52 protein-coding genes, 2 tRNA genes and 3 rRNA genes (2 of these 57 running past the window's edge) are annotated in these 56,208 nt (G+C 62.2%); 28 read left to right on the top strand and 29 right to left on the bottom strand.

Translation table 11 applies throughout. The features are described from left to right. The 7 genes from QZ656_RS06500 to QZ656_RS06470 form a co-directional block, all read right to left on the bottom strand. A protein-coding gene (locus QZ656_RS06500; RefSeq protein ID WP_291992609.1) for a PAS domain S-box protein crosses the window boundary here: on the bottom strand, positions 1 to 963 show its 5' portion. Its footprint begins 3,150 nt before the window's first position; 963 of the gene's 4,113 nt are visible here — the first part of the coding sequence; it begins with the start codon at positions 961 to 963; its stop codon lies beyond the left edge, outside the window. A 91-nt stretch (positions 964 to 1,054) separates the two neighbouring features. Further along, a complete protein-coding gene (locus QZ656_RS06495) occupies positions 1,055 to 2,242 on the bottom strand; it encodes an MFS transporter (protein ID WP_291992608.1) in 1,188 nt (395 codons plus the stop codon). A 32-nt stretch (positions 2,243 to 2,274) separates the two neighbouring features. Continuing rightward, a complete protein-coding gene (locus QZ656_RS06490; protein WP_291992607.1) occupies positions 2,275 to 2,919 on the bottom strand; it encodes an LON peptidase substrate-binding domain-containing protein in 645 nt (214 codons plus the stop codon). After that, the gene (locus tag QZ656_RS06485; RefSeq protein WP_291992606.1) at positions 2,919 to 3,536 is read right to left on the bottom strand and encodes a flavin prenyltransferase UbiX; all 618 of its coding nucleotides are present in this window, start codon (positions 3,534 to 3,536) and stop codon (positions 2,919 to 2,921) included. The genes QZ656_RS06490 and QZ656_RS06485 overlap by 1 nt, the downstream gene beginning before the upstream one ends. Further along, a complete protein-coding gene (locus QZ656_RS06480) occupies positions 3,529 to 4,077 on the bottom strand; it encodes a Gx transporter family protein (protein WP_291992605.1) in 549 nt (182 codons plus the stop codon). The genes QZ656_RS06485 and QZ656_RS06480 overlap by 8 nt, the downstream gene beginning before the upstream one ends. Before the next feature lie 34 nt (positions 4,078 to 4,111). After that, positions 4,112 to 4,795, bottom strand: a complete 684-nt coding sequence (locus QZ656_RS06475; RefSeq protein WP_291992604.1) for a fumarylacetoacetate hydrolase family protein — start codon at positions 4,793 to 4,795, stop codon at positions 4,112 to 4,114. A 224-nt stretch (positions 4,796 to 5,019) separates the two neighbouring features. Further along, entirely contained in the window at positions 5,020 to 5,766 is a 747-nt protein-coding gene (locus QZ656_RS06470; RefSeq protein ID WP_291992603.1) for a Nif3-like dinuclear metal center hexameric protein, read from the bottom strand. Between the two features lie 21 nt (positions 5,767 to 5,787). On the opposite strand from QZ656_RS06470, the gene QZ656_RS06465 reads away from it, so the two are divergent. After that, positions 5,788 to 6,963 (top strand): trypsin-like peptidase domain-containing protein, encoded by a 1,176-nt coding sequence (locus tag QZ656_RS06465; protein WP_291992602.1) that lies wholly within the window; start codon positions 5,788 to 5,790, stop codon positions 6,961 to 6,963. A gap of 31 nt (positions 6,964 to 6,994) precedes the next feature. Further along, positions 6,995 to 7,801 (top strand): class II glutamine amidotransferase, encoded by an 807-nt coding sequence (locus QZ656_RS06460; RefSeq protein WP_291992601.1) that lies wholly within the window; start codon positions 6,995 to 6,997, stop codon positions 7,799 to 7,801. A 39-nt stretch (positions 7,802 to 7,840) separates the two neighbouring features. Here QZ656_RS06460 and tatC read toward each other — a convergent pair whose 3' ends face one another. The 10 genes from tatC to hisB form a co-directional block, all read right to left on the bottom strand. Continuing rightward, entirely contained in the window at positions 7,841 to 8,689 is an 849-nt protein-coding gene (gene tatC / locus QZ656_RS06455) for a twin-arginine translocase subunit TatC (protein ID WP_291992600.1), read from the bottom strand. A 7-nt stretch (positions 8,690 to 8,696) separates the two neighbouring features. Further along, positions 8,697 to 9,128, bottom strand: a complete 432-nt coding sequence (tatB, locus tag QZ656_RS06450) for a Sec-independent protein translocase protein TatB (protein WP_291992599.1) — start codon at positions 9,126 to 9,128, stop codon at positions 8,697 to 8,699. A gap of 99 nt (positions 9,129 to 9,227) precedes the next feature. Next, positions 9,228 to 9,479 (bottom strand): Sec-independent protein translocase subunit TatA, encoded by a 252-nt coding sequence (gene tatA / locus QZ656_RS06445; protein WP_291992598.1) that lies wholly within the window; start codon positions 9,477 to 9,479, stop codon positions 9,228 to 9,230. 204 nt (positions 9,480 to 9,683) lie between these two features. After that, positions 9,684 to 10,034 carry a histidine triad nucleotide-binding protein gene (locus QZ656_RS06440; protein ID WP_291992597.1) on the bottom strand — a complete coding sequence of 117 codons (351 nt, stop codon included), beginning with the start codon at positions 10,032 to 10,034 and terminating at the stop codon, positions 9,684 to 9,686. Between the two features lie 3 nt (positions 10,035 to 10,037). Next, entirely contained in the window at positions 10,038 to 10,358 is a 321-nt protein-coding gene (locus QZ656_RS06435) for a phosphoribosyl-ATP diphosphatase (RefSeq protein WP_291992596.1), read from the bottom strand. Beyond that, on the bottom strand, positions 10,355 to 10,759 hold the full coding sequence (gene hisI / locus QZ656_RS06430) for a phosphoribosyl-AMP cyclohydrolase (protein ID WP_291992595.1): 405 nt from the start codon (positions 10,757 to 10,759) through the stop codon (positions 10,355 to 10,357). The genes QZ656_RS06435 and hisI overlap by 4 nt, the downstream gene beginning before the upstream one ends. After that, entirely contained in the window at positions 10,756 to 11,517 is a 762-nt protein-coding gene (gene hisF / locus QZ656_RS06425) for an imidazole glycerol phosphate synthase subunit HisF (protein ID WP_291992594.1), read from the bottom strand. Before hisF ends, hisI begins: the two co-directional genes overlap by 4 nt. 40 nt (positions 11,518 to 11,557) lie before the next feature. Beyond that, entirely contained in the window at positions 11,558 to 12,301 is a 744-nt protein-coding gene (gene hisA, locus QZ656_RS06420) for a 1-(5-phosphoribosyl)-5-[(5-phosphoribosylamino)methylideneamino]imidazole-4-carboxamide isomerase (protein ID WP_291992593.1), read from the bottom strand. Positions 12,302 to 12,386: 85 nt separating this feature from the next. Next, positions 12,387 to 13,046, bottom strand: a complete 660-nt coding sequence (hisH, locus tag QZ656_RS06415) for an imidazole glycerol phosphate synthase subunit HisH (protein WP_291992592.1) — start codon at positions 13,044 to 13,046, stop codon at positions 12,387 to 12,389. Further along, positions 13,046 to 13,633, bottom strand: a complete 588-nt coding sequence (hisB, locus tag QZ656_RS06410; protein WP_291992591.1) for an imidazoleglycerol-phosphate dehydratase HisB — start codon at positions 13,631 to 13,633, stop codon at positions 13,046 to 13,048. Before hisB ends, hisH begins: the two co-directional genes overlap by 1 nt. A gap of 199 nt (positions 13,634 to 13,832) precedes the next feature. On the opposite strand from hisB, the gene hisC reads away from it, so the two are divergent. Then, a complete protein-coding gene (gene hisC, locus QZ656_RS06405) occupies positions 13,833 to 14,909 on the top strand; it encodes a histidinol-phosphate transaminase (protein ID WP_291992590.1) in 1,077 nt (358 codons plus the stop codon). A 28-nt stretch (positions 14,910 to 14,937) separates the two neighbouring features. On the opposite strand, the gene hisD is transcribed toward hisC, so the two are convergent. Together hisD and hisG are read right to left on the bottom strand one after the other, a co-directional pair. Further along, positions 14,938 to 16,299, bottom strand: a complete 1,362-nt coding sequence (hisD, locus tag QZ656_RS06400) for a histidinol dehydrogenase (RefSeq protein ID WP_291992589.1) — start codon at positions 16,297 to 16,299, stop codon at positions 14,938 to 14,940. After that, positions 16,296 to 16,940, bottom strand: a complete 645-nt coding sequence (gene hisG, locus QZ656_RS06395) for an ATP phosphoribosyltransferase (RefSeq protein WP_291992588.1) — start codon at positions 16,938 to 16,940, stop codon at positions 16,296 to 16,298. The genes hisD and hisG overlap by 4 nt, the downstream gene beginning before the upstream one ends. A gap of 339 nt (positions 16,941 to 17,279) precedes the next feature. On the opposite strand from hisG, the gene QZ656_RS06390 reads away from it, so the two are divergent. From QZ656_RS06390 to QZ656_RS06380, 3 genes are all read left to right on the top strand, one after another. Next, on the top strand, positions 17,280 to 18,710 hold the full coding sequence (locus QZ656_RS06390; RefSeq protein WP_291992587.1) for a hemolysin family protein: 1,431 nt from the start codon (positions 17,280 to 17,282) through the stop codon (positions 18,708 to 18,710). 399 nt (positions 18,711 to 19,109) lie between these two features. After that, entirely contained in the window at positions 19,110 to 20,615 is a 1,506-nt protein-coding gene (locus tag QZ656_RS06385; protein ID WP_291992586.1) for a hemolysin family protein, read from the top strand. A 3-nt stretch (positions 20,616 to 20,618) separates the two neighbouring features. Beyond that, positions 20,619 to 21,890 (top strand): hemolysin family protein, encoded by a 1,272-nt coding sequence (locus QZ656_RS06380; RefSeq protein ID WP_291992585.1) that lies wholly within the window; start codon positions 20,619 to 20,621, stop codon positions 21,888 to 21,890. A gap of 191 nt (positions 21,891 to 22,081) precedes the next feature. Here QZ656_RS06380 and QZ656_RS06375 read toward each other — a convergent pair whose 3' ends face one another. Continuing rightward, positions 22,082 to 24,319: an arginine/lysine/ornithine decarboxylase gene (locus tag QZ656_RS06375; RefSeq protein ID WP_291992584.1), complete on the bottom strand. Its 2,238-nt coding sequence runs from the start codon at positions 24,317 to 24,319 to the stop codon at positions 22,082 to 22,084. Positions 24,320 to 24,425: 106 nt separating this feature from the next. Beyond that, the gene (gene dcd / locus QZ656_RS06370) at positions 24,426 to 24,992 is read right to left on the bottom strand and encodes a dCTP deaminase (RefSeq protein WP_291992583.1); all 567 of its coding nucleotides are present in this window, start codon (positions 24,990 to 24,992) and stop codon (positions 24,426 to 24,428) included. Positions 24,993 to 25,556: 564 nt separating this feature from the next. Between dcd and QZ656_RS06365 the strand changes: the two genes are divergently transcribed. From QZ656_RS06365 to QZ656_RS06350, 4 genes are all read left to right on the top strand, one after another. After that, positions 25,557 to 26,981: a hypothetical protein gene (locus tag QZ656_RS06365; RefSeq protein WP_291992582.1), complete on the top strand. Its 1,425-nt coding sequence runs from the start codon at positions 25,557 to 25,559 to the stop codon at positions 26,979 to 26,981. Positions 26,982 to 27,139: 158 nt separating this feature from the next. Next, a complete protein-coding gene (locus QZ656_RS06360; RefSeq protein ID WP_291992581.1) occupies positions 27,140 to 29,113 on the top strand; it encodes an amino acid adenylation domain-containing protein in 1,974 nt (657 codons plus the stop codon). A 19-nt stretch (positions 29,114 to 29,132) separates the two neighbouring features. Further along, a complete protein-coding gene (locus QZ656_RS06355; protein WP_291992580.1) occupies positions 29,133 to 29,936 on the top strand; it encodes a YqcI/YcgG family protein in 804 nt (267 codons plus the stop codon). A gap of 12 nt (positions 29,937 to 29,948) precedes the next feature. Next, positions 29,949 to 30,077, top strand: a complete 129-nt coding sequence (locus QZ656_RS06350; RefSeq protein WP_291992579.1) for a hypothetical protein — start codon at positions 29,949 to 29,951, stop codon at positions 30,075 to 30,077. A 369-nt stretch (positions 30,078 to 30,446) separates the two neighbouring features. On the opposite strand, the gene apbC is transcribed toward QZ656_RS06350, so the two are convergent. Continuing rightward, complete coding sequence (gene apbC / locus QZ656_RS06345) at positions 30,447 to 31,538, bottom strand: iron-sulfur cluster carrier protein ApbC (RefSeq protein ID WP_291992578.1); 1,092 nt, start codon at positions 31,536 to 31,538, stop codon at positions 30,447 to 30,449. Between the two features lie 161 nt (positions 31,539 to 31,699). Between apbC and QZ656_RS06340 the strand changes: the two genes are divergently transcribed. Continuing rightward, the gene (locus QZ656_RS06340) at positions 31,700 to 32,845 is read left to right on the top strand and encodes a PLP-dependent cysteine synthase family protein (RefSeq protein ID WP_291992577.1); all 1,146 of its coding nucleotides are present in this window, start codon (positions 31,700 to 31,702) and stop codon (positions 32,843 to 32,845) included. 68 nt (positions 32,846 to 32,913) lie between these two features. On the opposite strand, the gene QZ656_RS06335 is transcribed toward QZ656_RS06340, so the two are convergent. Together QZ656_RS06335 and QZ656_RS06330 are read right to left on the bottom strand one after the other, a co-directional pair. Then, the gene (locus QZ656_RS06335) at positions 32,914 to 33,723 is read right to left on the bottom strand and encodes an inositol monophosphatase family protein (RefSeq protein WP_291992651.1); all 810 of its coding nucleotides are present in this window, start codon (positions 33,721 to 33,723) and stop codon (positions 32,914 to 32,916) included. 75 nt (positions 33,724 to 33,798) lie between these two features. Continuing rightward, positions 33,799 to 34,350: a thioredoxin family protein gene (locus QZ656_RS06330; protein WP_291992576.1), complete on the bottom strand. Its 552-nt coding sequence runs from the start codon at positions 34,348 to 34,350 to the stop codon at positions 33,799 to 33,801. Positions 34,351 to 34,403: 53 nt separating this feature from the next. On the opposite strand from QZ656_RS06330, the gene QZ656_RS06325 reads away from it, so the two are divergent. The 4 genes from QZ656_RS06325 (at position 34,404) to QZ656_RS06310 (ending at position 38,498) form a co-directional block, all read left to right on the top strand. Further along, the gene (locus tag QZ656_RS06325) at positions 34,404 to 35,168 is read left to right on the top strand and encodes a 16S rRNA (uracil(1498)-N(3))-methyltransferase (RefSeq protein WP_291992575.1); all 765 of its coding nucleotides are present in this window, start codon (positions 34,404 to 34,406) and stop codon (positions 35,166 to 35,168) included. Further along, a complete protein-coding gene (pap, locus tag QZ656_RS06320) occupies positions 35,161 to 36,810 on the top strand; it encodes a polyphosphate:AMP phosphotransferase (protein ID WP_291992574.1) in 1,650 nt (549 codons plus the stop codon). Before QZ656_RS06325 ends, pap begins: the two co-directional genes overlap by 8 nt. 1 nt (position 36,811) lies before the next feature. Next, positions 36,812 to 38,131 carry an amino-acid N-acetyltransferase gene (gene argA / locus QZ656_RS06315; protein WP_291992573.1) on the top strand — a complete coding sequence of 440 codons (1,320 nt, stop codon included), beginning with the start codon at positions 36,812 to 36,814 and terminating at the stop codon, positions 38,129 to 38,131. Positions 38,132 to 38,225: 94 nt separating this feature from the next. Beyond that, positions 38,226 to 38,498 carry an oxidative damage protection protein gene (locus QZ656_RS06310; RefSeq protein ID WP_291992572.1) on the top strand — a complete coding sequence of 91 codons (273 nt, stop codon included), beginning with the start codon at positions 38,226 to 38,228 and terminating at the stop codon, positions 38,496 to 38,498. A gap of 72 nt (positions 38,499 to 38,570) precedes the next feature. Here the strand turns inward: QZ656_RS06310 and rpiA are convergent, their stop codons facing one another. Then, positions 38,571 to 39,233 carry a ribose-5-phosphate isomerase RpiA gene (gene rpiA, locus QZ656_RS06305; RefSeq protein WP_291992571.1) on the bottom strand — a complete coding sequence of 221 codons (663 nt, stop codon included), beginning with the start codon at positions 39,231 to 39,233 and terminating at the stop codon, positions 38,571 to 38,573. A gap of 237 nt (positions 39,234 to 39,470) precedes the next feature. Here rpiA and QZ656_RS06300 point away from each other — a divergent pair, with 237 nt between their 5' ends. After that, positions 39,471 to 39,845, top strand: a complete 375-nt coding sequence (locus tag QZ656_RS06300) for a diacylglycerol kinase (RefSeq protein ID WP_291992570.1) — start codon at positions 39,471 to 39,473, stop codon at positions 39,843 to 39,845. A 48-nt stretch (positions 39,846 to 39,893) separates the two neighbouring features. On the opposite strand, the gene ftsX is transcribed toward QZ656_RS06300, so the two are convergent. The 3 genes from ftsX to ftsY are packed head-to-tail and all read right to left on the bottom strand — an operon-like array spanning position 39,894 to position 42,489. Continuing rightward, positions 39,894 to 40,793 (bottom strand): permease-like cell division protein FtsX, encoded by a 900-nt coding sequence (ftsX, locus tag QZ656_RS06295; RefSeq protein WP_291992569.1) that lies wholly within the window; start codon positions 40,791 to 40,793, stop codon positions 39,894 to 39,896. Continuing rightward, entirely contained in the window at positions 40,790 to 41,491 is a 702-nt protein-coding gene (locus QZ656_RS06290; protein WP_291992568.1) for an ATP-binding cassette domain-containing protein, read from the bottom strand. Before QZ656_RS06290 ends, ftsX begins: the two co-directional genes overlap by 4 nt. After that, a complete protein-coding gene (ftsY, locus tag QZ656_RS06285) occupies positions 41,488 to 42,489 on the bottom strand; it encodes a signal recognition particle-docking protein FtsY (RefSeq protein ID WP_291992567.1) in 1,002 nt (333 codons plus the stop codon). Before ftsY ends, QZ656_RS06290 begins: the two co-directional genes overlap by 4 nt. Positions 42,490 to 42,536: 47 nt before the next feature. On the opposite strand from ftsY, the gene QZ656_RS06280 reads away from it, so the two are divergent. From QZ656_RS06280 to QZ656_RS06260, 5 genes are read left to right on the top strand one after another with little or no spacing between them, the layout of a single operon-like run. Continuing rightward, positions 42,537 to 43,952 carry a pitrilysin family protein gene (locus tag QZ656_RS06280; protein WP_291992566.1) on the top strand — a complete coding sequence of 472 codons (1,416 nt, stop codon included), beginning with the start codon at positions 42,537 to 42,539 and terminating at the stop codon, positions 43,950 to 43,952. A 13-nt stretch (positions 43,953 to 43,965) separates the two neighbouring features. Beyond that, positions 43,966 to 45,258, top strand: coding sequence for a pitrilysin family protein (locus tag QZ656_RS06275; protein ID WP_291992565.1), 1,293 nt, complete (start codon positions 43,966 to 43,968; stop codon positions 45,256 to 45,258). A gap of 4 nt (positions 45,259 to 45,262) precedes the next feature. Then, the gene (rsmD, locus tag QZ656_RS06270; protein ID WP_291992650.1) at positions 45,263 to 45,817 is read left to right on the top strand and encodes a 16S rRNA (guanine(966)-N(2))-methyltransferase RsmD; all 555 of its coding nucleotides are present in this window, start codon (positions 45,263 to 45,265) and stop codon (positions 45,815 to 45,817) included. After that, positions 45,810 to 46,307: a pantetheine-phosphate adenylyltransferase gene (coaD, locus tag QZ656_RS06265; protein WP_291992649.1), complete on the top strand. Its 498-nt coding sequence runs from the start codon at positions 45,810 to 45,812 to the stop codon at positions 46,305 to 46,307. The genes rsmD and coaD overlap by 8 nt, the downstream gene beginning before the upstream one ends. Before the next feature lie 13 nt (positions 46,308 to 46,320). Then, entirely contained in the window at positions 46,321 to 46,581 is a 261-nt protein-coding gene (locus QZ656_RS06260; protein WP_291992564.1) for a YfhL family 4Fe-4S dicluster ferredoxin, read from the top strand. A 77-nt stretch (positions 46,582 to 46,658) separates the two neighbouring features. On the opposite strand, the gene QZ656_RS06255 is transcribed toward QZ656_RS06260, so the two are convergent. Continuing rightward, positions 46,659 to 47,834 (bottom strand): peptidoglycan DD-metalloendopeptidase family protein, encoded by a 1,176-nt coding sequence (locus QZ656_RS06255; RefSeq protein WP_291992563.1) that lies wholly within the window; start codon positions 47,832 to 47,834, stop codon positions 46,659 to 46,661. 233 nt (positions 47,835 to 48,067) lie between these two features. Here QZ656_RS06255 and tyrS point away from each other — a divergent pair, with 233 nt between their 5' ends. From tyrS to QZ656_RS06220, 7 genes are all read left to right on the top strand, one after another. Continuing rightward, positions 48,068 to 49,267 carry a tyrosine--tRNA ligase gene (tyrS, locus tag QZ656_RS06250; RefSeq protein WP_291992562.1) on the top strand — a complete coding sequence of 400 codons (1,200 nt, stop codon included), beginning with the start codon at positions 48,068 to 48,070 and terminating at the stop codon, positions 49,265 to 49,267. Positions 49,268 to 49,917: 650 nt separating this feature from the next. Then, a 16S ribosomal RNA gene (locus QZ656_RS06245) occupies positions 49,918 to 51,455 on the top strand. Positions 51,456 to 51,517: 62 nt separating this feature from the next. Next, positions 51,518 to 51,594, top strand: a tRNA-Ile gene (locus QZ656_RS06240). Between the two features lie 98 nt (positions 51,595 to 51,692). Further along, positions 51,693 to 51,768 (top strand) — tRNA-Ala (locus tag QZ656_RS06235). Positions 51,769 to 52,003: 235 nt separating this feature from the next. Beyond that, positions 52,004 to 54,989, top strand: a 23S ribosomal RNA gene (locus QZ656_RS06230). A 93-nt stretch (positions 54,990 to 55,082) separates the two neighbouring features. Next, positions 55,083 to 55,196, top strand: a 5S ribosomal RNA gene (gene rrf, locus QZ656_RS06225). The 16S, 23S and 5S rRNA genes sit together here with 2 tRNA genes alongside, the layout of an rRNA operon. A gap of 510 nt (positions 55,197 to 55,706) precedes the next feature. Continuing rightward, a protein-coding gene (locus QZ656_RS06220; RefSeq protein ID WP_291991569.1) for an IS110 family transposase crosses the window boundary here: on the top strand, positions 55,707 to 56,208 show its 5' portion. It continues 719 nt past the right edge of the window; the window shows 502 of its 1,221 coding nt (coding positions 1-502); it begins with the start codon at positions 55,707 to 55,709; its stop codon lies beyond the right edge, outside the window.

The raw sequence follows: 56,208 nt of genomic DNA, 5'->3' as shown, positions 1-56,208 counted from the left end.
CTGAAATACTTCCAGGCGCTCGCTCCTGGCGGACAATTTTCGTTCGCTGTCGAGCAGGTCGGCGACGACCTGTGCTTGGCGTCGGTCGCTGCGTCGCAGGCGAAGCAGCAGGACAGTCAACATGGCGAGTAGCAACAAGGCGCAAACGCCGACCACCTGCAGCCGCGTGCACCAGCCGGCAAGCACCTCGTCGCGGCTGACGCCGACGACGAAAGAGAAGGGGTAGCGCGCTAGCTGCTGCGTCCCGTAGATGCGCTCCACGGCGTCGCTGTCGGCGGCGACCTGCGGCCAGCGGACGAGTAGCCGCTGCTCGTCACTGCGCCGCAAGATGATAGCTCCCGTGGCGCCGAGGTCGGCGGCCCGGAAAATCTGCTGATAGTGTTCGAGATCGAGTCGCGCGCTGACCATGCCGAGAAAAGCGCCATCGTCGTCGACCAGTGCGCGCGCGACGATCAGGCCGGGCCGGCGGCTGGCGGGCGCTACGAGCTCTTCGGAGAAAAGCGGTCCGTTCTGCGGCGCTGCCCGCAGCGCGCGGAAATCTTCGCGGTCGGCGACTTCGAGCGGCGGCGTGCCGGGTGCATCCGAACTGTAGAGAAGTTCACCGCTGCGATCGAAAACGCGCAGGTCGAGCAGTTCGTCGAAGTTGCGCCGCTGCGCCTGGAGTTCACGACGCACTTCGCCGGCAAACTGAACAGAGTCTTGCGCGTTCAGGGCGCCGCCCGGGATGCGTCGCGACAAGTCCTGCAGGGCAAGGTCGGTACGACGCAGCGTCGCGTCCAGGCGGCTGGCGAAGATCGCCGCATAGTTGCGCGAGCTCTTTTCGGCCGCCGTCACCGTTTCCTGGTAGCTGAGCCAGAGCTGGTAAGCGAGCAATTGCACGACCAGTAGCAGCAGCACGCCGACGCCTAGCCGCAGCGCGCTGCGCTGGCTGGTGACGGCGGTGAGCGAACTTACGGATGTCATTCGCGGATACTGCAAGACTTCGCCAGGCAAGGCAAGGATATCGCTATGGCGGCCAGGAGCGTTGATCGCCGGCGGTGCTGGTGTCGCCGGCTCATGGGTGAATCGATGTCGCCGGCGGCGCGTCGATTCTGCCGATGGCCCAGCGCCCGAAAGCGACGCCGCAGGCCAGTGTCACGAAGCCGGCGGCCCAGCCACGGTGGCTGGCGCGACCGAAGGTATCGAGCGCAACGCCAAAGGCGACTGGCCCGATGAAGCCGCCAGCGAAGCCGATCGCCGAGTAAAGCGCAAGCGCCGTACCGCGTTTGTCGGCAGCGGTTCCGGTGAGCAGGCCAGCCGTCAGCGCCGCTGAGTCGAGATTCATGCTCAGCGCGTAAACCAGCAGCAGCGGTAGCAGTAGGTGGCTTGACTGGCCGCTTGAAAAACCGACGACGAGCGCCAGAACGCACGATAGGGGCATGACGCCGTTCAGCCAGCGACTGCGTCCCCAGCGTTGCGCGCCCTCGTTGCCGAGGATGCTGGCGGGAACTGCGAGAAAAGTGGCCAGCGCGGCGAACGCACCGGGCTTGCTGGTCCACGCGTGCGCGGCGTTGGCGTGCGTCCACGTCAGGTAGGCGACCAGCCAGCCGCGGAAACCGAAGAGTTCCCAGTTGTGGCCGAAGTAGCCGCCGCAGAACGCCAGGATGCGCCGGTCGCGCAGAACTTCGCGCCAACGACCGCCGCCAGGCGCGGGCGGCGTCGGTCGCTCGCCCGGCGCGACGCCGCGCCAGACCAGCGCAACCGCCAGGGCGGTGCACGCCGCGGCGAGCGCAAACAGCGCGGGCCATGGCAACAGCCCCCGCAGCAACTCGATCCAGAGGTACGACAGGCCAGCGCCGACGCCGAAGGTGGCGGTATAGAAGGCCGTCGCACGCGATTGCACGGCGATTGGCAGGCGATCGGTGAGTGCCTTCAGGCCAGGCATGTAGGTGCCCGCCAGGCCAAGTCCGGCCAGCCACCACCAGAACAGCGCGGCGGCGAAACCGTCGGCAAAGCTGGCCAGGCCGGCCAGCGCGACGCTACTCAAGCTGGCGCAGGCCAGGTAGATGCGCCGCGCGTCGACGCGATCGGTCAAGCCGACCAGGATCGGCACGGCAAGGATGTAGCCGAGAAAGAAAATGCCGCCAAGCCAGCCGCCCTGCGTTGCCGACAAGGACCATTGCGTCGACAGTTGCGGCAGCAGCGAAGGCACCAGCGCGAAGCCAGCCATCGACGCGGTTTCGGCGGCGCAGAAGATGGCCACCAGCCAGACTGCTGAATGCTCACCCCGCCGCGTCATTCCTCGGCGATCAGCTGCTGCAGCGAGAGATAGCTCGCCAGGGCCTGCAGCCTTGCCACGGGATCGTCGAGTTCCAGCAGCTTCTGTTTGGCCAGGTTCGCCAGCGGCAAGGCGTCGGCGAGTTGGTAGCTCACCCAGCTGGCGTCGTCGAAGACGGATGCATCCGGCGCTTGATCGCTGGCGAGTCGCATGACGATTTGCTGCAACACGGCGCCCAGCCTGGCGTACTCTGGCGGCAGCGCTTGCCGCTCGGGCTCGTCGAGCAGCGTCACGCTGGCACGCAACAGGCCGCCCGGCATCACCTTCCGCTGCTCTATGCGAAAGCGGCGGCCGCCGCGGACGCTGAGTAGCATGATCCCGAGTTGCGGCATATCGGCCTCGACGATATGCGCCAGCGTGCCGACCGCCCAGGGTGCTGCCGGGGCGCCGACCTCGTCGCCGCTGGCGATCAGGCAGACGCCAAAGGGCAAGCCCTGGCGCAGGCAGTCGGCGGCCATTTCGAGGTAGCGCTGCTCAAAGACCTTAAGCGACAGCAGGCCACCGGGAAAGAGCACCGCCGCCAGCGGGAACAGAGCGATGCCCAGCGGCTGCCGGGCTGCGGCATTTTCAGCGGCCTGTCGCTCGTCGCCGTCGCTGCCCATCACGCACTGCCCTCGAGGTCACCCCAGCGCTGCATCAGCGCATGCGGCACGCGCAGTTGATCGAGGATGCGGGCGACGACAAAATCAATCAGGTCCTCGACGCGTTGCGGATGGTGATAGAAACCCGGGTTGGGCGGCAGGATCACCGCCCCCGCTCGTGACAGGCGCAACATGTTCTCGAGATGGATCGCCGACAGTGGCGTCTCGCGCGGCACCAGGATCAACGGCCGACCTTCCTTGAGGACGACGTCGGCCGCACGTTCGATCAGTTTGCTCGCCAGCCCCTGCGCGATCGCCGCCAGGGTACCCATCGAGCACGGGCAGACGACCATCGCGTCGGGGGGATTGGAGCCGCTGGCGACCGGGGCAAACCACTCCTCGCGGCCGTAGACTTCGAGGGTTCCCGGCAAGTCCGGGTAGCGTTGCTGCAAGGCGGCGCGCGCCTCGCTGGCGCGTGCCGGTAGTTCCAGGCCGAGCTCCTGGCGGGCGACAATCTGCGCGACCTGCGAATAAAGCAGTTGCACCCGGCAACCAGCGGCCAGCAGGCATTCCAGCAGGCGCACGCCGTAGGGCATGCCAGAGGCGCCGGTGAAGGCCAGGCAGATCGTTTCAGGCATTTTTCACCTCCGCGGCGTTGGCCGGCAGTTCTTCAAGCAGACGTGCCGCCAGCAGGCCGTTGATGATACCGAAAGTGAGCGCCGCGACGGCGAAAAAAGGCACCATCAAGAACAGGCCGTTGTGGGGGATCAGCCACAGTCGGGCGAGCACGAGCTGCCCGCCGATATGTGCAAAAGCGGCCATGATGCTCCAGCTGACCGGCCCGAACCAGCGACCGGGCAGGCGGCTGGCCAGCGCCAGAGCCGCCAGGCTGAACAGCGCGCCGGTCAGGCTCATGAAGAATCCGGGCGAGAAAAAGTAGCCGAGCAGCAGGCCGCCGGCGAAGACCCGCAGGCCGCTGACCCAGGCCGCGGCGAGCCAGCCGTGGCGCGCCAGGACGATCATCGTGACGATGTTGGCCAGCCCGGGTTTGACACCCGGCAAGGGGAGCGGGATCGCCGCGTCGAGCAGCGACAACGCAATTGCCGCCGCTGCCAGCTGCGCGATGCGATGGTCCTCGGGCGTCGCTACGAGCTGGATCAGCCGTTTCGTCGGGAGCATCCGTCGTTCGCTCAGGCGGCCGCCTGCAGCGCTTTCAGACGAGCCGCACGGTCAGTTCGCCGACGCCGGCGATGCCTGCTTCGAGGACATCGCCACGCTGCGCCTTCGATACCCCGGCCGGCGTGCCGGTGAAAATCAGGTCGCCGGCGGCGAGCGTGACGTAGGTCGATAGATTGGCAATGACTTCGGCGACCTTCCACGACATCTGCTGCACGTCGCCCTGCTGGCGCAGTTGGCCATTGACCTTGAGCCAGATTGCCGCGCTCGCGGGATGAGCATTCGCCGCCAGCGGCTGGATGGCCGCGATCGGTGCGCTGTGGTCGAAGCCCTTGCTCATGTCCCATGGCTGGCCCTTGTCCTTGGCCGCCAGCTGCAGGTCGCGCCGGGTCAGGTCGAGACCGACGGCGTAGCCATAGACCGACTCGAGTGCTCGCGACAGCGGGATATCAGCGCCGCCGCTGGCCAGCGCGACGACCAGCTCGACCTCGTGCTGCAAGTTGTTGGTTGCCGGTGGATAGGGGACGTCGCCGCCGCCGGAAACCAGCGCATCGGCCGGCTTGCTGAAGAAAAAGGGCGGTTCGCGGCTGTCGGCGCCCATTTCGACGGCGTGGTCGGCGTAATTGCGACCAACACAGTAGACCCGGCGCACCGGGAAAAGGCCGTCGCTGCCGGCGATGGCAACGCCGACCTGTGGCGCGGGCGGAAAGATGTAGCGCATGAGCTTGCTCCTGTTGGCTTAATTTAATGTGAAAGTGTCGTCCGGGACAGACGGACATTCCTTCTCCCGACTGCGGGAGAAGGGCTGCGGTGAGGCGGGGAATTCAGGACGCGTGCTCCCTGCCCGGCGAACGATTCCGGCATGCAAAGCCGGAATGCGCACGGCAAGTGCGAGGGGGCGGTCATGGCTTTCATGATCTGGGATCTCTCAACATGTCATGACCGTTAGACGGGGTTGTCGATGTCGACGAATTGACAGTCGAGGTCGAAACGCTCGGCCAGGTGTGTCGCGAGCGCCTGCACGCCGTAGCGTTCGCTGGCGTGATGGCCGGCGGCGAGGTAGCCAATGCCGGATTCGCGCGCCAGGTGTACGGTCTGTTCCGAGACCTCGCCGCTCAGGTAGGCGTCGACGCCGAGTGTGATGGCTTCTTCGAACAAGCCCTGCGCGCCCCCGCTACACCAGCCGATGCGGCTGACCAGACGCTCGCCGTCGCCGACGGTCAGCGGCACGCGCTGCAACTCGCGGGCGACGCGTTCGCTGAGCTGCGTCAGCGTGGTCGGTGTTTGCAGGCGACCCAGCCAGCCGACGTCCTGCTCGCCGAAGCGACCGTCGGCAAGCCAGCCGAGCCGTTTGGCCAGCTGCGCGTTGTTGCCGAATTCGGCGTGGCTGTCGAGCGGCAGATGATAGGCGATCAGGTTGATGTCGTGCTGTAGCAGGGTCTGCAGGCGCGTCTTGCGGATGCCGGTGACGCGGCCATCCTCGCCGCGCCAAAACCAGCCATGATGGACCAGGATGGCATCGGCATCACGCGCCACGGCGGCATCGAGCAAGGCCTGGCTGGCGGTGACGCCAGCGACCAGGCGCTGGAGATCGGGCCGTCCTTCCACTTGCAGGCCGTTTGGGCAATAATCGCGAAAGCGCCCGGCGTCCAGGAGGTTGTCCAGGTAGCGTGTCAATTCTTCGCGTTTCATTTACTGGCTCCGGTTTCGCCCATGCGCAGGCTCTGGCTGATTTTTGCACAAACGGTGACCATCGGTCTCGCCGTTCTCTTTGTGGTCAGCACGCTCAAGCCCGAGTGGTTGGGCAAACGCTCCGCCAGCGGGCCGAGCATCGTTGCCCTGCAGGAGTCGGCTAGCGGCACCCCGCCCGTGCTCGTCGCGCCGTCGTATCGTGAAGCGGCGAAGAAAGCGCTGCCATCGGTGGTGCACATCTTTACCTCGCAGAAGATCAAGGCTCGTCGCCATCCCTTGCTCGACGACCCGACTTTTCGCCACTTCTTTGGCGACGGTCAGGACGGCGATGAGCCGAGCACTTCCGGCCTCGGCTCGGGCGTCATCGTCAGTTCGAGCGGCTATGTTCTCACGAACTTCCACGTCGTCGAAGCGGCCGACCAGATCGAGATCGCCCTCAGCGACGGCCGCAACCTCAACGCCCGCGTCGTTGGCAGCGACCCCGAGTCCGATCTGGCGGTGCTGCAGATCACTGAAGGTCACGGCAAGGCACTGGTTTTGCCGGCGATTACGCTGGGACAGATGGACGACGTGCTGGTCGGCGACGTGACGCTGGCGATCGGCAATCCTTTCGGCGTCGGCCAGACGGTGACCATGGGAATCATCTCGGCGCTGGGCCGCTCGCACCTGGGGATTAATACCTTCGAGAACTTCATCCAGACCGACGCGGCGATCAACCCGGGCAACTCGGGTGGCGCGTTGGTCGATAGCCGGGGCAATCTGATTGGCATCAACACGGCGATCTACTCGCGCTCGGGCGGTTCGCTCGGCATCGGTTTTGCCATTCCGATCTCGATCGCCAGGAACGTCATGGAGCAGATCATCGAGAGCGGCACCGTGACGCGCGGCTGGATTGGCGTCGAGGCGCAGGAGATCACCGTCGATCTGGCCGAATCCTTCGGCCTGCCGGATACCAGCGGTGCGTTGATCGCCGGCGTCCTGCGCGGCAGTCCAGCCGATGCAGCCGGGATAAAGCCGGGCGATGTGCTGCTCGCCGTCGCCGGTCGCGCGGTCAAGGATCCGCAGGTGATGCTCGATCTGATCGCGGGCCAGAAGCCCGGCGAAACGGTCAGCTTCCAGTTGCGTCGCCAGAACCAGCTGCTCGAGGCGACGGTCAAGATCGGCAAGCGGGCGCCACAGCGCCGCGAGCGCGAGTAGGCCGGGCAGCGAGGCGATCAAGGGAACCGGAATGTGCCAATTGCTCGGCATGAACTGCAATGTGCCGACCGACATCTGCTTTTCGTTTGCCGGCTTTCAGGTCCGCGGCGGTGCTACCGACGTGCATTCCGACGGCTGGGGAATCGCCTTTTTCGAAGGTCGCGGCACGCGCGTATTTCTCGATCCGCAGCCGTCGTGTTCGTCGCCGGTCGCGGCGCTGGTGTGCAGTTATCCGATCCGTTCGGAAAACGTCATCGCGCATATCCGCAAAGCCACGCAGGGACTCGTCGCGCTCGAGAATACCCACCCTTTCATGCGCGAACTGTGGGGACGCTGCTGGATCTTTGCGCACAATGGCCATTTGCCCGATTTTTCGCCGACGCTCGACGGCAGCTTCACGCCGGTTGGTCAGACCGACAGCGAGCGCGCCTTCTGCTGGTTGCTACAGGAGTTGCGCGAGCGCTTCGGCAGCCGGCCGCCGAGTCGCGAGCGGCTGTTCGACGCGCTGCATCAACTGACGCTTGAACTTGGCGCGCGTGGGGCGTGCAACTACCTGCTGTCGAACGGCGATTGCCTGTTCGCGCACTGCTCGACGCAGTTGACCTACATCATTCGGCAGGCGCCCTTTGCCGTAGCGCACCTGCGCGATCAGGATCTGAGCATCGATTTCAGCGCTGTGACGACGCCGGACGACCGCGTCGCGGTGATTGCCACGGTCCCCTTGACCGATAACGAGCAGTGGACGACGATGCCGCCCGGCAGCCTGTGGCTGTTCGAAGGCGGCGCGCCGGTTCGCCATCGCTTGACCGTCGCCGCCGCCGCGCCGAACTCGTCCTGAGCCCGGGCCTTGCCGGCAGCCGTTGGCGTTGGCAGAATTTCAGGCGTCGGGTTTGTCGTCGCGTTTCTGCTGCTGGCTGAGATCGGCGACCGCCTGCTGCATTTCGTCGGCGCTCAGCGGTGTCCACTCATCTGCCGGGGTAGCTTGTTCGCTGGCGGCGCCGGCCGCCGTCGTGCGTCGGCTGACACTCCTGGCGAGCAGCAGCCCGAGCTCAAAAAGAAGGCACAGCGGAATGGCCATCAGCAACTGCGAAATGACGTCGGGTGGCGTGAAGATCGCCGCCACGATGAAAGAACCGACAATGACGTAAGGGCGCCATTCGCGCAGTTTGGCGAGGTCGACGATACCCGTGTAGACCAGCACGACGACCACCACCGGAACCTCGAAGGTCACCCCGAAGGCGATGAAGGAGGTCATCACGAACGACAGATACTTCTCGATGTCGGTCATCCAGGCGACACCCTCGGGCGCGATCTTGGACATGAATCCGAAGACCGTCGGAAAGACCAGGAAGTAGGCGAAGGCCATGCCGGTGAAGAACAGCAGCACGCTGGTGGCGACCAGCGGCAGCGCCAGTCGCTTCTCGTGGGCATAAAGGCCGGGAGCGATGAAAGCCCAGATTTGATAGAGGACGTAGGGCAGGGCGATCAGGAAAGCGACCATCAGCGCGACCTTCATCGGCACCAGGAAAACGCCGACGACGTCGGTGGCGATCATCTGGCCGCCTTGCGGCAGTGTCGCCAGAAGCGGCTGCGCGAGCAGCGAATAGAGTTCCTTGGCCCACGGGAAGAGACAGACGAAGACCAGGCCGACGGCGATCAGCACGCGGATCAGGCGGTTGCGCAACTCGACCAGGTGCGACAGGAAAGAGTCTTCGCTTTCGCTCATCGGTCGCTCACGCCGTTCCGCTCGGCTTGTCGGCGCCGCTGCCGGCAGGCGCCAGCGGCGCCTCGACCGTCGGCTGGGCCGTCGCCTGAGCCGGCGTCGAGGTCAGCGGCGGCGCTTGTTCGCCGGGTGGCGCTGCGGCGCGCTGCTCACCGCTGACCGTTGGTGTGGTCTGCGCCATCGCTTGCCGTGCGGCCTTCATTTCATTGCTTAGACTTTGTTCGACGCTGCGCGCGGAGTCCTGAATCTCGGCGCGCAGTTTCTTCAACTCGTCGAGCTGGATTTCGCGGTTGATGTCCGATTTCACGTCGCTGACATAACGCTGCAGGCGGCCCAGCAGGAGGCCCGCTGTGCGCGCGACCTTGGGCAGTCGTTCGGGTCCGATGACCACCAGTGCGACGACGGCAATCATGATCATCTCGGTGAAGCTGATATCAAACATCGGGGCTCGCTGGCGGCAGGGGCGAAAGCTCGGGGCGGCGGCGGACGGCGGGCGACCGCCGCTTGCTGGCGTCGGCCGGGCGGGCGGCTGGCATGGCGCCTAGCTCCTGGTTTTTTCCCTGACCTCGCCCTCGATGGTCTGGCCGTCCTTGACCTGCTGCTGCGGCGGTGGCGCGGTCTGCGCCGTGCCGTCGGTCGGCTGGTCTTCGGCCGTCGCCTCCTTGATGCCCTCCTTGAATCCCTTGACCGCGCCACCGAGATCGGAGCCGAGACCACGCAGCTTCTTGGTGCCAAAAACCAGCAGGACGATGACCAGAACGATCAACCAGTGCCAGATGCTGAAAGAACCCATGGCGGGCCTCCATTAATGTGAAAGTCGCGTACGCGACTCACGAATCTCCCTTCTCCACACTGCGGGAGAAGGGCCGGGGAAGAGGGGGGCGGTCATGACTTTCATGATTTGGGGTGTTTGCACTTGTCATGATCGTTAATGTGAAATTCACCAGCTTTGTCGGTGACCGGTATCGCTCGATGCGGCGCCTGCGGGCCGTGCCGCTCAGGTTCGCTTGAGCATCGGCCCGACCGGGTCCGGCCCACCGACGATATGCGCGTGCAGGTGCTGCACTTCCTGATGGCCGATGGTGCCGGTATTGATGATCAGCCGGAATCCGTCCGGGCTGCCTTGTTCGCTCGCCAGGCGGTTGGCGATCGCCAGCATGCGGCCAAGAACGGGCAGGTCGGCGTCGCTGGCGCTGGCCAGCGAAGTGATGTGCTGCTTGGGAATCACCAGCAGGTGGACCGGGCGAGCCGGGTTGATGTCGTGGAAGGCAAAGATCTGCTCGTCCTCGTACACCTTACGCGACGGGATCTGACCCGCGGCGATCTTGCAGAACAGGCAGTCTTCCATCGCTCAGCCCTTCCGCGACTTCTTCTCGTCGATGCCGGAAACGCCTTCACGCCGCCGCATCTCCTGCAGGACGTCTTCGATCGTCAGGCCATAGAAGGCGAGCAGGACCATCGTGTGGTAGAGCACGTCGGTTGATTCCCAGACGACGTGCAGGCGGTTGCCTTCCTTGCCGGCCATGATCAACTCGGCAGTTTCCTCGCCGATCTTCTTCAGGATTGCGTCCGGTCCCTTGGCCATCAGCTGCGCCGTGTAGGAGGTTTCCGGGTCCGCCTTGCGGCGGGAAAGCAGCGTCTCCGAGATCCGGTGCAGCATGTCCATGTTCATTTACCGTAAATTTCCTCGGGGTCCTTGAGTACCGGGTCGACGGCTACCCACAAGTGCCCCTGCAGTTGATAGAAAAAGCAGCTCTGGCGACCGCTGTGGCAGGCAATGCCGCCGTCCTGATCGATGGCCAGTAACAAGACGTCGCCGTCACAGTCGGTGCGGATCGAGCGCAGCCGTTGCCGATGTCCGGATTCTTCGCCTTTCCGCCACAACCTGTGGCGCGAACGCGACCAGTATACCGCGCTACCGCTATTCAGCGTCTCCTGCAGCGACTGCCGGTTCATGAAGGCGAACATCAGCACCCGACCGCTGACGGCGTCCTGGGCAATCGCCGGCAGCAGGCCTTGATCGTCCCACTTGAGGGCTTCGAGCCACGGTAGGCGAGGGTCCAGATCACTCACCGGCGAACCTCGATGCCTCGCTCGTGCAGGTATTCCTTGGCCTGACGAATCGTGTATTCACCAAAGTGGAAGATGCTGGCGGCGAGAACGGCGTCGGCGCGGCCTTCCGAGACGCCGTCGGCAAGGTGCTGCAAATTGCCGACGCCACCGCTGGCGATCACCGGGATGTCGACGGCGCTGGACACGGCGCGTGTCAGCGGCAAATCAAAACCGTTACGCGTGCCGTCCCGATCCATGCTGGTCAGCAGGATTTCGCCGGCACCGAGTTGCTGAACGCGGCGCGCCCAGGCGACGGCGTCGATACCCGTATTCCGGCGTCCGCCATGGGTGAATACCTGCCATACCCCTGGCGACAGCTGCTTGGCGTCGATGGCCACGACGATGCACTGGTTGCCGACCTTGGCCGATGCTTCGGCAATGAGGTCCGGGTTGTCGACGGCGGCGGTGTTCATGCTCACCTTGTCGGCGCCGGCGTTCAACAGCCGCCGCACATCGGCGATCGAGCGCACACCGCCACCGACGGTCAGCGGAATGAACACCTCTGCTGCACAGGCTTCGACGATGTGCAGGATGATGTCGCGCTGGTCGGACGAGGCGGTGATATCGAGAAAGGTCACTTCGTCGGCGCCCTGCTCGTCGTAGCGACGGGCAATTTCCACCGGGTCGCCAGCGTCGCGCAGGTCAACGAAATTGGTACCCTTGACGACGCGACCGGCGGTCACGTCGAGGCAGGGGATGATTCGCTTGGCGAGGCTCACGAGTCGTTGGCGCGTTGGTCTGATCGGCGATTGGCGCAGATCAAGGCTTGCTCGCCCGATCGGCTTCGGCCTGCGCCAAGGCAAAGTCGAGCGATCCGTCGTAGATCGCACGACCGGCGATGGCGGCGCTGATTCCTTCCTGCTCGACCGCGCAAAGCTGCCGGATGTCGTCGAGGTTGGACATGCCGCCACTGGCGATCACCGGAATCAGCAGCGCCTGGGCGAGCCGGGTCGTCGCCTCGATGTTGATTCCGGAGAGCATGCCGTCGCGGCCGATGTCGGTATAAATGATCGCTTCGACGCCGTAGTCCTCGTACTTCTTGGCCAGGTCGATGACGTCGTGGCCGGTCATCTTCGACCAGCCATCGACGGCGACTTTGCCGTCGCGGGCGTCGAGGCCGACGATGATGTGGCCGGGGAAGGCGCCGCAGGCGTCGTGCAGGAAGCCGGGGTTCTTGACCGCAGCGGTGCCGATAATCACGTAACTGACGCCGTCGTCGAGGCAGCGTTCGATGGTGTCGAGATCACGAATGCCGCCGCCGAGTTGCACGGGGATTTGGTCGCCGACGGCGTCGACGATTTCCTTGATCGCGCGCTCGTTTTTCGGCTTGCCGGCGAAGGCGCCGTCGAGGTCGACCACGTGCAGGCGACGCGCGCCCTGGGTCAGCCAGTGGCGAGCCTGCTCGCCCGGCGAGCTTGAAAAGACGGTCACCTGGTCCATGAGACCCTGTTTGAGACGGACGCATTGTCCGTTTTTGAGGTCAATCGCGGGAATGATCAGCATTTTGGATGGGCAAGCAGAAGTGAGGTGGGAGGAGGTGAGAAGGCTCGGCGCCAGCGACGTGAAGAGGCGCGAGCCGGGCGCCGCGTCAAGGCTTCCAGGCGACGAAATTGGCCAGCAGGGCGAGCCCGTCTACGGCGCTCTTTTCCGGATGGCACTGAATGGCGAAGATATTATCTCGAGCCACTGCACTGGTAAAGGGGACGCCGTAAGCGGTCGTGCCGACGACGCAGTCGTCGTCGTCCGGGGCAACGAAATAGCTGTGCACAAAATAGAAGCGTGCGCCGTCGGCGATACCCTTCCACAACGCGTGTTGGCGGCTGTGCTGCACTTCGTTCCAGCCCATGTGCGGGACCTTGAGTTGGTTGCCGGCGGCGTCGAACATCCGCGCCGACGGGAAACGCCGGACCGTGCCGGCGATGACGCCGAGTCCCGGCACATCGCCCTCCTCGCTGTGTTCGAAGAGCATCTGCTGGCCGATACAAATTCCCAGGAAAGGCTTGTTCCTGGCGGCGTCCAGGACCGCCGGGCGCAAGCCGCGGCGGTCGATTTCGTGCATGCAGTCGGGCATCGCGCCCTGACCGGGGAAGACCACGCGCTCGGCCGCGCTGACCACTGCGGGGTCGGACGAGACCAGCACCTGTCGACCGACGGCGACGCGCGCCAGCGCCTGCCAGACCGAACGCAGGTTGCCCATGCCGTAATCAACGACGACGATCGCCCCGGATGGGGAACTGACCGTTGCCATCAGAGCGTGCCTTTGGTCGATGGAATGCTGTCACCCGCGCGCGGGTCGGCTTCGACGGCGACGCGCAGTGCGCGACCGAAGGCCTTGAACACCGTTTCGGCCTGGTGGTGCGCGTTGTCGCCGCGCAGGTTGTCGATGTGCAGGCTGAGCAGCGCGTGATTGACCAGGCCCTGGAAAAACTCGTGCACCAGGTCGACGTCGAAAGCGCCGATCATGGCGCGCTTGAAGTCGACGTGGAACTCGAGGCCGGGCCGGCCGGAGAGGTCGATGACCACCCGCGACAGTGCTTCGTCTAGCGGCACGTAGGCGTGCCCGTAGCGCCGCAGCCCCTTCTTGTCGCCGAGCGCCCTGGCCAGCGCCTGGCCGATGGTGATGCCGATATCCTCGACGGTATGGTGCGCGTCGATGTGCAGGTCGCCGTCGGCTTGCACCTCGAGGTCAATCAGTCCATGGCGGGCAATCTGATCGAGCATGTGATCGAGGAAGGCGACGCCGGTGGCGAAGTGGCCCTGGCCACTGCCATCAAGGTTCAAACGAACGCTGATCCGGGTTTCGAGCGTATTCCTGGAGACTTCTGCTTGCCGCATCGGGAGACTATCGCCGGGTAGTAAGAGAATAGGGGCTGCAAGTGTCGCGTCAGACAAGGCATGGCGGCTTGGTGGACCCGCGAGCACCGTTCACGCTCATCTGGCGAGTCGCCGACGATGCGCAGTGGATGCGTCTCGAGCGACAGACGCGCATGATACCATTTCGCGCTTCCCTTGCATCCGACCTGTGACGCCATTCATGAGCCACTACTGGAGTTCCCTCGTTGATCGCCTGACGCCTTACGTTCCGGGCGAACAGCCGCAGTTGGCGAAGCTGGTCAAGCTGAACACCAACGAAAATCCCTACCCGCCGTCGCCGCGGGTGGTCGCCGCGATTACCGCCGAACTGGCCAATGACGGCGAACGGTTGCGGCTCTACCCGGACCCGAATGCGGGCCGCGTCAAGGAGGCCGTTGCCGCCCGCTTCGCCGATTACGCGATCACGCCGCAGCAGGTCTTTGTCGGTAACGGCTCGGACGAAGTGCTGGCGCACGTGTTCATGGCCTTGCTCAGACACCCCTTGCCGATTCTCTTCCCGGACATCACCTACAGCTTCTATACCGTGTATTGCGCTCTGCACGACGTCGCCTACAGGACGGTGCCGCTGGACGAGGATTTTATGATCCGCATCGACGATTATGCGACGGCCAACGGCGGCATCATTTTTCCGAATCCGAACGCACCGACCGGCTGCCTGCTGCCGGTCGCGGCGATCGCGCGGCTGCTGTCCAGGAATCAGCAGTCGGTGCTGGTGGTCGACGAGGCCTACGTGGATTTCGGCGGCGAGTCGGCGATCGCCCTGGTCAACGAGTACCCGAACCTGCTGGTCGTGCATACCTTGTCCAAGGCGCGTTCGCTGGCCGGCCTGCGTGTCGGTTACGCGGTCGGCCACCTTGACCTGATCGAGGCGCTGGAACGCGTCAAGAACAGCTTCAACTCGTATCCGCTCGACCGCCTGGCGATCGCTGGTGCCGTCGCCGCTCTCGCCGATGACGAGCACTTCGAGCTGACGCGGCAAGCGGTCATGCGCAGTCGCCAGGTGCTCAGCGGCGAGCTGCTGGCGCTGGGCTTCGAGGTCCTGCCGTCGCTGGCCAACTTCGTCTTTGCTCGCCACCCGCAGCGCGACGCCGCACAACTCGCGGCGGCATTGCGCCAGCGCGGGATCATCGTCCGCCACTTCGCGCTGGCACGCATCGACCAGCACCTGCGGATCAGTATCGGCAGCGACGCCGAATGTGCCTTGCTGGTCGCCGCCTTGCGCGACATCGTCGGCTGATCGTCGCAGCGCTTGCCGCGCCGCCAGTTCAGCCGTCGACGCGGTATTCGGCCGATCTGGCGTGTGCCGGCAAGCCCTCGCCGTAGGCCAGCGTCGCGGCGATGCGGCCGAGCGTTTTCGCCGCAGCGGGCGAGACGCGGATCAGGCTGGTCCGTTTCTGGAAGTCGTAGACCCCCAGCGGTGACGAGAAGCGCGCGCTACCAGACGTCGGCAGAACGTGGTTCGGGCCAGCGCAGTAATCGCCCAGCGCCTCCGACGTATGGCGGCCGATGAAAATTGCGCCAGCGTGGCGAATCTTGTCGACCCAGGCGTCGGCGTCGTCGAGCGACAGTTCGAGGTGTTCGGGAGCGATCCGGTTGGCGATCTGGCAAGCTTCATCAAGGTCGCCGACGTGGATCAGCGCGCCGCGATTTTCCAGCGCGGCACGAATCACCTGCTGGCGCGGCATGCTCGGTAGCAGGGCTTCGAGCGAAGCGGCCACGCGGTCGAGATAGGTGGCATCGGGACAGAGCAGGATCGCTTGCGCCAGTTCGTCGTGCTCGGCCTGCGAAAAGAGATCCATGGCCACCCAGTCGGGGTCGGTATGGCCATCGCAGATGATCAGGATTTCCGAAGGCCCGGCGACCATGTCGATGCCGACGACGCCGAAGACGCGGCGCTTGGCGGCGGCGACGTAGGCGTTGCCGGGGCCGACGATCTTGTCCACCTGCGGAATGCTTTGGGTGCCATACGCCAGTGCAGCAACCGCCTGCGCGCCACCGATCGTAAAGACGCGGTCGACGCCGACCAGCGCGGCGGCGGCGAGCACCAGCGGGTTGTGTTCGCCACCTGGCGTCGGCACGACCATGATCAATTCGCGCACACCGGCGACGCGTGCCGGAATCGCGTTCATCAACACCGATGACGGGTACGAGGCCTTGCCACCGGGGACGTACAGGCCGACACGGTCGAGCGGCGTGATCTTCTGGCCGAGCATCGTGCCGCCGGTCTTGGCGCGCTCGTCCGTAGCGCTCGCGGCGCGCTGCTGATCGCTGCTCTCGTCGTCCCCTTCTTCATACTGCCAGCTGCGCAGCGTTTGCCGCTGGTGGTAGCTGCGGACGCGGCTGGCGGCGGCTTCGAGCGCCTCACGCTGGCCACTTGGCAGCCCGGCCAGGGCGCGCTGCAGCGCCTCTTGCGAGACCTCCAGTTCGGCTATCGCCTGGACACCCAGACCGTCGAAGCGGCGGGTGTATTCGACCACCGCGGCGTCGCCGCGCGCCTTGACGTCGGCCAGGATACTGGCGACGGTGTCCTCGACGGCTGCGTCCTGCGCGGCCTCGAAGGCCAGCAGGGTGTTCAGGCGCGCCGTAAAATCGGCGCCGCTGCTGGTCAGCCGCTTGATCTTGATCATCGTTCGACGACGCCGGCGATGGCCGCGAGAATCGGTTCCAGCGTCTCGCGTTTGAGCTTGAGAGCGGCCTGGTTGACGATCAGCCGCGACGAGATGTCCATGATGTGCTCGACGGCCAGGAGATTGTTGGCCTTCAGCGTGCTGCCGGTCGAAACCAGGTCGACGATGGCGTCGGCGAGGCCGGCCAGCGGCGCCAGTTCCATCGAACCATACAGCTTGATCAGGTCGACATGCACGCCCTTGGCGGCGAAGTGTTCGCGGGCGATATTGACGTACTTGCTCGCCACCTTGAGGCGCGCGCCCTGCCGTACCGCATGCGCATAGTCGAAGCCGGCCGGGACGGCGACCATCATTCGGCATTTGGCGATTTTCAGGTCGATCGGCTGGTAAAGGCCGTCGCTGCCGTGTTCGAGCAGCACGTCCTTGCCGGCCACGCCGACGTCGGCAGCACCGTATTGCACGTAGGTCGGGGCGTCGGTAGCGCGGACGATAACCAAACGCACGTCGTCGCGGCTGGTCGGGATGATCAGTCGGCGTGAGGTTTCGGGGTCCTCAAGCGGCGCGATCCCGGCGGCCGCCAGCAGCGGCAGAGTTTCTTCGAAAATTCGGCCCTTGGAGAGGGCGATGGTAATGCCATTCACGGCGTCTTTCCTGCTCGACAACGAAGCGCGCATTTTACCTCAAGGCGCTTAGCGGCGTTGCCAGCCCGCACGGCGGCGCGTCAGCGCCTGGCATGTCGGCGGCCCGAGACGGCTGGCAGGCGCGGCGACGACACGGCCGCAGGCGTGGACGACGCAAAGTTTGAGCATAAATCGCGTATTATTCGCGCGCAGCGTCGCCCGCGGGGCGATACAAGAGCAAAAAGACAACAAATGTGCGGCATCACAACCTGTTCGGACGGCTCGTTCGGTGGCTGACGGGGTGCTGGCAAGCGATCGCTGGGGGATCTGGCGTGTCGCTGATATTGGAGGAGTGTTGGCATGGAACAAATGAATCTTTATCTCAATCTCGTACTTATTCTGTTCTTCATCGCCGGCAACGCTTTCTTTGTCGGGTCGGAGATTGCCATCTCGTCGGCGCGTCGTAGCCGCATCAAACAGCTGTCCGAGATGGGTGACAAGCGCGCCGCCAGGGTCGAGATGCTGCACAACGAACCCGAACGCTTCTACTCGGTGACGCAGGTCGGCATCACGCTGGTCTCGCTCGGCCTGGGAGCGGTGGGGATGGAGACCATCAGCACGCTGACCGATTCGAGCTTTGTGGCGATCTTCACGATCTTCGGCGATAGCGCAGCGGTACACAAGGCCGCGCATACGATGTCCTACGTCTTTGCCTTTATCGCCATTTCCTTCCTGCACGTGGTCGCCGGCGAGCTGGCTCCCAAGGTCCTGGCTTTCCACAAGGCCGAACAGTTGAGCATGGCCGTCGGCGGCACGATCAACATTCTGTACCTGACCTTCAAGCCACTGATCCACGTCATGAAAATGTCGTCGAACGCGCTGCTCAGGCTGTTCGGGCAGAGCAATCTGGAAGGGCATGGGGAAAGCCACTTCACGATGTCGGTCGAGGAAATCCGCATGATTCTCTCGGCCAGCGAGAAAGACGGCACGCTGGCTCCCGAGGAGACACAGATGATCCGCGGCGTCTTCAAGCTCGACGAACACACCGTACGCGAGGCGATGATCCCGCGGACGCGCATCCGCGCGCTGATGCAGGACGACACGCTTGCCGAGGCGCTGCGGGTCTTCCGTGACGTGCCGCACGCGCGCTTTCCGATCTGCGACAAGAGTCTCGACCGGATTACCGGCGTGGTGGCGATCAAGGAGTTGTTGACGGTGATGGCCGAAAGTAGCGGCCAGACTCTGGAAGAGGTCAGCCAGCGACGCGTCGGTGACTTCGCACAGGCGCCGTTCATCGTACCGAACAGCAAATCGCTGAGCGACCTGCTCAAGGAATTCAAGCACAGCCGTCAGCAGATGGCGATCGTCATCGACGAATACGGTGGCACCGAGGGAATCATCACGCTCGAAGACATCCTCGAGGAAATCGTCGGCGAGTACGAGGACGAGTTCACGCGCCAGGGGCGGCGGCTGCGGAAACTGGTCGGCAGCCAGTACGAGATCGACGCGTCGATGCGCGTCACCGACCTGGAAGCACTGCTTGATTTCCCGTTCCCGCTCGACGACGACTATGTCACTCTTGCCGGATTGTTCTACAAGAAGTTGGGCAACGTGCCAAAGATTGGCGATTCGGTCGACCTCGAAGGCGGTCGCCTGACGGTACTGGAGATGGACAACCACCGGATCACTCTGCTGAAGTTTGAAGATACGGCGCTCGGCGACGACGGCGTCGTCCGCCTGGTCGAAGACTCTTCTGCGGCAGATGGCCAGCAGTACCCAACTGGTGGCTGAGCAAAGGTTTTCGCTCCGCCGAGGCAATGAGGTTACACTGCTGGCCGTCATGAAAGTGCTGGTTTCTGGTGTTTTCTGGTCGGCATGTCACTTGCGGCGTGGTTAACGCGGTTTCCAGGGGGGCTGGCGTGGGCCATGCGCCACACGCCGCTGAGCGGGGGCGCTCGCGTCAGGCGTTTACGACGGCAGCGAGTATCAGGCGAGCGGATTGGCTTGTGCATGCCGATGCGCACGCTCCCTGCAGCAGATGTAACGCTGGCGAGCACTGCCAAGAGGCGACGCGGACTGGTGTGGTAGTACTTTTTAGGCACTGCGCTGGCACGCGGCCGTACGCCTCGGCGCCAGCGGTCAGCTGCACGTTGACGGTTAGCGCTGGACTCGAATTGGGGGAGTTTGCTTATGGACGAATGGATTAAGCAGATACCTGCCTGGATCGATTTGGAACTGGTCATCCGGCTTAGCGTTCAGGTTGCACTGCTGACCGCCTCGGCGTTCTTTTCGGGATCCGAAACAGCGCTTTTTTCGCTGACTTCCTTCGATATGCAGAGGCTGCAGAACAGCCAACACCCGCGCTTCAAGAGTATCCAGGAGATGCTCGAAGAGCCGCGCCGCCTGATCATCTCGCTGTTGTGTGGCAACGAGTTGGTGAACATCGCCTCGTCGGCGAACATGGCGGCGATCCTGTTGAAGTATTTCAGCGAAGACGAAACGACCTTACTCAATATTCTGGTGATGGTTCCGCTGCTCCTACTGGTCGGTGAGGTGACGCCGAAGACCATCGCCGTCACGCATCCGATCATGGTTTCTACCCGCATTTCGGCGGCGCTCTTGCCGCGATGGATCGCTTTCGTCGCGCCGCTGCGCAAGGTGGTGCGCGCGATCGCTGACCGCATCACCACGGCCATCGTTGGTGAGCCGGTCAAGAAGGAAAACATCCTTCATTCCGACGAGTTTCGTACCCTGGTGGAGGAAGGCGAGGCCAGTGGCGAGATCGTGCCGACCGAGCGGATTCTCATCGACAACATGCTGGAGGCCTCGGAAGCCGAGGTCGTAGACATCATGACGCCGATTTCGAGCATGGTTTCGTTTGATGTGGAGCAACCTCTGTGTCAACTAGTGGAGGCCTTTCAGGCCGTCCACCACGCCCGCGTGCCTTTGTTCGAGGACAACCCTTCGAACATCGTCGGTTTTGTTCATTCCGAAGACGTGATCAAGCTGGTTCGTAGCGGTGCCGACATAACGGCAATCAAGGTCCGCGACGTGATGCGCCAAGCCCATTTCGTCCCGTCGACCAAGAAGGTGGACGAGATGGTCGAATTCTTCCAGGAGAACCGCACGCGGCTGGCGCTGGTGATCGGCGAATACGCCAACGTTCTGGGAATTGTCTCGATCCGCGACGTCGCCGCGTTCATGCTGGGCAAGCTGGCGCCGCCGTCGCAGGAGCCCGGCGTTCGCGAGATCGAGGTGAGCAAGGTCTATACGATTCCCGGCGACATGAGTCTGGTCGACTTCAACCAACTGGTGGGAGCCGATCTCGATGATCCGAGCATGAACACCGTCGGTGGCCTGATGATGCGCTTGCTGAACCGCCTGCCGAGGGTTGGCGACTCGGTGACGTTTCAAGGCTTCATTTTCGCCGTTGAACAGATGCAGGGATTGCGCATCGACCGGTTTCGCGTGACGCGGCTTGATCTCGGCCCGGACCCGGAACCCGAAGCGCCGCCGCCGCCAGCGCAGGGCCTTGAGGGCCTGCCAACGGGCGCCGAATCGCCTGCACAAGGGGCGGCCGCGATGGCCGACCCAGGGTCGGTTTTGGCAGCCGTGCCGGCAGCTTCGGCTGCTGACGAAACGGCAGACCTCGACGCCAGCTCTGCCAATAATCCGTCGGCGACAAAAGGGGTCTGAGCCATGGAAATATTCCTCGAATGCGTTTTGATCGTGATCTTCCTGTTACTCAAGGGCTTCTTCTCGGGTTCGGAGATCGCCATGGTGAACAGCGACAAGATCAGGTTGCGCCACCTCGCAAAGACCGGTGACAAGGGTGCCGCTCTGGTACTCAAGCTGTACAAGACGCCGGATGTGCTGTTGGGAACGACGCTGGTGGGGACCAACGTCGCGACGGTGACCGTTACCACGCTGATTACCCTGATCTTCATCGAGTTCCTCGGGCCCAGTGGGGACATCATCTCGGTGGTGTTGGCGACGCCGTTTCTGCTGATCCTCGGGGAGATCGTTCCGAAGAGCATCTACCAGCAAAAAGCGGACTTCCTGGTAACCCGCATCGTTTTCGCCCTGCGCTTCTTTTCCTGGCTTTACTATCCGGTGATCTTCGTCTTCAGTCGCATCGCGCGCTTTGCGACGCGCCTGGCGGGCGGTAGCACGCCCGACAAGAGTGGCCTGATCACCCGCGAGGAGCTGCGCATGCTGCTCGAGATGTCATCGAGCAGCGACGACGACGGTAGTTTTGACGCCGAGAAGGTGGCGCGCATCACGCGCTTCTCGGAGACTTCGGTGGGCGAAGTGATGACCCCACTGGACGAAGTGGTGGGCCTCAGCGAGCACGCCAGCATGGAGGAGGCGGTGACCCTGGTGCTTACGCACGGCTACAATCGTTTGCCGGTCTATCGCGGCAACATGTCCAACGTCGTCGGCATCCTGACGCTGAACTCATGGGACTTGATGGCCGCCGACATCAACAGCAAACCCAAGGCCAGCTACATCCAGGAGCCGGTCTATGTAACTTCCAAACAGCCCATCGATCGAACGATCCAGACCCTGCTGTCGCGTCCGATCGACTTCATGGCGGTGGTAGTCAACGAATTCGGCCTGGCCATCGGCATTCTCAGCATGGAAGACATCTTCGAGGAGGTGGTCGGAGAAATCGATGTCGGCTACGATTTCGACGAGTACGAATCGCACCGGAGCAAGCAGCGCATCATGATCAAAGCGCTGGGGCCCGACGAGTTCCTGGTCGATGGGCGCACGCCGATTTCGCAGATCAACGAGGAACTTCACCTCAACATACCAATGGAGGCGGCGCATACCGTGGCTGGACTGATGATCAACCGGCTGCGCACCATTCCACCCGTGGGTAGCCAGATTCGCGAGGAAAGCTACCAATTCACGGTGCGGACGGTGAGCGCGCGCACCGTTACCAAGGTGCACATCAAGCGGGTTTGATGGCCAATCGCCGCTCATCGTCGGGGCGCCACAGCCCGTCAAGACGGGTGCTGCTAGAGTGGCGGCCGCCGGTTTTTCGCGCCTCGGCCGCGGCGCAGGATAGTCGTCGTTGAACGCTGTTGGCGCGAGGGCCTTCCGGTAGTGGCCGGTCGGTCGCCACGCATCCGGGATGACCGCCGCCGCCGGAAAACTCAGCGAACGCAGTCCACCGAGTACACCGGCTTGCCGTTGACCATCGCCTTGACCAGGCCGTGGACGTCGGTTTCGAAGCCCGGGAATCTTTCGTTGAAGTCGCGCGCGAAGCGGAGATAGCGAACGATCGTGGCGTTGAACCGCTCACCCGGGATGAGCAGCGGAATTCCTGGCGGGTAGGGCGTCAGCAAGGTGCTGGTAATCCGCCCTTCAAGATCGTCGATCGGCACGCGGTCGATCTCGCGGTGCGCCATGCGGGCAAACGCGTCGGCCGGCTTCATCGCCGGTTCCATGTTCGAGAGGTACATCGTGGTGGTCAGGTGCGCCACGTCGTTGGTCGCGTAGATGCCGTGAATCTGCTTGCAGAGGTCTTTCAGGCCGTAGCGTTCGTAACGCGGATTCTTCGCCAGAAACTCGGGCATCACCTTCGACAGCGGCAGGTTCTGGTCGTAACCATCCTTGAACTGCTGCAGTTCGGTGACCATCGTGTTCCAGCGACCCTTGGTGATGCCAATCGTGAACATGATGAAGAATGAATACAGGCCGCATTTTTCGACGATGACGCCGTGTTCGGCCAGGTACTTGGTGACGATGGCCGCCGGAATTCCCCAGTCGGCGAAATCGCCGTCGACGTCGAGCCCGGGCGTGATGATCGTCGCCTTGATCGGGTCGAGCATGTTGAAACCGTCGGCGAGCATGCCGAAGCCGTGCCAGCGTTCGCCGGGTTTGAGGATCCACGCCGCACGCTCTTCGATTCCCTCTTCCGACAGGTCGTCGGGCCCCCAGACCTTGAACCACCAGTCGGCGCCCCACTCCTGCTCGACCTTGCGCATGGTGCGCCGGAAATTGAGCGCCTCGGCGATCGACTCCTCGACCAGCGCCGTGCCGCCGGGCGCGTCCATCATCGCCGCCGCGACGTCGCAGGAAGCGATGATCGCGTATTGCGGCGACGTCGAGGTGTGCATCAGATAGGCTTCGTTGAAGATGTCACGGTCGAGTTTTCGTCCTTGCGAATCCTGAACCAGAATTTGCGACGCCTGCGAGAGCCCGGCGAGCAGCTTGTGCGTCGATTGCGTCGAGAAGATCATCGAGTCTTTGCAGCGCGGCCGATCGGCGCCGATCGCATGGTAATCGCCGTAGAACTCGTGGAAAGCCGCGTGCGGCAGCCAGGCTTCGTCGAAGTGCAGGGTATCGATCTCGCCGTCGAGCATTTCCTTGATCTCCTCGACGTTGTAGAGGATGCCGTCGTAGGTGCTCTGAGTGATGGTCAATACCCGCGGCCTGGCCTTGACCTCGCGCGCGAACGGGTGCGCGTCGATCTTCTGGCGGATGTTTTCCCAGCGGAACTGCTCTTTCGGAATCGGCCCGATGATGCCGTAGTGGTTGCGAGTCGGCATCAGGAACACCGGTATGGCGCCGGTCATGATGATCGCGTGGAGTACCGACTTGTGGCAGTTGCGGTCGACGACGACGATGTCGCCGGGAGCGACCGTCGAGTGCCAGACGATCTTGTTCGACGTCGAGGTGCCGTTGGTGACGAAATACAGGTGGTCGGCGTTGAAGATACGTGCCGCATTGCGCTCCGAGGCGGCAACCGGACCGGTGTGGTCGAGCAGTTGTCCGAGTTCCTCGACGGCGTTGCAGACGTCTGCACGCAGCATGTTTTCGCCGAAGAACTGGTGGAACATCCGGCCCACCGGGCTTTTCAGGAAAGCTACGCCACCCGAGTGCCCCGGGCAGTGCCACGAATACGAGCCGTCCTCGGCATAATGCGTGAGCGCGCGGAAGAACGGCGGCGCCAGACTTTCCAGGTAGGCCTTGGCTTCGCGAATGACGTAACGGCCGATGAACTCGGGGGTATCCTCGAACATGTGGATGAAGCCGTGCAACTCGCGCAGCACGTCGTTCGGGATGTGCACCGAGGTTCGCGTCTCGCCGTAGAGGAAGATCGGGATATCCTCGTTGCGACAGCGTATTTCCTTGACGAAGGCGCGCAGGCTGGCGACGGTGTGCTCTGCTTTGCCGTCTCTGAAGTCTTCGTCGTCGATCGACAGGATGAACGCCGAGGCACGACTCTGCTGTTGCGCGAACGACGTCAGGTCACCGTAGCTGGTCACCCCAATGACTTCAAAACCCTTTTTCTCGATCGCTTTGGCCAGCGCCCGGATACCCAGGCCTCCGGGGTTCTCGGAACGGTAGTCTTTGTCGATGATGATTACCGGGAATTCGAAACGCATGACCAGTCCAGTATGAAGTCAACGGTGGGAGGGCGGCAGCATGAGCGCGGTGGCGAGGCGATGGTCGGCAATCCCGTGGGTCTTCTGGCGGCGGTCGTGCACCACCTCACATCTTCGGCAGGGTTACCCCGACCTGGCCCTGGTACTTGCCACCACGGTCCTTGTACGACGTTTCACACTCCTCGTCGGCTTCGAAGAACAGCACCTGCGCGATGCCCTCGTTGGCGTAGATTTTGGCCGGCAGCGGCGTCGTGTTCGAGAACTCCAGTGTCACGTAGCCTTCCCACTCGGGTTCGAAAGGCGTGACATTGACGATGATGCCGCAGCGCGCATAGGTACTCTTGCCGAGACAGACGGTCAGGACGCTGCGCGGGATCCGGAAGTATTCGACGGTACGCGCCAGGGCAAACGAGTTCGGTGGAATGATGCAGAAGTCGTTCTTGACCTCGACGAATGAATTGGGATCGAAATTTTTCGGGTCGACGATCGTCGAGTTGAGATTGGTGAACAGCTTGAATTCGTCCGAGCAGCGGATGTCGTAGCCGTAGCTCGAGGTGCCGTAGGAAACGATCCGGCGACCATCGATCTCGCGGACCTGATTGGCCTCGAAAGGATCGATCATGCCGTTCTCCGTCGCCATGCGGCGGATCCACTTATCCGATTTGATCGACATTGCTGTGCTCACCCGAATCCCGACATTGCGGGAAAAGCGACCATTCTACGGCGTCCGGGCGAGGGAAGAAACCGCTTCTCACGAGTGCGCGGGCGCCGGTCGCCAGACGCGTGTGAAAATCTGCTCGGTTTTGCCTGCGTCCGCCGCTCTACCGGCCTGGTCTCGCCGCTAGAGCCTGGCGCCTGCCGTCGGACGGAGAGGGGGGCGGCCCGTGGTGGGCCGCCGCCTGTGGGCCGCAACCGTCATATCATTGCGCGACCTCGGTCGTTTCCACCCACTCGTGTTCTCTTTCATCATCGGGGCTTGCCCGAGCTGCCTCACGCAATGACTGTTGGGCTTGGCGGTTGCCAGTTTTCGCCGCGCACCGGGAGCGAAAAGCTGTCGGGAAACTTTACACCCTGTGTAGGCTTAGCCGCCTACAGCGAAAAATAAGTAAAAAAAACATGGTCAAGAGCTGTAAGGCATGAATGTTGCTTGTTTGACAACCGTTGCTTAGCTTGTTGGGAGCAAGTCGTTTGGCGGCTGTCTGGCAGTCAGGACGGAACGGGGCGGAGGTCGATTTGCATGAATGACAAGCACCAGGGGAAGGTTGTCGTAAATACTGCGCGCGCTGCTGACGCTCTCGACTGCGCTTTGCGTGCCTATGCTGAGCAGCCCCAATTTCGCAGCGCCGAGGGGCACGAAGTCATCTTTGACAACCCGTTCCACCGGCCCGTGCGCGCACACGATTTGTCCTTCCTCGACTTTTCTCGGCCGATAGATCAACAGCAAGCATATGCCTTGAGTGCGCTCATGGGTAACCGCATGCTGCTCAACATCTACGAGGCGGACCTGCCTTTCGTCGGGCAGCTGTCGTCGGCGCAGAGCGTCGCCGATCGAATGGCGTTCTACTCGACCGGTAACCGCGCGCTCGGCGAGCAAGTGCGCCCGGCGTTGGAGCGACATTGCTTCGCATGGGTCGACGATTCTGCTGACAGCGCTGATGAGCAAGAGCAAACGACCACAGACCTGATCGAACGGTCGTTGGCCCAATTCGTGGACTCGGCGCGCGCCGTCGCGCAAGCGATCGACGCTGCCGATGCTCCCACCCGTATGGCGCAACTCCTCGCGATTCAGATATGCGGTCCGCTGCGCGCGCGCGACCTGGCTCTTCAGCGCTACGCGATTGCCGGCTCGGACGGCCTCTGGGGCGACTGGATCGCCGCTGCGGTTCGGGCGGCGCATACCCGGCGCCGCGGGACATCGGCTTTGGCTCGTGCGGCGCAATTGAGCGAAACCCCGCACGCGTATTGGCAGTTCTACTTGGGGTCGCAGCTAGCGGTTGCGAACTATTTGTCGCGTGCCCTCAGGGATCCGAGCAGGTTCTTCGAAGCCGTGGGAGCCATCGCCATCGATCGACTTTGTTCCGTCGAGCTTGCCCGATGTTGGCGCGATCTCCTGGTGTCGGCATTCGGCCCCGACGCAGCCCCGTCTAGTGGCCGGGCAGTTTGTGCAAACGAGGCGCTTGCGAGTGAAGTGTTGTCCCGGATCGAGCAGCTGCCGGGAATGCGGCAGACCGAGTGTCTGCGCGCCTTCCAGCGAGGCGTGCAAGGCATGTGCCAGATTCTTGTCGCCGCCAACGACGATCTCGTTCAGCAGATTGCGTGGGCCGGCCATGCCATCGACAATCGCCGGTTGGCAGAAGACTATACGCGGGTCATCCGTGAGCGCTCTTTGGCAGTCGACATGGAAACCTACGTCGAACCATCGAGCGAGCGATCCACGACACATGTACATGACACTGACCGGCTTTTGGTCATCGAATCGGGTGAGATGGATTTCTGGCACAGCTACGGCGAGCCATTGCATTTTGTGCCTGGCGACATGATCTTCGTCCCCAGGCACCGCCTGCATGGCTCGGTCGTTACCACCAGTCAATGCGTTTATCATCAGCCGATCGTGGACGGGGAACTGCGCGAGTTCTTCGCTCACCTGCGGCCGATGCATTAGCAGACTGGTCTCATGGATGTGAACATCTTGCCCGGCGCTGGCGAGATCCGGGCGGCTCACATGGAACGTTGGTCCTCCACGCCAGACTAGATGCGGTATGGCTGGAACGAAACGGTCTGCGCCCGCAGTGCCTACTGACCGTCGCCTGCGCACTCGTCGTGGCGCGGATCAATGACGCCGACTCGGCAAGCTTGGCTATCTCTGGCGATGGCTCGCACGAGGCCACTCGTGTTCTGCGGGTTGACGTGTCGCTGGCGCAGGATCCTATCCGACTGTGCCGTGATGTCGATAGGCACGTTTCAGGCTCCAGCCACGAGCCCGCCACGGCAGCCTATGATGCATTGCTGGCCATCACCAGCGTTCGTCGTCCATTGCCGAGTAAATTGTCCGGTGAATTTCGCCTTGGTCTCGGTATCGTCATCGAGGGGCTGACCGTGCGCGAAATTGCGATTACCTATGACCCTCGGGTAACGGCGGCGGCCATGGTAACGTCGATCGAGCGCGGAATCATCCGCGCCGCGGCATGCATCCCGACTTGTCGCGCGCTGAGTGACATTGAGTGGCTCAGCGCGGAGGAATACCAGCGCATCGTGTACCGATGGAATGCTACCCGAGCTTCCTACAACTACGAACGATGCCTGCATTGGCTCTTCGAGGAGCAGGCGCAGCGTACGCCCGACGCGGTGGCTCTGGAGTTCCAAGGGGATGTACTTTCCTATTCCGAGCTTGAGCGACGCTCGCGCAGCCTGGCCTGCGAGTTGCGCTGTCGTGGCGTCGATTGCGACGTACTCGTGCCACTGTGTGCCGAGCGTTCGGTCGCCATGGTCATCGGAATTCTCGGCATACTGCGAGCCGGTGGCGCCTACGTTCCGATCGATCCACGCTCTCCCGACGAACACACCGCGCGCGTGCTCAAGGACGTTGCGCCTCGATTGTTGGTCATCGAGGCACGGTGGCAGGATCGCATGGCACGATTCGGGCTGCCACTGCTGCCGCTCGACGATCTTCCAGCGACCGGCGAAGCTGAGCCCTGTCTCGGCTTCGGGAGGTCGGATGCACTCGCCTGTGTCATACATACATCGGGCTCTACGGGGGTACCGAAGGGGACACTCCTCGAACACCGCGCGCTGCTGAACAACATTCTGTGGCTGCAAGAAAACTGGCCACTCGGTACCGGCGAGGCGGTCTTGCAGAAAACACCGTTCACCTTCGACGTCTCTATCAAGGAGTTTCTCTGGCCCCTTTGCGTCGGCGGACGACTCGTCGTGGCAGAGCCTGGTCGGCATTTGAACATGCCCTATCTGGCGCGCCTCATGCAGGAACATCGCGTTGCCGTGGCCCATTTCGTACCTTCAATCCTCCAGTCGTTTCTCGCCATGCCGGGTGTTGAGGCGTGTGACAGCCTGCGCCTGGTGATGTGTGGCGCCGAGGTCCTTCCGCCCGAAGTTGTCGGCCGGTTTTTCAGCCTGCTGGGCGCGAAGCTTCTCCACCTCTACGGGCCCACCGAGGCAGCCATCTCCGTAACCGGATGGGAGTGTGATCGATTCGTGGAGTCGCTACGCGCCGTGCCTTTGGGACGGCCGATGTCCAATGTTCATATTCACCTGCTCAATCGGGCGATGCAGCCTGTTCCTCCGGGAGTGCCCGGCGAACTTTTTATTGGCGGTGTCGCGCTCGCACGCGGCTATCTGCGTCAGCCTCGCCTGACGCAGCAATGCTTTGTCGACGACCCGTTTGCCGTGCCCGGAAGCGCGGGTCGTCTCTATCGAACGGGGGACCGAGCCCGCTACACTGCAGACGGTGTCATCGAGTTTCTCGGGCGATTCGACCGGCAGGTGAAGATAAATGGCACTCGAATCGAGCCCGGAGAAATCGAGATCACGCTGCGCCAGCATCCTGCTCTGGATCGCGCTGCGGTCGCTGCGATTCCCGACGGGCATGGGCGCAAGCACCTCATCGCCTATGTAGTGGGCAAGACGGCTGCGGCTTGCCCCAGCCCCTTCGAATTACACCGGTATTGCACGGCAAAACTGCCGGCCTACATGGTGCCCAGCGCGTTTGTTGCTCTTTCACAGTTACCGCTGCTGGCCAACGGCAAGGTCGACTATGCCGCCTTGCCAGTTTCAGCTTAGCGTTTAAAGGACTGCGGACATGCTCGTCACCTCATCGCGGCGACTAGCCGACTATCGCCAGCGCGTGCTGCTGGGCGATTTGGTCGGCCGGGCGGTTCAGACCCCGGAGTGGTTCATTCGCTGCCTGGAAACCTTTCACACGATAGTCACCGACCCGGAGTATCCGTGCTATTTCGGTAGTGCTGCTGCACACCGCGGCGAACTCTACTACACGATCTCCGACCCGTGTACACAGCACCTGCTTGCGCGCACCTTGCAGAACTTCCTTGCCAACGCCAGGCTGGTTCCGGATGAGAGGCGCAACCTTACAGTATTCTTTCCTCCCGACGCGCTGCCGCTCGCGCACTCGGAATACGAGCGGCGATTTTGGTCAGTACTTCGTGCCCTGCACCAGGCCGATGCCAGCCCTTGGCCAGATTCGGTTTCAGTCGACCCCGACCAAGCAAGTTGGGAGTTCTGCTTCGCCGGCGAGCCGGTGTTTGTCTTTTGCGCGGCTCCAAGCTACCGCTTGCGTTCCAGTCGCAATCTCGGTCCCGGCATGCTCATGCTCATGCAGCCAAGGCGTTCGTTCTTCGGCATAGAGGGCCATACACGCGCCGGCATTCAAGCGCGCAACAAGACCCGGGAGCGCCTGGAGAAGTGGGACCAAATGCCGGTGCACCCTGACCTCGGGGTGTACGGCGAGTCAGACAACCGGGAATGGAGACAGTATGTTCTCCCTGATGGCAACTCGCCGGTGACTGGCACCTGCCCTTTTGCGACACGAAGCGTCGGTGCACGACGGGAATCGCCGACCAGGCATGACTTCGAGTGCAATGAATAGCTCGCGGTTTGGATGATGGATGGGAAATACGAGGCCGCCGTCGAATGGCAAATGCGCCGCCGGCTGAAGCCCGTGCTCTTGGCTGATGAGTTCATCCAGCTTTCCTCGGCGGTGCTGACGGTTTTGCCTTGGCACCAGTAGAGACGCGGTTCCGCTGGTCGGACCACGACGGGCCAGAATATGCCTGGTGGGAAATTGCGACGGCGGTTGGCGCTTGATCTATCCTTTTTCCGCGTGCTTCCCCGGTTAGCCAGCCATTTGTGGCAGGGCGGTTCCTGTCCCTGTCCCAAGCAAGTGGGGTGCGAGCGTAACCGGGCGCATCAGGTTGGGCGCCAGCACGAAGAGGAGTGCGGTCGCCGCCACTTTCCCGCCCAACGGGGGCGTGGCGTCGTCAGTGAAGAGGCGTCGCGTCGCTGGCATTGGGGCCACCAGGACGCTTCAAGTCACTCCGTCATTGGCCGATGTGCCCGGCGTGGCAGCGAAAGCGCTGGGAAATATTTTCACAGGCCCTCAGGTGTTCTGCACGACTATGTTCGGGAATTTGGCGCTCATGTCGCGGCTGCGTTCGGCGATCTTGACCGCCAGGCGACGGGCAATCGTCCGGTAGATCTCGGCGGCCCGCGAGTCCGGCGCGCCGACCACCGTCGGTTTGCCCGAATCGGTCAGTTCGCGAATCGACAGTTCCAGCGGCAGCGAGCCGAGGAGCTCGGTGTCGTAGTCGCTGCACATCTGCTGGCCACCGCCCTGGCCGAAAATGTGCTCCTCATGGCCGCACTTCGAGCAGATGTGCGTGCTCATGTTTTCCACCAGGCCGAGGATCGGGATGCCGACCTTTTCAAACATCTTCAGGCCCTTGCGTGCGTCGATCAGGGCGATGTCCTGCGGGGTGGTGACGATCACCGCGCCGGTCACTGGCACCTTCTGGGCCAGCGTCAGTTGCGTATCACCGGTTCCCGGCGGCATGTCGACGATCAGATAATCGACATCGTCCCATTTGGTCTGCTTGAGCAATTGCTCGAGCGCCTGGGTGACCATCGGTCCACGCCAGACCATCGGTGAATCGATGTCGATCATGAAGCCGATCGACATCGCCTGCAGGCCATGCGCGCGCAGCGGGTCCATCGACTGGCCGTCCTCCGACTCGGGTCTCTGCCCCGTCAGGCCGAGCATCTGCGGTTGTGACGGGCCGTAGATGTCGGCGTCGAGCAGTCCCACGCTGGCGCCTTCCTGAGCCAGCGCCAGCGCCAGATTGACCGCCGTCGTGCTCTTGCCGACGCCGCCCTTGCCGGAGGCGACGGCAATGATGTTCTTGACTCCGGGCAGTGGCTTCAAGCCACGCTGCACGGTATGGGCGACGATCTTGACGCTGATGTTGACGCTGACATTGCCGACGCCGGGCAGCGCCTTGATCGCCTCGATGACCGCCTGCCGGATTTCGTCAAGCTGTGTTTTCGCCGGATAACCAAGCTCGATGTCGAGCGAAACATCGGCCCCGTCGATCCGGATGTTCTTCGCCGAACGCGTCGACAGATAGTCTTTCTGGGTGTTCGGATCGATTAGATCCTTCAGCGCCGCGTTTACGGCTTCAATCGTTACAGCCATTTGTCAAAGCTCCTTCAGTTGATACCCGAGTAATTTAGTCCAGTTTACCCGAAAAAACGGCCGAGCACACGCGCGACCGCCTGCTTTGCGCGCCGCCAGGCCGCGTGCTCCTGGCAAGACAAGGTCTTGGAATGGCGGCCGTCGCCTGTTAAGCTCGGCCGATGAAAAGGCTACCTGCACTTGCTGGCGGCAGCGATCGAAGCTGGGTGCGCGCCGCCATTCGCCGCATCGAGGCGGACTTTCAGCGCTCCAGCGACACCCATCTGATCCCTTTGCAACTACCCGGTTTCCCGGCCATCGACCTTTATCTGAAGGACGAATCGAGTCACCCGACCGGCAGCCTGAAGCACCGCCTGGCGCGTTCGCTGTTTCTCTACGCACTGTGCAATGGCTGGTTGCGCGAGGGGAGTACGGTGGTCGAGGCGTCCAGTGGTTCGACGGCGATTTCCGAGGCCTATTTTGCCCGCCTCGTCGGTCTGCCGTTTCTCGCCGTGATGCCCGAGTCGACGTCGCCGGAAAAAGTCGCGGCGATCGAATTCCAGGGCGGCCGCTGCCATTTCATCGACGATCCGATGAGCATCTACGGCGAAGCGCAGCGCCTGGCCGACAAGTTCGATGGTCACTACATGGATCAGTTTACCTATGCCGAGCGGGCGACCGACTGGCGTTCCAACAACAACATCGCCGAGTCGATCTTCCAGCAAATGCGGCTCGAGCGGCATCCCGTGCCAGCCTGGCTGATCGCCAGCGCCGGCACCGGTGGCACCGTTGCGACATTGGGCCGTTACGTACGCTACTGCGGCTGGCCAACGCGCGTCTGCGCAGCCGATGCGGAGCTATCGGTCTTCTTCGAGCACTACCTCGACCGCAATCCCGACCTTTGCCGCTACGACGGTTCGCGAATCGAAGGCATCGGCCGGCCGCGCGTCGAGGCTTCGTTTCTTCCCGACGTGATCGACGCCATGGTCAAGGTGCCGGACGTCTGGTCCGTAGCCGCGATGCATGAGCTTTCGCTGCGCCTGGGCCGTCGCGTCGGCGCGTCGACCGGCACCAACCTGATGGCCACGCTGACGTGCATGGACCACATGCGATCGCGAGGTGAAGCGGGATCGGTGGTCACCCTGCTCTGTGATTCGGGGCAGCGCTACGCGCACACCTACTATAGCGACGAGTGGCTGCAGCGGGCTGGCCTGAACTGCGCCGCGCAGCGCGTCGCTGTCGCTGCATCGTTCGATGCCGATCAGCTCGCGGTCGAACTCGCCGCCAGTTGGCAAACCGCCGGCGAACTGGCGATCGCGTCAGGCTGAAGCGGCGGCTGGCCGCCTTGTCGTGTTGTCGCCTGCCGGATTTCGTTCGCGCCGCCGAAGTTGTCGCTTCAGCTGCTGGCCGGCGAGTTGTTCTGCCGAACCCAGTTCCGCCAGCGGGCGAAGACCGCCGGGTGCAGGGCGGCGATGACCGAGCGGCGCCAGACGTCGGCATCGTCGTACTCGTCGTGCGCCAGCGTGCACATCTGCCCTCCCGCTTCGCGCAGGATCAGGTTGCCAGCCGCGTAGTCCCAGAGCATCTGGCCGCCGTGCAGGTAGAGGTCGAGTCGGCCAGCGGCGAGGTTGCACCAGTCGAGTGTCGAACTGCCGAAATTGCGCTGCGAGTAGAACGGCGGGCTGACGGCAATGCGGTCAGCGAGCTGCTTGGGGATTCGTTTGAAATCGACACCACCAACGGCGCGGCCGATGTCGCCGGTCACCTGGCGCAGCGGCAGTCGCCGGCCATTGAGGTAGGCGCCGTTACCTTCGCGGGCATAGAACATTTCATCGGTGATCGGGTTGTAGGTTACTGCCAGTCGGCTGCGCCGGGCGCGTATCCAGGCGATCGAGACGGCAAAACAGGGCAGGCCGTTGATGAAATTGGTCGTACCGTCGATCGGGTCGATGCACCACAGCCCGGCGTCGTCGTCGCTACCGTCGTGCCAGCTGGCGTGTTGCGCCGCTGGCGTCATTTCTTCGCCGATGATTGGGCAGTAGCGAATCTCTTGCAGTCGGCCGTGGAGAAAATTCTCGGCAGCCAGGTCGGCTTCCGAGCATAGCGAGCCGTCGTCCTTGCGCTGGTCGTGAATGGCCCGCAAGAAGCGCGGCATGATCTCGCGCTGTGCGACCTCGCGGACCAGCGCGACGGTCGCGTCGAGCATCCGTTTTAGTTCACTGTCAGAGGTCGTCGGCGGTGCCGCGCTGTCCAACTCGCTCATCGCGAATCTCGTCGTGAATCAACTGCGCCACTTGATCGAGCAGCCGATGCTGGCGATCTGCTTGCGCGGACCGCAGCCGGTCTCGGCGACCTGACGCATCGCCTCAAACAGCTCGCGTCGGCAATCGGGCGCTGCCGGCTGGCGGCCGCTGGCATCGAGACGGCCGCGGTACTGCAATTCCAGGTCGCCGTTGAAGCCGAAGAAATCGGGCGTGCAGACGGCGCCGTAGCGGCGTGCGACGCTCTGCTCGGCGTCGTAAAGGTAGGGGAAAGAGAAGTCGAGCTGGCTCGCCAGGCGTTGCATGTTTTCAAGGGAATCCTCGGGGTACTCGGTCGGGTCGTTGCTCATGATTGCGGCGACGCCGATGCCCATGGTTTGCAACTCGCGCGCCTCGCGGCAGATGCGATCAAGCACCGCCTTGACGTAGGGGCAGTGGTTGCAGATGAACATCAACAGCAGCCCGTTCGTACCGCGCAGCGACGCCAGCGTGTGCCGCGAACCGCTGCTGTCAGCAAGTTCGAAGTCGACGGCTGGCCAGCCGAAATCACACACCGGTGTATTGAGTGCCATGCGAGAGCCGCCTCCAAAGAACGATCAGCCAACACTTAAGATCTTATAATACCATGGTGAATGATCCCCGTTTTCATTGCCCGATGCCGCTAGCGGCCGGCACGCAAGCCGATTTGCCCGAGCGCGTCGCGCATCATGCGAGCAGGGTTCTGCGCTTGCGGCGCGGTGACGGCTTGACCTTGTTCAATGGCTGCGGTGGCGAATATGCTGCGAGAATAGTCGGCAGCGAGCGTTCGCGAGTCACTGTCGAAGTGCTCGAATGGCGGGCCAGCGAACGCGAGTCACCGCTTTCGATCACCCTGGTGCAGGCGCTGCAGACCGGTGAAAAAATGGACCTGACGGTGCAGAAAGCCGTCGAGCTCGGCGTCCGGCGCATCGTGCCGGTGATCTCGCGACGCAGCGTCGTCCGTCTTGCCGATCAGCGCGCCGTGCGCCGGCTCGAGCATTGGCGCGGTGTCGTCGTCGCCGCCTGCGAACAGTGTGGACGCAACCAGCTGCCCGAGCTGCTCGCTCCGGAGAGTCTTGAAAACTGGCTGGCACGAAGCGCCGAGCCAGGAGTTTTGCGCCTACTGCTGGCGCCGACCGGCCGGCAGTCCCTGACGAGCATGCCGACGCCGACCGCCGATCAGCGGATCGAGCTGCTGGTCGGCGCCGAGGGCGGGCTGGCGCCCGAAGAAATCGAAATGGCCTCGTTGGCTGGTTTTTTGTCGGTACGTCTGGGGCCGCGTATTCTGCGTACCGAAACGGCTGGCCTTGCTGCGCTGACAGCAATCCAGTTTTTGTGGGGTGACTTGAAGGAGGAGATGACGGATGTTTGAATCGGCCGAACTGGGACACAAGATCGACAAGGCAACGTATCGTGAGGAGGTACCGACGCTACGCGCGGCGCTGCTCGAAACGCAGGCTCTGTTACGCGACAACGGCAGTTTTCCGGTAGTCATTCTGATCAGTGGTGTCGACGGGTCGGGCAAGGGTGAAACGATCAACGTCCTCTACGAGTGGATGGATCCGCGTTACCTGTCGACGCACGCGTTCTACGCGCCGACCGCCGAAGAGAAGGCGCGTCCGTCGATGTGGCGCTACTGGCGAGCGCTGCCCCCCAAGGGGCGCATTGGCATCTTTTCGGGTTCGTGGTATTCGGCGCCGATCGCCGAACGAATCAGCAACGACATGTCGCGATCCGATTTTGATCAGCGCATGGATCAGCTCAATCGCTTCGAGGAGATGCTGGTCAACGAGGGCGCGCTGGTCCTCAAGTTCTGGATCCATCTTTCCAAGGATGCGCAACAGGAACGTCTGAAATCGATCGAGGCGAACCCCTTGACCAAGTGGCGGGTGACCAAGGCGAGCTGGGATCGCCTGAAGACCTACGACAAGTTGCAGGAGGTCGCCGGCCACCTGCTGCGTACGACGAGTACCGCCTGGGCGCCGTGGATCATCGTCGAGGGAACCGATGACCGTTATCGCTCGTTGACCGTCGGCAAGACCATCCTCGATGCGGTGCAAAAGCGCCTGGCCGATAAGCGCGAGCAGAGCGCGCCGCTGGCGCCGCCGGTCTCGCCGCGGATCGACGGGCTGGACGTGCTGAGTGCGCTCGACTTGTCGCAGAGTCTGCCCAAGGACTTCTACACCACCGAGCTCGCCAGATGGCAGGGGCGTCTGGCCGAGTTGATGCGCCATCCCGACTTCGCCAAGCGGGCCTTGATTCTCGCCTTCGAAGGTTCGGATGCGGCCGGCAAGGGTGGGGCCATCAGGCGCGTCATCTCGGCGATGGATGCGCGCCAGTATCAGCTCGTCCCGATCGCTGCGCCGACCAAGGAGGAGCTCGCGCAACCCTATCTGTGGCGCTTCTGGCGGCACATGCCGCGCCTGCGGCGGGTGACGATCTTCGACCGCACGTGGTATGGCCGGGTGCTGGTCGAGCGCGTTGAGGGTTTTTGCAGCGAAGCCGACTGGTCGCGCGCCTACGCCGAGATCAACGATTTCGAGCACGACATCTGGCACGCGGGCGGCATCGTCATCAAGTTCTGGCTGCAGATCAGCGACGAGGAGCAACTCAAGCGCTTCGAGGGGCGGGCGGAGGTCGAGCACAAGCGCTACAAAATAACCGAGGACGACTGGCGTAACCGCGAAAAGGCCGACCAATACCATGACGCCGTCTGCGACATGATGGAGCGTACGAGTTCCGGAACCGCACCATGGACAATCGTCGAGGCCAATGACAAGTATTTTGCGCGCGTCAAGGTCTTGCGGACGATCTGCGAGCGCCTCGAAAAAGAGCTCAAGCTCGAGCCGATGAAAGCGCCCAAGATGCCGACCGCAAAAAGCATCAAGGCCGCCGAGGCCAAGGCCGCCGCGAAGGAGGCTAAGGAAGAGAAGGCCGCGGCAGCCGAGGCGTCGAAAGCCGAGAAGGCGAAAGAAGCAGAACCGGCCGACGAGCAGGCGACACCCGCCACGTGACATGGTTGACGATTCAAGTTCCGACCACTTCGTAGCCTGGTTTCGGTCGGTCGCGCCGTACGTCAATCTTTTTCGCGGCAAGACCTTCCTGATCGCCTTCGGCGGCAAGGCGATCGCCGGGCCGCTGGCGCGGACGCTGGCTTACGACGTCAACCTGCTGGCGGCGCTCGGTGTACGCCTGGTCCTGGTGCACGGCGCTCGGCCGCAGATCGAGGCCTTGCTGCGCGAACGCGGCTTGCCATCGGTCTATCACGGCAACCTTCGGGTGACCGATGCCAAGGCCATCGCCAGCGTGATCGACGCAGTCGGCAGCATCTACGTCGAGATCGAGGCGCTGCTTTCGCAAGGCCTGGCCGATACGCCAATGGCCAACAGCACGATTCGGGTGGTCGGCGGCAATTTCATTACCGCCCGCCCGGTCGGCGTCGTCGATGGCGTCGATATGCAGTATTCGGGCCAGGTCCGCAAGATCGACGGTGAAGGGATTCGCGCCCAGTTGAGCCTCGGTAACATCGTTCTCCTGTCGTGTCTTGGCTCGAGCCCAACGGGTGAGATCTTCAATCTGGCGATGGAGCAGGTGGCCGAAGCGGTGGCCACGTCGCTGCTCGCCGACAAGCTCATTTTTCTGAGCGACAGCCCGGGCGCCACCGATATCGACGGCGCCTTGCTCGACGAGTTGACGGTAGACGCGGCCGAGCGCTTGCTCAGTCTGGGCGACTGGCTGTCGGCCGACCTCAAGCGCTATCTGCCCTGCGCCGTGCGCGCCGGCCGCGCTGGCGTCGACCGTGTGCACCTGATCGGCTACGATCAGGACGGCACGCTGCTGCGCGAGCTGTTTACGCGCGACGGCGTCGGCACGATCATCACGCGTGAGTCGCTCGAGCAGCTGCGCGACGCCCGCCCCGACGACATCGGTGGCCTGGTGGCGCTGATCGAGCCGCTTGAAGAAGAAGGCGCTCTGGTACGTCGTTCGCGCGAGTTGCTTGAACGTGAAATCACGCGTTTCTCGGTGGTCGAACACGATCGGGTGATCGTCGCCTGCGCCGCGCTTTATCCTTACGGCGGCGATCAGGCGGAGTTGGCTTGTCTGGCCGTCCATCCGCACTATCGCCGCTGGGGCTATGGCGCGCTGCTGATAAAGCGGATCGAGGCCAGGGCGCGGGCGCTGGGAATCAAGCGCTTGTTCGTGCTTACAACGGTGACCTCGCAGTGGTTCAAGGAGCGCGGCTTCGGCGAGCGTCACATCGATCAGTTGCCGGCCGAGAAGCGGCTGGTCTACAACCTGCAGCGTCGTTCCAAGGTGTTGATCAAAGACCTTTAGTTTATTGCCGTTGCGCTTCGGCCGGCGCGCCGATCGGAACGCGACATGTTTTACCTCTGCGCGACCGCTGCAGAGCAATCAAGGAGTGTATTGCATGACAAGAATGGTTAACTGCATCAAGCTGGGTCGTGAGGCCGAGGGCCTGGATTTTCCCCCTTACCCCGGCGCGTTGGGCAAGCGGCTCTATGAAGGCGTATCGAAGGAAGCATGGCAGCAATGGGTACGCATGCAGACCATGATCATCAACGAGAATCGGCTCAATCTGGCCGATGCCGCGCATCGCAAGTATCTGGCCGAGCAGCTGGAAAGGCACTTTTTCGGCGACGGCGCCGACAAGGTGCAGGGTTACGTGCCGCCCAGCAGCTGATTGCCGGCCGCGCTCAGCCGCGCCGGGTGCTGGTCGCGCCACCGCCACGAAGGCTGGCGGTGGCGCGAGCGCTCAGCTGGCGAGCAGCGTTTGCACTCCGGCCGCCATGCCGAGCAGGCAGACGTCGGCCGGCCGGCACGCGAAGAGGCCGTTGGTCACGACCCCGACAATCTGGTTGATGCGCGTCTCCAGAGCGCTCGGGTCGTCGATTGACAGGCCGCTGACGTCGATGATCAGATTGCCGTTGTCGCTGACGAAGCCTCGGCGCAGAACCGGCGAGCCGCCGATCTTTGCCAGCTCGCGTCTGACGTGGCCGAGCGCCATCGGAATCACTTCGACGGGCAGGGGGTAGCGACCGAGCCGCGGCACCATTTTGGTCGCGTCGGCGATGCACACGAACTTTCGCGCCACCGCGGCGACGATCTTCTCGCGGGTCAGTGCGCCGCCACCGCCCTTGATCATCTGCATCGCGGCGTTGATCTCATCGGCGCCGTCGACGTAGACCGGCAGGTGTTCGACCTCGTCGAGGCCATAAACCCGGATGCCGTGCGCTTCGAGTCGCTTTCTGGTGGCTTCCGAACTGGCTACGGCACCCCGGATTCGGTGTTTGATCGTCGCCAGTTCATCGATGAAGCAGTTGGCGGTCGAGCCCGTGCCGACGCCGACGACTTCGCCTTCGACCACATGCGCAATGGCCGCCTGGCCGACGGCTGTCTTCAGTTCGTCCTGGGTCATCGTCAACTTCTGCCTCGTCGTCTGGGTGAATGGGTGAATGGGGGATTGGCGTCGCGGTCGCCATTGTAGCGGTGCGCGGCCGGCGATGGCAGGTCGGCTGGCGCGCTGCCGAGTCGGGCCGGGGGCCGGGAAACGGTGGCGGCGACGACCAAGGCGCGGGCCAGGGCGGCAAACTCGCTCGGGATTGGGCCGAGTCGTTATACTTGCCGCCCATCGCCTCTAGGCAAGGAGAACTCGGTGGTCGACGAAAGCCCGTTCAAGGGACAGACCGGTTGGCGGCGGGTCTGGAACGCCCTCCACTATTCACTGGCGGGGTTGCGCGCGGCGTTTGTCGCCGAGGACGCCTTTCGTCAGGAAGTGCTGCTCGCCGCATTCCTGATTCCGCTGGCTTTGGTGCTCGCGGCGGACGGTCTCGGGCGCGCGCTGATGATCGGTAGTGTGCTGCTGGTGCTGATCGTCGAGCTGCTCAATTCAGCGATCGAGGCGACCGTCGATCGGATCTCGCTGGAGCAGCACCCCTTGGCCAAGCGCGCCAAAGACATCGGCAGCGCCGCGGTGTTGCTGGCCTTGCTCAATGTCCTGGCGGTCTGGGCGTGCGTCTTGTTGGCGTGACGGATCGTGCCAGCGCGACCAACGAATATCGCCCGGCTGCGAGTAGGCCTAGCTGATACGACGCAGGTGAATCAGCGCCGAGATCTTTGCTCCCAGCCAGCCGAGTGCGCCGCCGATCACCGCCAGAGCGACGACCTCGTCCGATGCCAGGCTGTGCAGCGTGAATCCGCCGCCGTAGAGTCGTGCCAGTTCGGCTACCGGCGGCGTCAGGAGATGGCTGCCGATGGTTACCAGCAGCGCCGCGCATAGTCCGCCGAGAGCGCCCTGCAGCAGTCCGAAGTAATGCAGTGGGCGCTGGATATAGGCATCGGTCGCGCCAATCAGTTTGGCGACCTCGATCTCGGCCGCTCGGGCGAGGATCTGCAAACGAATGGTATTGAAGGTGATGGTCACCAGCGCGCCGGCAAAGAGCGCCGCGAGCAGCAAGACGACGCGCTTGCCGAGGCGAAGAATGGCGTCCAGGCGTTTGACCCAGGCCGAGTCGAGCTGCACGTGCGCGACCTTTGGCCACGCCGCGAAGGTCTCTGCCAGACGTTCGAGCGACTCGGGTTGCGAAACCGTAGGGGTGACGACAAAAGCGTCCGGGAGCGGGTTCTTTGGCAGGCTGCCGATGATTTCGGCCATCCCCTCGGACTCCTGCAGGCGCTGCAGAGCCTCGGCGCGGGGGACGAACTGCCAGCTGCCGGCGTCGGCGTCGTGCAAGCGCTGGTCAATCTCGGTGCGCTCTTTCTGGCCGGCGTCGACGTTCAGAAAGATGCTGATTTGCTGCACCCCAGGCGTGTCGCCGGTGAGTTTGCGCAGGTTTTCGATCGCCAGCCAGCCGGCGGTCGGCAGTGTCAGCGCGACGCCAATCACCAACAGCGACAGCAGGCTGTTCAAGGGCGTTGCTGCGAGGTGGCGCAGCGCTTCGCGCAAGGCCCGCAGATGATCGCCGAGCCAGGCGCTCATGGTGTGCAAGCTTTGGCTGATTGAGCGGCCAGCGCGGCGCTCGGCGATTCACTCATTTCGCCTTTGTCGAGGCGCAGAATCCTCGGCTCCAGTGTGGCCAGCGCCAGCGGGTCGTGGGTGGCGATGAGAACCGTTACGCCGACTTGCTGAAAAGCCCGGAAGATCCCGAGGATCTCGCTTGCCGACGCGGCGTCGAGGTTGGCGGTGGGTTCGTCCGCCAGGATGATCGCCGGGCGATTGACTACCGCCCGGGCAATCGCCAGGCGTTGCTGCTCGCCGCCGGAGAGCGCGATCGGATAGGCTTTTTCGCGATTCGGCAGGCCGACCTTGGCCAGCGCCGCCTGTGCCCGACGTGGCGCGTCCTTGGCCGGGTGGCCGACGATCGACAGCGGCAACAAGACGTTGTCGAGGACGCTGCGGTCGAACAGCAGCTTGCGATCCTGAAAGATCAGCCCGAGCTTGCGGCGCAGGTAGGGAATGGCGTTGCGGCGAAGCGCCGCCAGGTTCTGGCCGTTGATGACGATGCTGCCGGTCGTCGGGCGCTCGATTGCCGCCAGCAGTTTGAACAGCGTCGATTTGCCGGCGCCCGAGTGACCGGTGAGGAAAACCATTTCCCCGGCGGTAATCTCGAAGCTCACGTTCTTTAGCGCTTCGTGACCGCCGGGGTAGCGCTTGGTGACGGCGTTGGCAGTAATCACTCGAACAGCGCGTCTACAAAATCACGGGCATGGAAAGGACGCAGATCGTCGATGCCTTCGCCGACGCCGATGAAGCGCACCGGCTTCGGGCATTGGCGCGCGATCGCCGCGACGACGCCACCTTTGGCGCTGCCGTCGAGCTTGGTCAGCACCAGGCCGCTGACGTGGATCGCCTTGTCGAAGGCGATCACCTGTTGCAGCGTATTCTGGCCAAAGGTCGCGTCGAGAACGAGCAACGTTTCGTGCGGCCCGGACGGATCGGCCTTCTGGATGACGCGCCGGACCTTGGCGATTTCGTCCATCAGATGCAACTGCGTTGGCAGGCGACCGGCGGTGTCGGCGAGGACAACGTCGATGCCGCGCGCCCTGGCGGCGGCGATGGCGTCGAAAATGACCGCCGCCGAATCGCCGGATTGCTGCGAAATAACCGTCACATTGTTGCGTTCGCCCCAGGCCTGCAGTTGCTCGCGTGCCGCCGCCCGGAAGGTGTCGCCAGCGGCCAGCAGGACCGACAGCCCCTGCGCCTGGAAATGCTTGGCCAGCTTGCCGATCGAGGTCGTCTTGCCGGCGCCGTTGACACCGGCAATCATGATGATGAAGGGTCGGTGCGTCGTCAGATCGAGCGCTTCTTCGAGCGGCTGCAGAAGCTCGAGCATGATTTCCGAGAGAGCTCCCTGAATCGCCTCCGGGCTGCCGAGCCTGTCGCGTTTGGCGCGCATCTTCAGCTGATAGAGCAGGTGCTGCGTGGCGTCCAGGCCGACGTCGCTGCTCAGTAGCAGCGCTTCGAGTTCTTCGAGCAGTTGCTCGTCTACCTTGCCACGCGCGAACAGCGATTTCAGCTTGCCGCCAAACTGCGCGCGGGTGCGGGCGAGACCGGTCTGCAGCCGCTGCCGCCACGAAGTCGCGGCCGCGGTCGCGGTGGCGGTGGCGGTTTCGGCGACTGCCGGAGGCCTTGTTTCGGTGCGAATTTCTGCGGGTTTCTTGGAAAAACCAAACATGGTGCGTTCGTATCTCAAAGGCGCTCGGGGGCTTTGGCGGTGTTAAGATGCCGGCGCAAATCCCCGACATCCCGAAATTCTATCAGAAGCGATTCATGCCCATGCGTCAGGCGAGACTGTTTCCGCTGTTGCTGGCTCTGCTGGCGCCGCTGAGCGGCCTCGCCGAGACCTTCGAGCGGCGGCTGGCGAACGGTCTGCGGATCATCGTCAAGGAGGATCACCGGGCGCCGACGGTGGCGCACATGGTCTGGTACGGTGCCGGCAGCATGGACGAAACGAACGGCCGGACCGGCGTCGCGCATGTCCTTGAGCACATGATGTTCAAGGGCACGCCGACTGCCGGCGCCGGCGAGTTCAGCCGCCGCGTCGCCGCCGCCGGCGGTCGCGACAACGCTTTCACCAGCCGCGATTACACCGCCTATTTTCAGCAGGTGCCGAAGCAGCAGCTGTCCGAAATGATGCAGCTGGAAGCCGATCGCATGCGTCATCTGACGCTCGACGCCAGCGAGTTCGTGCAAGAGCTCAAGGTGGTCATGGAAGAACGGCGCTTGCGCACCGACGACCGGCCGCAGTCGCTGTTGTTCGAACAGCTGACCGCCGTCGCTTTCCAGACGCACCCCTACCGGGTGCCGATCATCGGCTGGATGAACGATCTCGAGAATCTCACGCCGGCCGATGCGCGCGAATGGTACGACCGCTGGTACGCGCCCAACAATGCTTATGTGGTGGTGGTCGGTGACGTCGATCACCAGGCGGTATTTCAGCTTGCCGAACAGCACTACAGCGTCGTCGAAGCGCGTCAGTTGCCGGTCAGGAAACCGCAGGACGAGCCGCCGCAGGCCGGCATCCGTCGGCTGCGCGTCAAGGCGCCGGCCGAACTGCCGGTGTTGATGATGGCCTACAAGGCGCCGGTGATCCGCGACGTCGAGCACGACGTCGACCCCTACGCGCTGGAAATGCTGGCAGCGGTTCTCGCCGGCCACGACGCGGCGCGGTTTTCGAAGCACCTGGTGCGCCAGCAGCGCCTGGCGGTCGAGGCAACGGCCAGCTACGATTCGACGGCGCGTGGTCCAGGCATCTTCTATCTGTACGGATCACCCAGCGCGGGCAAGACGGCGGCCGAACTCGAGGCCGGGCTGCGCGCCGAAGTCGCCGACGTGCAGCAGCACGGTGTCGCCGCGGACGAACTGACACGAGCCAAGGCGCAGCTGATCGCCGGTGAGATCTACAAGCTCGATTCGATGTTTGCGCAAGCGATGGAGATTGGCCAGTTGGAGTCCGTCGGAATTCCGTATGCGCTGAACCGGCGAATTCTCGACAAGTTGCAGGCGGTGACTGCCGAGCAGATTCAGGCGGTGGCCGTAACGTACTTTCGCGACCAGCAACTGACGGTCGCCGAGCTTGAACCGCAAGCTTTGCCGCAGGCGCCGCCGCAGCGTTCGCCGTCGGCCGCCCGGCACTGATCCGAGGCCACCGATGAAGCCCTGCAAACTGCTGCTGTTGGTGATCGCCTTGGCCGTTCGGTTGGCGCACGCTGGCCCGCAGATCGAGCACTGGCAGACGACGTCGGCGGCACGCGTGTTCTTTGTCGAGAACCATGCGCTGCCGATGCTCGACATCGAGGTCGATTTCGTTGCCGGTACGGCGCATGAGGGCGAGGGGCGGGCGGGCGTCGCGGCCTTGACGCGAGAACTCATCGAGCTCGGCGTTGCCGGCATGGACGAAACGCAAATCGCCAGCCGCCTGGCGGATGTCGGCGCCAGGCTGTCGGGCGGCGTCGATAGGGATCGCGCTTCGCTGTTGCTGCGGACGCTGTCGATGGCCGACAAGCGCGGGCCGGCGCTCGCGGTGCTGCGCGCCATCGTGTCTACGCCGCAGTTTCCGGTGGTGGTTTTCGATCGCGAGAAAGCGCGTTCGTTGGCGGCGCTCAAGGAAGCACTGACGCGCCCCGAGACGCTCGCCAGTCGAGCCTTGTGGTCGGCGATGTATCGCTCGCACCCCTATGGTCAGCAGGCGACGCCGGAGTCCTTGACGGCGTTGCAGCGCGCCGACGTGCTGGCCTTCCACGCCGCGAACTACAGCGCGGCAAGGGCCACCCTGGCGATCGTCGGCGATCTGTCGCGTGCGCAGGCCGAAGCGCTGGCCGAGGAATTGACCGCCGCGCTGCCGTCCGCACCGGCCGTGAGCGAGATTGTCGTACCCGCCTTGCCGGCCGCCAGCGAACAGCGGCTAGCGCATCCCGCCTTGCAGGCACACCTGCTGATCGGCTTGCCGGCGCTCAAGCGCGGCGATCCCGATTTCTTCCCCTTGCTCGTCGGCAACTACTCGCTTGGTGGCGGCGGTTTTGTTTCACGCCTGATGAAAGAGGTCCGCGAGCAGCGCGGGCTGGCGTACAGCGTGCACAGCGCTTTTTTGCCGCTGGCGCAGTTGGGGCCTTTCCAGATTGGTCTGCAGACCAGGAAGGCGCAGGTCGACGAGGCGCTGCAGCTGACCCGTGCGGTGCTCAGCGGCTTCCTCGAGCAAGGCTCCGGCGACGCCGAGTTGCGCGCTGCAAAAGAGAATCTGATCGGCAGCTTTCCGCTACGGCTGGACAGCAATCGGAAGATCCTCGATAACGTCGCGCTGATTGGCTTCTACCAATTGCCACTCGATTACCTCGATCACTACCCAGAGAACATCGCCCGAGTGACCGTCGCCGAGGTCAAGGCGGCGTTCCAGCGGCACGTGCGCCTCGAGCACCTGGCGACGGTGATCGTCGGCGGGGAGTAGGATCCTGAACGCGGTACGGATCATTGGCGGCGAATGGCGACGGCGCGTCTTGCGCTTCCCCGATTCACCAGGCCTGCGGCCGACCCCCGACCGGGTACGCGAGACCTTGTTCAACTGGCTGGGCGGCGACTTGTCGGGCAGGTCGTGCCTGGATCTGTTCGCCGGCAGCGGCGCGCTGGGTTTCGAGGCGGCGTCGCGTGGCGCGGCGAGAGTGCTGTTGGTCGATAGCTCGCCGCAGGTCGTCGCGGCGCTGGCGGCCAACGCGCGGACGCTGGACGTCGACAAGCGCCTGGAGATTGTTCGCTCGGATGCGGTAAGATTCGCCACTTCCGTGGGCGAGCGATTCGACGTGCTGTTTCTCGATCCGCCTTTCAAGCAGGGCTGGATCGAGCGACTGGTGCCGCTCTTGCCGTCACTTCTGGCGGCGGACGCCGTGCTCTACGTCGAGGCCGAGCGGCTGCTGGCAGGCTGCGGGCAGTGGCAGACGGTACGCCAGGGGAGGGCAGGCCAGGTTTTTTATCACTTGATGCAGCGAGGCGGAGCCGATGGCGCTGAATAGGCGAATGGCAATCTATGCAGGTACCTTCGATCCGATCACCCGTGGCCATGAGGATCTCGTTCGTCGTGCGAGTTGCCTTTTCGACCATGTGATCGTCGGCATTGCCGAGAGTCAGCCGAAACGGCCGTTCTTCTCGCTGGCCGAGAGGATCGAGATGGCTCGGGAGATTCTGCAGCCGTACCCGAATGCGGAGGTTTGTGGCTTCAACGGTCTGCTGATGGATTTCCTGCACAGCAAGGGTGCCAAGGTGATCATCCGAGGCCTGCGCGCCGTCTCTGACTTCGACTATGAATTCCAGATGGCAGGAATGAACAGAAACCTGTTTCCCGAGGTCGAAACGGTGTTCCTGACTCCGGGCGAGCAATACATATTCATCTCGGCGACGATGGTCCGGGAAATCGCCAAGCTCGGTGGCGATGTCAGCAAGTTCGTGCGGCCGGCGATCCGCGAGCGCCTGGCCCAACGCGTAAGCGAAATTTCATTGATCTGAAGGAACAGCCAGCATGTCTTTGACTATCACCGACGAATGCATCAACTGCGACGTGTGCGAGCCCGAGTGCCCGAACGAAGCAATTACCCAGGGTGTGGAAATCTACGAGATCGACCCCAACAAGTGCACCGAATGCGTCGGCCACTACGACACGCCGCAGTGCGTCGAGGTGTGTCCGGTCGATTGCATCCCCAAGGATCCTGCGAATCAGGAGAACGAAGACCAGTTGTGGGTCAAGTATGAGAAGTTGACGGGCAATCCACGCTCTTCCTGAACGTCCAGAAGCGGTCCGCAGGTCTGCCGACCAGCCGTCCCCCGTCGGGACGGCTTTTTTTTCGCGTGGCGGGCGGCCTACTCGATCGCGGCGAGAGTCGTTTCGCCGGCCAGCTGCAGCTGCGCCTGCAGGTTTTTGCTTGACGCCTTGAAGCGGCCAAGGAGCGCGCCGGCGAGTGGCATCGCTCGGGGTAGCGAAATGGCCAGTGGATCGACCTGCCGGCCCTTTACCCGGAACTCGTAATGCAGATGTGGGCCCGTCGCCAGGCCGCTTTGACCGACGTAGCCGATGGTCTCGCCCTGGCTGACACGCACGCCCTTGCGAATTCCCTTGGCAAAGTTTTTCAGGTGGCCATAGGCCGTCGAATAACTGCCCTGGTGTTCGAGGACCAGCAGATTGCCGTAGCCGCGCTGGCGTTCGGCAGTGGCCACGACGCCGTCGGCAACGGCGACAATGCCGGCGCCCATCGGCGCGCCGTAGTCCACCCCTTTATGGGCTCGCCAGGAGCGCAGAATCGGGTGAAAGCGGGCGCCGGAAAAGCCCGAGGTGACGCGCGAAAACTCGATCGGCGAGCGCAGGAAAGTCTTGCGAAGGCTGCTGCCATCGGCCGCGTAGTAAGCGCCCTCTCCTTCTTCTCCTTGAAACCAGTAGGCTTGCAGGACACGCTGGTCGTTGACCAGGCGCGCGGCCAGGAGGCGACCGCTACGGATGCTCTGGCCGCGGTCGCTAAAGGTCTCGTAAACCAGAGAAAAGCGATCGCCTTTGCGCAGGTCGCGATGGAAATCGACCTCGCTGCTGAAAATTGCGACCATTTGCAGGGCGATGGCGTCGGGGATGTCGGCTTCGTCGGTGGCGGCGAACAGGGAATGGCGGATTTCACCAGCCTTGATTACCACCCGGGTTGACAGTTGCAGCGCTTGCTCATGCGCTTCGAAGCCGTCGCCGCGGCGTTCAACGACCAACATGGCGTCCTTGCCCGGCAATTCGGCGTAGAGCGCGTGCAGCTTGCCTTTTTCGCCAGACTTCGCGCCAAGGGTATCGCCGGGGCGCAAGTGCCGCGCCATTTCCTGCGTCTGGCGGTTGCTGCCGATGAATTGCAGCGCCTCGCGATCATTGATGCCGAGGCGGGTCAGTAAACTGGCGACGGTGTCGCCGCGTCGAACGCGTTCTTCATGCAGAAAGCTGGCGTCGCCCTTTTCGAGCAGCGTCACGGTCGGCGTCGGCAGCTTTTCGAGGACGGTGGTCAGCTTCACGCGAGCTTCGTCGGGCGTTGGCGCAATGGCAAATGCGGCGACCATGCCGAGCAGCGAGACGCTGCCGATGGTGGCTACCGCCCATGGGTGACGACGCAGTCGGTCGATCGAGAGGTGTGAATGCGATAGAATCCGGCTCTCCTTTAGATGCCTAGACTGCTGGCAAAGCGCCAAAGTCTAGCAAGAAACCCTCCTCACGAGAAGCTCTCTGGGCACCAACAATAGAGGTTTGCATGCGCGCTGTTGAACAAGACCTCAAGCAAATCAAACGCGGGTCGGAAGAATTGCTGCTCGAAAGCGAGCTGCTCGATAGGCTCAAGAGTGGTCGGCCGCTGCGGGTCAAGGCGGGCTTTGATCCGACGGCGCCCGACCTCCATCTTGGCCACACGGTGCTGATCAACAAGCTCAGGCACTTCCAGGATCTGGGTCATCACGTGCTGTTTCTGATCGGCGACTTCACCGGCATGATTGGTGACCCGACCGGCAAAAACGTCACCCGACCACCGCTGTCGCGGGCACAAATTCTGGACAACGCCAGGACCTATCAGGAGCAGGTGTTCAAGATTCTCGACCCCGAGAGGACCGAGGTCTGCTTCAACTCAAGCTGGTTCGAGCCCCTTGGCGCTTCGGGAATGATTCGCCTGGCGGCGCTGCACACGGTCGCGCGGATGCTCGAACGCGACGATTTCGCCAAGCGCTATCGCAGCGGGCAACCGATAGCCATCCACGAATTTCTTTATCCGCTTTGCCAGGGCTACGACTCGGTGGCGATGAACGCGGATATCGAGCTTGGCGGTACCGATCAGAAGTTCAACCTGTTGGTCGGGAGGGAGATCCAGAAGCACTACGGACAGGCGCCGCAATGTATCTTGACCATGCCCTTGCTGGAAGGCCTGGACGGCGTCAACAAGATGTCCAAATCCCTGGGCAACTATATTGGAATCAACGAGCCCGCCGGCGAGATGTTCGGCAAGCTGATGTCGATTTCCGACGGGCTGATGTGGCGCTACTTCGAGCTGCTATCGTTCCGTACGGTCGAAGCAATCGGCGATTTGCGGCGCGACGTCGTGGCTGGCGCCAACCCGCGTCATACCAAGGTTCTGTTGGCGCAGGAGATCGTCGAGCGTTTTCACGGCCGGCCTGCCGCTGTCCAGGCGCTGGCGGACTTTGACGCCCGCTTTCGCCAGGGAGCTGTCCCCGACGATATCCCGGAGGTCGATTTGTCTGCCGCCGGGCAGTCCTTGAGCATCGCCCAGGTGCTCAAGCACGCCGGCCTCACGGCCAGCACCTCCGAAGCGCTGCGGATGATCGACCAGGGTGGCGTCAAGATCGACGGCGCCCGGGTCGACGACCGGCAGCTTGTCCTTCCGGATCAGGGTACTTTCGTTCTACAGGTCGGCAAGCGCAAGTTTGCGCGCGTGCGCATTGTCTGAGCAGCGGCGCAAGCGTGCGCAGGCAGCGCCGCTGGCCCGCTATCTCTGAATTATTCCGAAAGATCCTTGACGCTCGCCAGTGGCCCTGTATAATTCGCACCTTCGCTGCTGATTGATATATAAAAACTTAATAAAATCAGTTTGTTATGTTATATCTGCAGTTAAAAATCACGGCCCTCCGGGTCGGCGCTGGCGGTGCAAAGCGGTTCTGCCGAGTCTCTACAAAGAAGCATTGACGCGATCTGAAACGTCTGTATAATGCGCCACTTCGCTGCTGATTGACGAAATAAATCTGCGTAAAAACAGCTTGTTACGTTCTTTCGGTGAAGTTTAAGCGTGGTTTTTGAAGCGCGTGAGTGGAGCAGGGCGGTCTGGGAAGTTTCTGAAAAGAAACATTGATTAAACCGGAAACGTCTGTATAATGCGCCCCTCTCGCTGCTTCGGCAGTAAGGAAACACGGCGGAACGGCCCCTTGGTCGCTCTGCCAGCTCTTTAAAAATGAGACAACCGATAGGTGTGGGTTCTCGGTCTGGGATGGTCTGCGCAAGTGGGCTGTTGTAAAAGATGGAGTAACTCGCACGGAAGTAATGATGCTGACCTGGGGAGATCTGGGTTGGTATTGAGAACGTCGAGCGAGGGTTTTAGGATTTAAACTGAAGAGTTTGATCCTGGCTCAGATTAAACGCTGGCGGCATGCCTTACACATGCAAGTCGAACGGCAGCACGGGGGCAACCCTGGTGGCGAGTGGCGAACGGGTGAGTAATACATCGGAACGTGCCCTGGAATGGGGGATAACGCAGCGAAAGCTACGCTAATACCGCATATTCTGTGAGCAGGAAAGCAGTGGATCGCAAGACCTTGCGTTCTAGGAGCGGCCGATGTCGGATTAGCTAGTTGGTGGGGTAAAGGCCTACCAAGGCGACGATCCGTAGCGGGTCTGAGAGGATGATCCGCCACACTGGGACTGAGACACGGCCCAGACTCCTACGGGAGGCAGCAGTGGGGAATTTTGGACAATGGGCGGAAGCCTGATCCAGCCATGCCGCGTGAGTGAAGAAGGCCTTCGGGTTGTAAAGCTCTTTCGGCGGGGAAGAAATTGCTTGGGTTAATACCCTGAGTAGATGACGGTACCCGAATAAGAAGCACCGGCTAACTACGTGCCAGCAGCCGCGGTAATACGTAGGGTGCGAGCGTTAATCGGAATTACTGGGCGTAAAGCGTGCGCAGGCGGTTTTGTAAGTCAGATGTGAAATCCTCGGGCTCAACCTGGGAACTGCATTTGAGACTGCAAGACTGGAGTTTGGCAGAGGGGGGTGGAATTCCACGTGTAGCAGTGAAATGCGTAGAGATGTGGAGGAACACCGATGGCGAAGGCAGCCCCCTGGGCCAATACTGACGCTCATGCACGAAAGCGTGGGGAGCAAACAGGATTAGATACCCTGGTAGTCCACGCCCTAAACGATGTCAACTAGGTGTTGGGAGGGTTAAACCTTTTAGTGCCGTAGCTAACGCGTGAAGTTGACCGCCTGGGGAGTACGGCCGCAAGGCTAAAACTCAAAGGAATTGACGGGGACCCGCACAAGCGGTGGATGATGTGGATTAATTCGATGCAACGCGAAAAACCTTACCTACCCTTGACATGTCAGGAATCCCGGAGAGATTTGGGAGTGCTCGAAAGAGAGCCTGAACACAGGTGCTGCATGGCTGTCGTCAGCTCGTGTCGTGAGATGTTGGGTTAAGTCCCGCAACGAGCGCAACCCTTGTCATTAATTGCCATCATTTAGTTGGGCACTTTAATGAGACTGCCGGTGACAAACCGGAGGAAGGTGGGGATGACGTCAAGTCCTCATGGCCCTTATGGGTAGGGCTTCACACGTCATACAATGGTCGGTTCAGAGGGTTGCCAACCCGCGAGGGGGAGCCAATCTCAGAAAGCCGATCGTAGTCCGGATCGCAGTCTGCAACTCGACTGCGTGAAGTCGGAATCGCTAGTAATCGCGGATCAGCATGCCGCGGTGAATACGTTCCCGGGTCTTGTACACACCGCCCGTCACACCATGGGAGCGGGTTCTGCCAGAAGTAGTTAGCTTAACCGCAAGGAGGGCGATTACCACGGCAGGGTTCGTGACTGGGGTGAAGTCGTAACAAGGTAGCCGTAGGGGAACCTGCGGCTGGATCACCTCCTTTCTAGAGAAAAACTGGAACGAGAGCTCACAACCTATCGGTTGTCACAAGCGGCACAAGCGGAGGGGTCTGTAGCTCAGTCGGTTAGAGCATCGTCTTGATAAGGCGAGGGTCGTTGGTTCGATTCCAACCAGACCCACCAGCGTATCGGCGTCAGTATGAGCGGAAGACTCCTGTGTGCGTAGGCAACGATCGAATGCTCTCTGGCGCGAGTTGGAGGGCATTCGGACCCGTCTTTGCGGGGGATTAGCTCAGCTGGGAGAGCACCTGCTTTGCAAGCAGGGGGTCGTCGGTTCGATCCCGTCATCCTCCACCACCCGCGACTTGTGAGATGTCAGGCCTGAAGAGTTGTAGACTCTTCAGGCCTGACCCCTTACGGGGCCAGTGCTCTTTAACAAAATGGAAGAAGGTTGTATCACCGGTTAAACGCAGTCGTCATGATGCGTGGAGAGGCTGGTGATACGGTTGTGATTGCATCGATCCCCTGTAAGAGGGGGAGCACAATGAGTTGCCTGTAGCTTGGGGTCTCGGAAGAGAGCTCAAGGTTATAGGATCAAGCGAATAAGTGCATGTGGTGGATGCCTTGGCGATTACAGGCGATGAAGGACGTACAAGCCTGCGAAAAGCTCTGGGGAGCTGGCAATGAAGCTTTGATCCAGAGATATCCGAATGGGGAAACCCACTCCGCGAGGAGTATCCCACGCTGAATACATAGGCGTGAGGAAGCGAACCCGGCGAACTGAAACATCTAAGTAGCCGGAGGAAAAGAAATCAACCGAGATTCCCAAAGTAGTGGCGAGCGAACTGGGAACAGCCTGCAAGTGATATCGATTGGGTTAGTGGAAGCATCTGGAAAGTTGCGCCGTAGTGGGTGAAAGCCCCGTACGCGAAAACCTGATCGTGGTACTAAGTTTGCGACAAGTAGGGCGGGGCACGAGAAATCCTGTCTGAATATGGGGGGACCATCCTCCAAGGCTAAATACTCGTAATCGACCGATAGCGTACCAGTACCGTGAGGGAAAGGCGAAAAGAACCCCGGGAGGGGAGTGAAATAGATCCTGAAACCGCATGCATACAAACAGTGGGAGCCCCTTCGTGGGGTGACTGCGTACCTTTTGTATAATGGGTCAGCGACTTACGTTCAGTAGCGAGCTTAACCGCATAGGGGAGGCGTAGGGAAACCGAGTCCGAATAGGGCGCTAGTTGCTGGGCGTAGACCCGAAACCAAGTGATCTATCCATGGCCAGGATGAAGGTGCGGTAACACGCACTGGAGGTCCGAACCCACTAATGTTGAAAAATTAGGGGATGAGCTGTGGATAGGGGTGAAAGGCTAAACAAACTTGGAAATAGCTGGTTCTCTCCGAAAACTATTTAGGTAGTGCCTCAAGTATCACCGACGGGGGTAAAGCACTGTTATGGCTAGGGGGTCATCGCGACTTACCAAACCATTGCAAACTAAGAATACCGTTGAGTGCGAGCTTGGGAGACAGACATCGGGTGCTAACGTCCGGTGTCAAGAGGGAAACAACCCAGACCGCCGATTAAGGTCCCCAAGACATAGTTAAGTGGGAAACGAGGTGGGAAGGCTTAGACAGCCAGGAGGTTGGCTTAGAAGCAGCCATCCTTTAAAGAAAGCGTAATAGCTCACTGGTCGAGTCGTCCTGCGCGGAAGATGTAACGGGGCTCAAACTATGCACCGAAATCGCGGATATGTGCGTTCCACTTTAGTTCATTCGAAGGAAGAGGTTGTTGGCGCGTTGCGCTGGCAGCTTGGCGCCCCATGTTGATTGTTGGGGTTGAGTGGATTAAAGGGAACGCACATATGGTAGGAGAGCGTTCTGTAAGCCGTTGAAGGTGTCTTGAGAAGGATGCTGGAGGTATCAGAAGTGCGAATGCTGACATGAGTAGCGATAAAGGGAGTGAAAAGCTCCCTCGCCGAAAGCCCAAGGTTTCCTGCGCAACGTTCATCGGCGCAGGGTGAGTCGGCCCCTAAGGCGAGGCTGAAAAGCGTAGTCGATGGGAAACAGGTCAATATTCCTGTACCTCTTTGTAATGCGATGGGGGGACGGAGAAGGTTAGGTCATCCGGGTGTTGGACGTCCCGGTTCAAGCGTGTAGGAAGGCTCTCTAGGCAAATCCGGAGGGTCAATTCTGAGGCGTGATAACGAGTGGTTTTATACCGCGAAGTGATTGATACCATGCTTCCAAGAAAAGCCTCTAAGCTTCAGTTACATAGAGACCGTACCGCAAACCGACACAGGTGGGCAGGATGAGAATTCTAAGGCGCTTGAGAGAACTCAGGAGAAGGAACTCGGCAAATTTGCACCGTAACTTCGGGATAAGGTGCGCCCTGACAGGTTGAAGCCCCTCGCGGGTGGAGGCTGAAAGGGTTGCAGTGAAATGGTGGCTGCGACTGTTTAATAAAAACATAGCACTCTGCAAACACGAAAGTGGACGTATAGGGTGTGACGCCTGCCCGGTGCCGGAAGGTTAAGTGATGGGGTGCAAGCTCTTGATCGAAGCCCCGGTAAACGGCGGCCGTAACTATAACGGTCCTAAGGTAGCGAAATTCCTTGTCGGGTAAGTTCCGACCTGCACGAATGGCGTAACGATGGCCACACTGTCTCCTCCTGAGACTCAGCGAAGTTGAAATGGTTGTGAAGATGCAATCTCCCCGCGGTTAGACGGAAAGACCCCATGAACCTTTACTGTAGCTTTGCATTGGACTTTGAACCGATTTGTGTAGGATAGGTGGGAGGCTGTGAAACTGGGACGCTAGTTCTGGTGGAGCCAACCTTGAAATACCACCCTGGTTTGTTTGAGGTTCTAACCATGGCCCGTGAATCCGGGTCTGGGACCGTGCATGGTAGGCAGTTTGACTGGGGCGGTCTCCTCCTAAAGTGTAACGGAGGAGTACGAAGGTACGCTAGGTACGGTCGGACATCGTGCTGATAGTGCAATGGCATAAGCGTGCTTGACTGCGAGACACACACGTCGAGCAGGTACGAAAGTAGGTCATAGTGATCCGGTGGTTCTGTATGGAAGGGCCATCGCTCAACGGATAAAAGGTACTCTGGGGATAACAGGCTAATACCGCCCAAGAGTTCATATCGACGGCGGTGTTTGGCACCTCGATGTCGGCTCATCACATCCTGGGGCTGTAGTCGGTCCCAAGGGTATGGCTGTTCGCCATTTAAAGTGGTACGTGAGCTGGGTTTAAAACGTCGTGAGACAGTTTGGTCCCTATCTGCCGTGGGCGCTGGAAATTTGAAGGGGGCTGCTCCTAGTACGAGAGGACCGGAGTGGACGAACCTCTGGTGTACCGGTTATGACGCCAGTCGTATTGCCGGGTAGCTAAGTTCGGAAGAGATAAACGCTGAAAGCATCTAAGCGTGAAACTCGCCTTAAGATAAGATTTCCCTGGGGACTTGATCCCCCTGAAGGGTCGTGGTAGACCACCACGTTGATAGGCTGGGTGTGGAAGCGCAGCAATGCGTTAAGCTAACCAGTACTAATTGCCCGTGAGGCTTGATCCTATAACCTTGAGCAGCAACTCGTAACGAAACAATCACAACACCTTCTTCCCATTTTGCGCACCTCGCCAGCAGGCGGCGTGCGAAACCGTTATGCTTGGCGGCCATAGCCCTTTGGACCCACCCCTTCCCATCCCGAACAGGACCGTGAAACGAAGGCACGCCGATGATAGTGCATACTACATGTGTGAAAGTAGGTCACCGCCAGGCCCCCCTAAAACAAAGCCCTCCCCGCATCCGCGGCGAGGGCTTTGTCCGTCTACTCGACGTGTGCACCACGCACGGCGAACAGCGCTTAATCTCGGATGACCGCGCGAGCAGGAAAGGGCAGTTCACCGGCTGCCAGCAAGCACGCCGCCTTTCGCTTTCCGGTGATGCTTAACCCCGTCGCGGCTTGTCTCGATCATCAGGAAAGCTGGACGACCTCGGCGATTCGCCAGGTGCCGCCGCCGGCACCGGTATCAGGCTAACGGTCATTGCGTGAGGCGGCTCGCGCCACCCCGGATGATGAAAGAAAATACGAGTGGGTGGAAACGGCAGAGGTCGAGCAATGAGATGGTGGTTGGACCCCGATGCCTAACGTGACCCGCTGAACCGACTCGTACCCCGGATTGCCTCGTAGAGAGCGCACGGTAAAAAGGCCGCAGGGGCAACCCTGCAGGTTGTTTCGGTCAAGCGCCGTTCCCACCCGTTCGTGACTTTACGGGAAAGGAGTAACGGATGGAACTGGCGAAACTGTACAAGCGTGTCGTCGGGCTGGACGTTCATCAGGCGAAGATCACGGCCTGTGCGATCACGGAAGATGAGGCCGGCCAGACGAGTGTCGAGTTGGCCGAGTTTGGTGGTTTCAAGCGTGACCGCCAGGCGATGGCGCAATGGGTGGCCGCTCACGGCGCCGAGATGGTCGTCATGGAGAGCACCGGCATCTACTGGAAGAGTCCGCATGCGGCGCTGGAACAGGTCGGCATCGTCGCGACGGTCGTCAATGCGCGGCACGTGAAGACCGTACCTGGCCGCAAGACGGACTGGGCGGATGCGCAGTGGCTGGCGATGCTGGCGCGAGCCGGCATGCTACGCGCGTCCTTTGTGCCGCCGGCACAGTTTCGGGCTTTGCGCCACGTCGGGCGACAACGCCAGCAGCTGGTCGGCATCCTTTCGAGCGAGAAGAACCGCGTGCACAAGATCCTCTCCGACGGCGGCATTCGTTTGTCGGTGGTGGTGA

The organism is Candidatus Accumulibacter sp. ACC003, assembly GCF_907163085.1.
Taxonomy (GTDB): domain Bacteria; phylum Pseudomonadota; class Gammaproteobacteria; order Burkholderiales; family Rhodocyclaceae; genus Accumulibacter.
Note: the sequence above shows the minus strand (reverse complement) of the source record. Positions and strands in the feature narration are given on the sequence as shown.

What these genes read in the sequence shown, in the direction of transcription:
- QZ656_RS06440 (WP_291992597.1), bottom strand. Translation starts at nt 10,034, where the DNA reads ATGGAAGACTGCCTGTTCTGCAAGATCGCCGCGGGTCAGATCCCGTCG.
- QZ656_RS06390 (WP_291992587.1), top strand. Translation starts at nt 17,280, where the DNA reads ATGGAACAAATGAATCTTTATCTCAATCTCGTACTTATTCTGTTCTTC.
- hisB (WP_291992591.1), bottom strand. Translation starts at nt 13,633, where the DNA reads ATGCGGCAAGCAGAAGTCTCCAGGAATACGCTCGAAACCCGGATCAGC.
- QZ656_RS06260 (WP_291992564.1), top strand. Translation starts at nt 46,321, where the DNA reads ATGTCTTTGACTATCACCGACGAATGCATCAACTGCGACGTGTGCGAG.
- QZ656_RS06480 (WP_291992605.1), bottom strand. Translation starts at nt 4,077, where the DNA reads ATGCTCCCGACGAAACGGCTGATCCAGCTCGTAGCGACGCCCGAGGAC.
- hisC (WP_291992590.1), top strand. Translation starts at nt 13,833, where the DNA reads ATGAGCCACTACTGGAGTTCCCTCGTTGATCGCCTGACGCCTTACGTT.
- QZ656_RS06365 (WP_291992582.1), top strand. Translation starts at nt 25,557, where the DNA reads ATGAATGACAAGCACCAGGGGAAGGTTGTCGTAAATACTGCGCGCGCT.
- QZ656_RS06355 (WP_291992580.1), top strand. Translation starts at nt 29,133, where the DNA reads ATGCTCGTCACCTCATCGCGGCGACTAGCCGACTATCGCCAGCGCGTG.
- QZ656_RS06335 (WP_291992651.1), bottom strand. Translation starts at nt 33,723, where the DNA reads ATGCTCGACGCGACCGTCGCGCTGGTCCGCGAGGTCGCACAGCGCGAG.
- tatC (WP_291992600.1), bottom strand. Translation starts at nt 8,689, where the DNA reads ATGAGCGAAAGCGAAGACTCTTTCCTGTCGCACCTGGTCGAGTTGCGC.
- QZ656_RS06275 (WP_291992565.1), top strand. Translation starts at nt 43,966, where the DNA reads ATGAAGCCCTGCAAACTGCTGCTGTTGGTGATCGCCTTGGCCGTTCGG.
- dcd (WP_291992583.1), bottom strand. Translation starts at nt 24,992, where the DNA reads ATGTCGATCAAATCGGATAAGTGGATCCGCCGCATGGCGACGGAGAAC.
- ftsX (WP_291992569.1), bottom strand. Translation starts at nt 40,793, where the DNA reads ATGAGCGCCTGGCTCGGCGATCATCTGCGGGCCTTGCGCGAAGCGCTG.
- QZ656_RS06475 (WP_291992604.1), bottom strand. Translation starts at nt 4,795, where the DNA reads ATGCGCTACATCTTTCCGCCCGCGCCACAGGTCGGCGTTGCCATCGCC.
- QZ656_RS06435 (WP_291992596.1), bottom strand. Translation starts at nt 10,358, where the DNA reads ATGAACATGGACATGCTGCACCGGATCTCGGAGACGCTGCTTTCCCGC.
- hisD (WP_291992589.1), bottom strand. Translation starts at nt 16,299, where the DNA reads ATGATCAAGATCAAGCGGCTGACCAGCAGCGGCGCCGATTTTACGGCG.
- QZ656_RS06380 (WP_291992585.1), top strand. Translation starts at nt 20,619, where the DNA reads ATGGAAATATTCCTCGAATGCGTTTTGATCGTGATCTTCCTGTTACTC.
- QZ656_RS06340 (WP_291992577.1), top strand. Translation starts at nt 31,700, where the DNA reads ATGAAAAGGCTACCTGCACTTGCTGGCGGCAGCGATCGAAGCTGGGTG.
- QZ656_RS06485 (WP_291992606.1), bottom strand. Translation starts at nt 3,536, where the DNA reads ATGCCTGAAACGATCTGCCTGGCCTTCACCGGCGCCTCTGGCATGCCC.
- hisH (WP_291992592.1), bottom strand. Translation starts at nt 13,046, where the DNA reads ATGGCAACGGTCAGTTCCCCATCCGGGGCGATCGTCGTCGTTGATTAC.
- QZ656_RS06280 (WP_291992566.1), top strand. Translation starts at nt 42,537, where the DNA reads ATGCCGGCGCAAATCCCCGACATCCCGAAATTCTATCAGAAGCGATTC.
- pap (WP_291992574.1), top strand. Translation starts at nt 35,161, where the DNA reads ATGTTTGAATCGGCCGAACTGGGACACAAGATCGACAAGGCAACGTAT.
- ftsY (WP_291992567.1), bottom strand. Translation starts at nt 42,489, where the DNA reads ATGTTTGGTTTTTCCAAGAAACCCGCAGAAATTCGCACCGAAACAAGG.
- tatB (WP_291992599.1), bottom strand. Translation starts at nt 9,128, where the DNA reads ATGTTTGATATCAGCTTCACCGAGATGATCATGATTGCCGTCGTCGCA.
- QZ656_RS06460 (WP_291992601.1), top strand. Translation starts at nt 6,995, where the DNA reads ATGTGCCAATTGCTCGGCATGAACTGCAATGTGCCGACCGACATCTGC.
- hisA (WP_291992593.1), bottom strand. Translation starts at nt 12,301, where the DNA reads ATGCTGATCATTCCCGCGATTGACCTCAAAAACGGACAATGCGTCCGT.
- QZ656_RS06470 (WP_291992603.1), bottom strand. Translation starts at nt 5,766, where the DNA reads ATGAAACGCGAAGAATTGACACGCTACCTGGACAACCTCCTGGACGCC.
- QZ656_RS06325 (WP_291992575.1), top strand. Translation starts at nt 34,404, where the DNA reads ATGGTGAATGATCCCCGTTTTCATTGCCCGATGCCGCTAGCGGCCGGC.
- apbC (WP_291992578.1), bottom strand. Translation starts at nt 31,538, where the DNA reads ATGGCTGTAACGATTGAAGCCGTAAACGCGGCGCTGAAGGATCTAATC.
- QZ656_RS06490 (WP_291992607.1), bottom strand. Translation starts at nt 2,919, where the DNA reads ATGGGCAGCGACGGCGACGAGCGACAGGCCGCTGAAAATGCCGCAGCC.
- QZ656_RS06350 (WP_291992579.1), top strand. Translation starts at nt 29,949, where the DNA reads ATGATGGATGGGAAATACGAGGCCGCCGTCGAATGGCAAATGCGCCGC.
- QZ656_RS06310 (WP_291992572.1), top strand. Translation starts at nt 38,226, where the DNA reads ATGACAAGAATGGTTAACTGCATCAAGCTGGGTCGTGAGGCCGAGGGC.
- argA (WP_291992573.1), top strand. Translation starts at nt 36,812, where the DNA reads ATGGTTGACGATTCAAGTTCCGACCACTTCGTAGCCTGGTTTCGGTCG.
- tyrS (WP_291992562.1), top strand. Translation starts at nt 48,068, where the DNA reads ATGCGCGCTGTTGAACAAGACCTCAAGCAAATCAAACGCGGGTCGGAA.
- QZ656_RS06385 (WP_291992586.1), top strand. Translation starts at nt 19,110, where the DNA reads ATGGACGAATGGATTAAGCAGATACCTGCCTGGATCGATTTGGAACTG.
- QZ656_RS06375 (WP_291992584.1), bottom strand. Translation starts at nt 24,319, where the DNA reads ATGCGTTTCGAATTCCCGGTAATCATCATCGACAAAGACTACCGTTCC.
- rpiA (WP_291992571.1), bottom strand. Translation starts at nt 39,233, where the DNA reads ATGACCCAGGACGAACTGAAGACAGCCGTCGGCCAGGCGGCCATTGCG.
- tatA (WP_291992598.1), bottom strand. Translation starts at nt 9,479, where the DNA reads ATGGGTTCTTTCAGCATCTGGCACTGGTTGATCGTTCTGGTCATCGTC.
- QZ656_RS06465 (WP_291992602.1), top strand. Translation starts at nt 5,788, where the DNA reads ATGCGCAGGCTCTGGCTGATTTTTGCACAAACGGTGACCATCGGTCTC.
- QZ656_RS06330 (WP_291992576.1), bottom strand. Translation starts at nt 34,350, where the DNA reads ATGGCACTCAATACACCGGTGTGTGATTTCGGCTGGCCAGCCGTCGAC.